The organism is Rhizobium sp. P1_C7 (assembly GCF_056406295.1).
Genome location: NZ_JBFUAL010000019.1, coordinates 1 through 54,644 on the forward strand (window position 1 = coordinate 1; position 54,644 = coordinate 54,644).

A 54,644-nucleotide genomic window follows, 5' to 3' on the forward strand; every position below is an offset into this window, starting at 1 on the left:
CCGTCTATCCGGCCACCACAGGGGTGCTGCCGGYGTTCCTGGCAAAGATCGCCCGCAAGTATCCGGATGTGCGCATCCATATTTCCAGCGGCAACACCAGCGATATCATCCGCAGCCTGGAAAGCGGCCAGATCAATCTCGGCTTCATCCGACCGGTCGAGAACATCGGCTCGCTGCGGTTCTTCTCGATTGCCCATGAGCGCTATCTGCTGGCGGTCGCAAAGGCGAGCCCGCTGGCAGCGCAAGAGGAGATCGGCATCGAGGATCTTCGCGATGAGAAGATCATCGCCTTCAACAGGCAGAACCTGTCTTTCACCGAGCGGTACTTCAACGAGAAGTTCGAGGCGTATGATCTGACCCGCAATATCGCCTATACCTGCGACGACACCTACTCACTGGTGTCGCTTGTCTCGGCAGGGCTCGGCATCGGCTTTGCACCGGAGTGGGTTCGCGATCTGCCCAACCGTGCCTTCGAGCTCAAGAAGGTGAGGGGGATCGATTTCCGGATCGGGCTCGGGGTTGCCTGGAACAGAGACGATCCCACTGCCTCGCGCGATGACATTGTCGATATCGCCCGATCGCTGGCAAGGTCGGGCAGGTGAGGGCACATTCACCCGTTGGATCCTGCTGATAGAAACTCACTATATTTTTGGTGATCCGGTATCGCGCCAACGTGACGCCCCCAAAAAACGCTGCCAATGCCGACCATCAGGCTCTGATCCCGCTAGTCAGCCAGGAAGTCCGATGCATTGCCGATAGCCTTGCACAGCGTCGCATAAAGCCTGCATACGTCATCGCATGGTCAAGTTGGTGCGCCCGCATCATTCGACCGTTAAACGAGCTCACATGAGATCTAAAATGCAACTGTAAAGCTAGGATCGAAAGCGTGCTGCGCGTTGCGACGGATTGCCTGCGGCGGTTGGCCGAAGGCGCGGACGAAGGCGCGGCGCATGCGCTCGCGATCTGCAAAGCCGGTCTCCGCGGCGACGACGTCGATCGGGTGCCGACTCTGTTCCATCATCAGCCGCGCCGCCTCGAGGCGCAGGTTTTCGACGGCCTTGGCGGGCGATTGTCCGGTCTCTGCGCGGAAGGCGCGGCTGAACTGGCGGGGGCTCAGATGCGCCGCTTCGGCAAGCTCGTCCACCGACAGTGTGTTCTTCAGATTGCCGCGCGCATAGGCGAGCGCCTTCTGGATGCGATCCGACTTCGGTTCCAGCTCCAGCAGGGTCGAAAACTGCGATTGGCCGCCGGCCCGGCGGTGATAGACGACGAGTTTGCGGGCGACGGATCGGGCGACCTCTGCGCCATGATCCTTCTCGACCATGGCGAGCGCAAGATCGACGCCGGCCGTCATGCCTGCCGATGTCCAGACAGATCCGTCGACGATGAAGATGCGGTCCTCCTCGATCGTTATCCTGGGATAGCGGGACTGCAGCTCGCGGGCGAGCAGCCAGTGGGTGGTGGCGCGGCGGCCGTCCAACACGCCCGCTTCGGCCAGGAAGAAGGCGCCGGTGCAGATCGAGGCTACGCGGCGGGACTGGCCGAGGGCCGCGCGAATGAAATCACTCTCGGCCTGCGTGGGCAGCGTGACGCCGGGGGCGCCTGAGATCATCAGCGTGTCGAAGGCCGGATCGTCGAACGGCTCGGTGTCTATGGACATTCCGAAGGAGCTTGGCACGGGGCCGCCGGTCTTCGAGATATAGCGGATCCCGTAGGTTTCGCCGCCAAGATCGATATTGGCGAATTCGAAGACAGAGACCGCGGCCAGGCTCATCACCTGGAAACCGGGGAAGAGAAGCATGGCGATGGTCTGCACGGCCGTAAACTCCATTGTCCTAAAAGGTGGTATATATGACATTCAGGCCGTCGGCAATTCGGCATAGACTCTTCCGAAGCGAGCGGCAGGGGCCGGCGCAGCAGAAGGAAGAAAGCGATGACACAGACATCCGAGGCGCAGAGATCCAAGACACCGGCATCCAAGGGCACGGCGCTGATCACCGGCGCATCGTCGGGCATCGGCGCGGTCTATGCGCACCGGCTCGCCAAGCGCGGCTATGACCTGATTCTCGTGGCCCGCAATGGCGAGCGTCTCTCGGCGCTTGCGAGCAGGCTGACCGATGAAACCGGCCGCACCATCGAAACGCTCACTGCCGATCTCGGCGACCGGGTCGGCCTCCGTCGCGTCGAGGAGGTGCTGAGAACCGACCGCAGCATTGCGCTCCTCGTCAACAACGCCGGTGTCGGCGGGACGTCGCCGCTGCTTTCCTCCGACGTCGACAAGATGCAGGCGATGATCGAGCTCAACGTCACGGCGCTGATGCGGCTGACCTATGCCGCCGTGCCCGGTTTCGTTGCCCGTGGTGGCGGATCGATCATCAACATCGCTTCGATCGTCGCCATCGGGCCGGAGGTGCTGAATGGCGTCTATGGTGCCAGCAAGGCCTTCGTCCTTGCCTTCAGCCAGTCTCTCAAACACGAGCTGGCGGACCAGGACATTCGTGTGCAGGCGGTGCTGCCCGGTGCGACCGCGACCGAATTTTGGGACATCGCGGGGACGCCCGTCGAGCATCTGCCTTCTGAAATCGTCATGTCCGCCGAAGATATGGTCGATGCCGCGCTGGCGGGCTTCGATCAAGACGAGTTTGCAACGATCCCGGCGCTTCAGGACGCTGGATTGCTGAAGGCGTACGAGGATGCCCGCCAGGCGCTGCTGCCAAACCTGTCGCGCTCCGCGCCGGCGCAGCGTTACAAGGCCGCCTGACGATATCGCTTGTCAGAGGCGGGTTTCGGCCCGCCTTTATCCGTGAAGCGCAAGCGCCCTGGCGAAGATGTCGGCATCGACGTTGCCACCCGAGGTGACGACGATGGCGTCTTCTTCGTCCATCTGCTCGCCATGGAACAGGGCTGCTGCAAGCGCCACTGCGCCGCCCGGCTCGACGACGATCTTCAGCCGCGTGAAGGCAAGGGACATGGCGCGTAGCGCTTCGTCGTCGCTGACCACGATGCCGGCACCGGCAAGGCGTTTCAGGATCGGGAAGGTAATGTTGCCAGGCTGCGGCGTGATGATGGCGTCACAGATCGAGCCGGTCAGCGTCGCATTGCGTTCGATCCTGCCCGATGCAAGCGAGCGCGTCGTGTCGTCGAAGCCATCGGGCTCGCAGGGGCGCACGCGGAACGCCGGGGCGCTCGCTTCCAGCGCCAACGCTATGCCGGAGGAAAGGCCGCCGCCGCCGCAGGGCACCAGGACCTCGGCCGACTTCACGCCTTCCTCCTCGGCCTGCTCGGCAATCTCGAGGCCCGTCGTCCCCTGTCCCGCAATCACCTGCGGTTCGTCGAAGGGCTTGATCAGCGTCAGTTTGCGCTCCGTCGACAGCTCAGCGCCGATCGCGTCGCGGTCCTGCGTCGCGCGGTCGTAAAGCACAACTTCTGCACCGATTGCGCGGGTGTTGGCGATCTTCAGCTTCGGCGCGTCCGACGGCATGATGATGACGGAAGGTATGCCGTGCAGCTTGGCGGCAAGGGCGACCCCCTGCGCGTGATTGCCTGACGAAAAGGCGATGACGCCGCGGGCGCGAACAGCCGGATCGAGGGATGAGACCGCTGCCCAGCCGCCGCGGAATTTGAACGAGCCCGTATGCTGCAGGCATTCGGCCTTCACGAAGATGCGCCGTCCGGCGATGTCGTTAAGGAACGGGGATGAGAGAAGCGGCGTGCGGCGTGCATGTCCGCGCAGGCGGGCGCGGGCTGCGACGATCATTTCAATGCTGGCCATGGAAGCTCTTTCAGATGATGGTCCGCTCATGCTTAGGGCGGCATGCTGTCGTTGTGAACGGCGATTTTGTCACGGTGACACGAAAAGCGTCTTTTTTGCAGGCGGCTCAAGCGCAACGAGGTTCGCGCGGTTGCGCCGTCTGAATTCCGTGGGGCTTGTGCCGCTCAAGCGCAGGAATTCGCGATTGAAATTCGACTTGCTGATGAAGCCGCAGTCGAACATCAGCCGTGTCACCGGCTCGGCGGTCTGCGCCAAGAGCTCGCAGGCGGCGCGAATGCGGAAATCATTGACATATTGCGACACGCTCATGCCGTGGACGCGGTTGACAGCAATCGAGACGCGGCGGGCCGGCAGGTTCATTTTCCGGGCTATGCGGCCGAGGCTGAGGTCTGGATCGCGGTAGATTTGGCGCGATTGCATGAGGCGATCGAGAGCCGCCGCTATGGTGGCGTCTTCCTCCGTCGGCGCCGGCGCTGCGGCGAGTTGCGGTTCGGAAGACGGGTTGTCGAGCGACTGGCTGCCGCTTGCAACGGCGGCGGCCGTGCCGAGGACGAGCAGCGTCAGGACATTGCCGAGCGCGACAATGGCACCGGAATGAATGCCGCCCGTCTGCGTCAGGTCAAGGCTGATGGCGATGTCGGCGATGGCGGATGCGATCAGCGCCACGGCAGTGATCAGCAGGGAGCGGTAAGACAGCAGGGCACCGTCGAGACGTGAGGAGACGAGCGCATCGGGGCCGTGACGCGCAAGCCATAGGAGTGCTGCGCCATTGGCGATGAAAATGGCGGTCAGGACCGGACTGACCGGTTCGCGCCAGAAAACCAGGAGGCAGGCGGTCAGGGCAGCAGGCAGCAGATGCGGCCAGAAGCGAACAAGAGAGACCCGCCCCTCCAACGCAAGGCTTCGGAAGCTGATCCAGGCGAGGCTGGCGATCAGCGAGGCGATGATCGCCTGGGCCGGAAGGATCTCGGTGACGTCGTAGCCCCAGCGGATGCCGATCAGCACCGATTGCAGCGCGTAGACGCTGATCAGAAGCAGAAAGGGGCGTTTTTCCGGCGCGCGCCAATCGCCCTGCCGGAACATTCGGACCAACAGGATGACAAGCAAAAGCGCGATGACGAAGGGCAGTGGAACGAAGATCATGATGGCGGATCCGATGACGCATGCCTGAATATCAGCACGAGAATGGCCCTGATCGCAATCGCGGGCGACCCGGATTGCGTTTCAGGTCTCGATAAATGTCTCCATTCGTCACATTGCCTCAGCCGCCACGTTCAGGGCGGCTCTCTCAAGGAGACAGGCGATGACATTTTTCCTATTCATACCCGCATTCTTCATGACGCTGGTTGCGGCCTTTGCCGATACCGGGTCGCCCGGCGAGGTACTCGACATTTCAGCCGTCCGCACCATCGTCGTCAGCGGCGATGCGAGCGATATCAGGATCACCACCAAACCGGGCGAGCCGTACCGGGCAGAGACGCGCGGGCGCCGTGGCGGGTGGTTTTCCTCATGGTATTCCAGCTGGCTCTTCGATAGTTGCCGGGATCGCAGCCAGATGCATATCGCGGGAACGACGTTGCGGGTCGAGGTGACGCAGACCTCGTGGATGGATTTGTCGGACTGCACACCCGTCGTGTTCGCGAACGTCCCGTCGGGCAGTGCGGTTCGCGTCGATCAGCAAACCGTCAAGGCCCGGTTCGAGGGCGATTTCGCCAGGCTTGGAATCTCAAGCAAGGCAGCCGACATCGCGCTCGAGGGCCATGCCTCCACTGTCGATATTCTGGGTGCGGCCGTGCGGGCGCGGCTGAATTACGATGCGATCCGGCGCGACGAGCGGATCGATATCACGGCGCAATCGCTGGAGGCCGAACTCGGTTTCGGCAGGGATGTGCCGGTTGAGTATACGGTGACCGCCAAGGCGGCCCTTGTCGACAGTCCGAGCCCAAGCGTTTCCGGCGCCAGGCCGCTGGTGACGATCAAGGGCGATTACGTTCACGCCCGCATCCGCTGATCAATAACCGCCGGCCGATCCCTCGGGCGCGCGGCTGTCCATGGCGCCGTAATAGCGCGCGCCGCCGCCCTTTTCGATATCGGCGAGGCTCTTTCCGCCGACGAGGATACCGGCGGCCTGGCCCCATTGCGGCGGCCCGCTGCCGTCGTCCAGCGTGTGGCCCATGGAAATGAGCGTTCGGACCGTATCGGGGGAGAGGGTGTATGGTTCGAAATAGATCTTGTCCGGCTGCCATTGATGGTGAATGCGCGGGGCGTTGACAGCCTGGCTGATGTCCATGCCGAAATCGACCACGTTCAGGATCGCTTCGAGCGTAATGGTGATGATGCGCGAGCCGCCGGGGCTGCCGATCACCATGAACGGCTTGCCGTCCCTGGTGACGATCGTGGGGCTCATCGACGAGAGCGGCGTCTTCTTTGGCGCGATGGCGTTGGCTTCGCCCTGGACCAGGCCATAGAGGTTCGGCACCCCTGGCTTGGAGGTGAAGTCATCCATTTCGTTGTTGAGCAGGATGCCCGTGCCGGGCGCCACCACGCCGGCACCGAAGGAGCCGTTCAGCGTATAGGTGACGGCCACCACGTTGCCCTCGTCGTCGATGATCGAATAGTGCGTCGTCTCAACGCTTTCCTTGGCGCCGAGCGGTTTCAGGTTGGCCGAAGTACCCGCCTTGTAGGTATCGATCTTGGCGCGGATATCCTTGGCATATCCCTTGTCCAACAACCTGGACACCGGATTCTCGATGAAATCGGGATCGCCAAGTGCGGCATTGCGATCGACATAGGCGTAGCGCATCGCTTCCACCATGAGATGTACCGTCTCGGCAGAACCGTAGCCGAGAAAGGGGAGCGGATAGGCTTCCAGCACGTTCAGGATTTCGCAGATGATGACGCCGCCGGAGGAGGGTGGAGGCGAGGAGACGATGCCGTAGCCGCGATAATTGCACTCGATCGGTTTCAGCTCCCGTACGGCATACTGTTCGAAATCCTCCTTCACGAGGATGCCACCCTTGGCCTGGCTCGCCTTGACGATGGCATCTGCTGGAGTGCCCTTGTAGAAGGCGTCCGGTCCCTTATGCGCGATGCTGGCGAGCACGGCGCCGAGGTCGGGCTGTATCAGCCTCTCGCCGGCGGTATAGGTCTTGCCATCCGATTTCAGGAATATCTTCGCGGCGGCCTCGTCCTTGTGCAAGCGCTTGGCGCTGCCGGCGAGGCTCGCGGCGTCGCCCGGCTCAAGCGTGAAGCCCTCCTGTGCATAGCGGATGGCCGGTCCCAGCAGCTCGTCGCGAGATTTCGTGCCGTATTTCTCGCGCGCGGTCTCGAAGCCCATGACGGAACCGGGCACGCCGACGGCGAGGTACCCGTCGAGACTGGCGCGCGGCACAACATCTCCCTTGGCATCGAGATACATCGCCTTGGTGGCGGCAAGCGGCGCGCGTTCGCGGAAGTCGAGGAAGGTCGTTCGGCCGTCCTTCAACCGGATGGTCATGAAGCCACCGCCGCCGATGTTGCCGGCTGAGGGATAGACGACCGCCAGCGCATAGCCGACCGCGACCGCCGCATCCACCGCGTTGCCGCCGCTCTTCAGGACATTGACGCCGACGTCGGTTGCCAGATGCTGGGCGGTAACGACCATGCCGTGTTCGGCCTCGACGGGCGCGGGCGATGCGGCGAAGGCCGGTGTCAGCGGCGCAAGGGCGAGCGACAGCGCGGCTACGACGGCGAATGATTTCATGCAGAGGCGGTCCATGGCTTCCCTCGAAGGACGGCGATAGGAAAGATATGGGACGCCTGTGCCGCGAGGCAATGATACCGCACGTTTCACGCCACCAGTTCGGCCAGATTCCAGCATTGGGCCACCAGTCGCGGAACGCGCGACGTCTCGGGGCTAGCCACGATGGACGCCTTGGCGCGCAAGGCGTTCTTCCGCCGTGCGCGCCACAGCCTGTAGATCGTGGGGCTGTCCCGCGATCTTTTCCAGCGCGGCGATGGCGACGTCGGTTGCCAGATAGTCCGGCTTGTGTCCGACACCGCGGACCCTGACCAGCTCGGAATGCACGATGTCGCGGGCCAGTCCCTGCGAGTGGACATGCTCCCAGACGATATCGTCGCTATCGCCCGTGATGATGACCGTCGGTGCAGCGATTTGCGCGTAAAGAGGCGACTGTGCCTTCACATAGCGGAGCAGCCGGGTGCAATCGGCGGCATTGTTGTAGAATGTCTCCGGTCGCAGCACCAGAGCGGGGCCGGTGCTTGCGATATAGTCCGCAGGGCGCGGATTGGGGCTGAAGACGCTCTGGGTTCCCTGTTCCATCCGCCACAGTCCAAGGGGCACCACGAGCGCGTGCGTAAAGAGCCACCCGATCAGCGGCACGGTCGCGACATGGTAGTACCAGTCGACCCCTCCCGGCCACGGATGAGTCGCCGGGGCGAGGAAGAGGAGGCCGCTGGTCTTTTCCGGATGGCGAACGCCGAAGGCCGCAGCAATCGCGCCGCCGAAGGAATGTCCGACGATGATCGCCTTCTCTATGCCGCGCTTCTCCATGAGGTGCGCGATGGCGTCCGCCTGGCCGGATGGAAACACGTTTTCCGAGCCGCCACGCTCGGAATAGCCATGACCCGGCCGGTCGACGAACAGCATTTCCGCGCGGCCGGCGAGCGGCGCAAGAAAGGCTCGACGCTGGTCGAGCAGGTTACCGCTGGCGCCGTGGATGAAGACAAGAGCGGGAAGGTCGGCGGATTGTGGGCGTGGAACATGAACGGCATTCATGCGGTAGCCGCCGATGTCGGTCAGTTCTCCGATATTGGGATGTGCCTGCTCGATCTGGTGCGCCATATAGGAGGAGTAACCGATGGCGGCTGCAAGGGGTGCGAGGAGCACTGAGACTTCGGCAAACATGAAAGCGACCTGAACAAACGTACGGACACATTACGAAGGATAGGCAGCAGCGGTTCACCGTCGGGGATCAGGTGCGGTTGCCTGCCAGTTTTTCGGCGAGTGTGTTCATCTGTTCCTGTGCTGTGCGATTGGCCGGGTATATGTCGAGAAATCGCTCCCAGGCCTTGAGCGCAAGCGTGTCGTTGCCCGACTCGGTGAGAATTGCCGCCATGCCTGACAGTGCGCCGAAATGGCGCGGCTCGATATCGAGGACGCGTTCGATGTCGGACATGGATTTGCGCATGCTGCCGTTGGCATAGTTCAACGTCGCGCGGCGGTTCCAGCTCTCGGCGTAGTTCGGCTTCAAAGCGATTGCCTGATCGAGGAAATCGAGGGCTGCGGCGTTGCGCTTATCCTGGATCGCCTTGTCGGCCCATTGCATCAGCAGGTTGACCGTGGCACTGCCGGAATCGTTCCATTCGGTGCGAATCTCGTCGGCAATACCGCTCGCCTTGTCGGCGTCGCGCTCGCGTTTCAGCTGCGTATAGAGCTGGTCGAGATGCTGTTTGGGGGAGAGGTTCGCATTGGCATCCGGCTGCTCGACGATCGTTTCCTTGTCCTGCGCGGCGGCAGGCGGCACCGAAGCCAGCAAGGCGAGAGCGAGCGGTAGCACCGCTGATGTCATGGCTAAAAGACGCATGGCGGGCATACTAGCCCGCCAACGCAGAAGATCAAAGCGATTTAACGGATCACCTCGGCAATCCCCCGAACAAGCTCAGGCACACAAGGCGCCGAGCCATTCGGCCGTGCGCTATCAGCCCTGACGAGCCTTGAAGCGCGGGTTCAGCTTGTTGATGATGTAGACGCGGCCCTTGCGGCGAACCAGGCGGTTGTCACGGTGACGAGCCTTGAGCGACTTGAGCGAATTCTTGATCTTCATTGTTTTGATCCGCGATGTTTGGGGGAATTCACATTCGCCCGTATATATTACATTCAAAAGCGCGCTCAGGGCGCGCTCTTCAGGTTGGGCGTGCAGATAACCCGGCCACTTGTCTGTGTCAACCACACGAAGGTGTTTTTCCCGTGGCGGAAGTGCGTTCGGTCAGGGAAAGACCGACGATTTTGCCGTCAGCGTCGTGACGTGCCCCATCTTGCGGCCGGGCCGGGATTCTGTCTTGCCGTAGAGGTGAACCAGCGTATCGCGGCGCTTTAGCCAGTCGGGCAGCGCCAGGATATCGTCGCCGATCAGGTTCTGCATAACGCAGTCGGAGTGACGATCGGCATTGCCGAGCGGCAAGCCGGCGACGGCGCGGATATGCTGCTCGAACTGCGAGACGGCGCAGGCTGCTTCCGTCCAATGGCCGGAGTTGTGAACGCGTGGCGCCATCTCGTTGGCGATCAGGCTGCCATCGGCGAGCACAAAGAACTCGATGCCGACGACGCCGACATAGCCGAGCGTCGCCAGGATCTTCTCCGCAGCCTCGCGGGCGGCGGCAGCCGTCGCGTCGGTGATGGAGGCGGGTACCGTCGAAGTGTGGAGAATGCCGTTGCGGTGGATGTTTTCGGCCGGATCGAAGCAGGTGACCGTTCCGTCCGTCGCTCGCGCGGCAATGATAGAGATCTCGCGCTCGAAGGAAACGAAGCTTTCGAGAATCAGCGGCACGCCGCCGAGGGCGGCATAGGCGCCGTCGGCGCTGTCGGCGCCGGAGCGGAAGACCTTCTGGCCCTTGCCGTCATAGCCGAGCCGGCGGGTTTTCACGACGCCTTGGCCGCCGAAGTCCCGCAGTGCGGCCTCGAGGTCGGACTGGCTGTCCACGGCACGAAAATCCGCTGTCGGTATGCCGCAGCCATTGATGAAGCGCTTCTCGACCAAGCGGTCCTGTGCCGCTTCCAGAGCTACGGGCGGCGGGTAGACCGGAACGCTCCCCGCGAGCGTTTCCGCGGCGGAAACGGGCACGTTCTCGAATTCATAGGTAACGACGTCGCAGTCCTTGGCAAGTGCGGCGAGAGCCGCCGGATCGTCGTAGGCGGCAACGATCTGGCCGTTCGCCACCTGTGCGGCGGGACAATCGACCTGCGGCTCAAGGATGATGGTGCGGAAGTTCAGCCGTGCAGCCGCCATGGCCATCATGCGGCCCAGTTGGCCGCCGCCGATGATGCCGATCGTTGTTGTTGTCATAGGTCGTCCATCGGGTATTCCGCGACAGCGGCGCTCTGGCGCTCGCGCCATTCGTCAAGGCGGTCGGCGATTTCCTCGTCCGACAGGGCAAGGACGGCGGCAGCGAGGAGGGCGGCGTTGATCGCGCCCGCTTTGCCGATCGCCAGCGTGCCGACCGGAATGCCGCCCGGCATCTGAACAATGGAAAGGAGACTGTCCTGACCCGACAGTGCCTTGGACTGAACCGGTACGCCAAAGACCGGAAGCGGCGTCATGGCTGCTGCCATTCCCGGCAGATGAGCGGCGCCGCCGGCGCCAGCAATAATGACCTTGAAGCCTTCGTCCCGCGCCGACTTGGCGAAATTCACCAGGCGATCGGGCGTGCGGTGGGCCGAAATGATGCGGGCGTCGTATGGGATTTCCAGCGCTTCCAGCGTATCGGCGGCGTTCTTCATGGTCTCCCAATCCGACTGGCTGCCCATGATGATGGCTACGGGTGGTCTGTCTGTCATCGTCACGACAATTCCCTCAGGCGATGATATCAGGGATGATCTGGTCCTCGAGCTTCGTCAGCTTGTCCTTGATAACCAGTTTCTTCTTCTTCATGCGTTGAATGCGCAGCGCGTCGCATCCGGTAGCAATCATGGCGTTGATGGCGACATCATAGTCTTCGTGCTCCTGACGCATGCGCGCAACGATGAGCCTGACTTCCGCCTGTTCCTGATCCGGCATTTGTATTCCCCACGATCGTCTTCGGACGCTGTCCGGCCTGGCGATGATTTTTGCATGCTCCTATCATCAAATAGCGGTAACGGCTAGTTGGTGATGACCATGAATTTGCCACGTAGTCTCCTTGTTTTCGCCTTCGACAAGCTTTCAGAAATGTGTCACACTTTAAAGGTTGACGCCTTGGATCTCCGGCGGTGTTGGCCGGAGAGAGGTAAGAGGAAGGAAGGGTCAAATGACTGTTCAAGCTCATCTTGAATCACTCCAGAAAAAGCATGGCGCTCTTGAGGACGAGCTTCATTCGCTTATGGTATCCCCCTCGAGAGACGACCGTGAGGTTGCCGAGTGCAAGCGCAGGAAGTTGCGCATCAAGGACGAGATTGAGCGTCTCAAATCATCCGTACATTGACAGGATAACCAGATACTTGACGTGGGCCCGCGCGACAACAGAAGGTGATATCGCAAGATTCCCAATGATTTAGCAAGATTTTGCGTCAGGTAGGATTCCAGAGCGCCGGTTGCGGAACAAGTCGCAATCGGCGCTCTTTCTTTTTCGGCAGGGTCAGGCCCAGAATTGATCCAGCCACAGGTTGAGCCTGTCGAATCCTCGATTATTGACGGCATAGATGCGCTTGGTGCCGTTTGCTGTCACCGAAACCAGGTTGCAATCGAGCAGTGCCTTGAGGTGCTGGGAGACGGCGGGGCGGCTTATCGGAAGGCCTTCGGCAAGTTCGTTGACGGTGCGCGGCGCTCGTCGCAGCTCCTCCAGCAGGAAGCGCCGGTGAGGGTCGGCTATCGCAGTGAAGGCGTCCGCGTTCGACATGGCGGAAAGCTACGTCAAACGAAGCAGTTCGGCAAGGAGATTGTGCGTCGCAGCGAAAGCGCGGTATCGCTAGTAACCCAGGCCCTCGCGTGCGATCAGGATGGCTGCGATCAGCGCCATGGCATACATGAACGGATAGAAGATTGCCGGCTTCATCCGGCGCACGCACCAGGCACCGGCGAAGGTTGCCAGCGGCGCAAAGGGCAGAAGCGTGGCGGCAGCCGCGAGGTTGCGGGTGTCGAGCTGACCGAGGGCGAAGTAGGGGACGAGCTTTATCGCGTTGACAATGGCGAAGAAGCGTACGCTGGTTCCGATGTATTCGTGTGGCGGCAGTTGCAGCGGCAACGCGTAGATCTGGAACGGCGCGCCTCCGGCATGCGCCACGAAGCTGCCGTAGCCGGAGAGACTTCCCCAGAGGGTTGCCAGAAGCGGGCGCTGGCCGTGTGGCGGTGCTGTCCGTCCTGCGCCAGCGCCGAAATTGTTCCAGAAGTAGCGCAGGCAGAAGAGCACGGTGACCGTGCCGATAACAACCCGCAAGACATTGCCCGGCACAAGTGCCGAGGTCGCCCAGCCGAGTGCGATGCCGAAGATGGCACCGGGCAACATGATCTTCAGCGTTGTCCAGTCGCCATGCTTGCGCCAGATGACCAGCGAGATCATGTCCATGCAGACAAGGATCGGCAGAAGGATTGCGGCGGCCTGAACCGGCGGGACGACGAGGGCGAGAAAGGGCAGCCCGATCAACGACAGCGCGTCGCCCATACCGCCTTTCGCCAGGCCGACCAGAATGACGGCGGGGATGGCGGCGTAGTAAAATGAAAGGTCCATCGGCATGCTTTTGAAAGTCCTCCCTTGCCAGTCCCGTCTAACGGAATTACTCACACAGGACGAGTGCGGATCGGCCGGGAAACTGTGAAATCCGCTGCAAATGGAAAGAGTTCATGACCGAACCGCAAAATCGCTGCCGCCTAGTTCTGATCGTTCCCGATATCGCTGATGCCGATGAGCAGGCGAAGATCGTGGGCGATGCTCTGAAGGGCGGGGATGTCGCCTCGGTGATCGTGCCGCAATACGCATTGAACGACGGCGAGTTTCAGAAGCACGCCGAGAAGCTGGTTCCGATCATTCAGGAAGCCGGCGCCGCAGCGTTGCTCGCCGGCGACAGCCGCGTTGTCGGTCGCACCAAGGCGGACGGATTGCACCTGACGGGTCCGGCCAGCGAGATCTCAGAGGCGATCGACAAATATGCCGACAAGCTGATCGTCGGTGGCGGCAACGCGGCTGACAGGCATCATGCACTCGAAATCGGCGAGGAACGCCCCGACTACATCTTCTTCGGCAAGCTCGAGGGCGATATCAAACCGGAGGCGCATCCGAAGAACGTCGCGCTCGGCGAATGGTGGGCCTCGATGATCGAGATCCCGTGCATCGTCATGGGCGGTACGGACCCGGCTTCGGCGCTTGTGGTGGCGCAGAGTGGTGCCGAGTTCGTGGCCTTGCGGCTTGCCGTTTTCGCGGACCCCGCGCGGGCACCGTCCGTCGTGGCGGAAGTCAACGCGCTCTTGGACGAAAAAGCGCCACGGTTTGAGGATTGATATCCCGCCCATGCCGATCCTGACCCGCCATTTGCGCCTTTCTCTTATTGCGACCGCTACTGTTGTGGCAGCGCTTGCGCATGGCGCATTGGCGCAAACGGTCGACAATGTCGTGACGCGTCCGCTGACCGGAGCGCCCGAAGCGCTGAAATCGGCGCGCCCGCAGGCGGACGGTTCCGGGCCCTCGTCGGGCGTAGGCGTGTTTGACCGGATGGGGGCGAAGCTGCCCGACCTGCCGCCGGAGAAGGACTACAAGGGGCCTGTCGATGTGGCCTATGGAGCCTATCAGCGCGGCTACTACCTGACGGCGATGGATTTGGCGCTGCCGCGCGCGCAGCTGGGCGATCCGGCGGCGCAGACTCTCGTTGCCGAGATGCTTGCCTCGGGCCTTGGCGTCAAGCGCGATCCCAAGAATGCTGCCTTCTGGTATGGAAAAGCGGCGGAAGGTGGCGATGCGGCCGCCATGTTCAAATACTCCTTGATGCTCATCGAAGGGCGGATCGTCAAACGCGACAAGGCCAAGGCGGACGAGTACATGCACAAGTCGGCGGATGCCGGCAATTCTTCGGCGCAATTCAACTGGGCCCAGATCCTCACGGCCGATAATCCGGGCGACAAGGGATTGAAGCTGGCGCTGCCGTATTATGAGAAGTCGGCGGAGCAGGGGATCGCGGACGCCCAATATGCCGTTGCCGAGATCTATTCGGCGCTTCCCGATCTGCCGGTGGAGAAAAAGCAGCTGGCGCGCGAGTGGATGGCGCGTGCGGCGCATGCGGGGTTCGATACCGCCCAGGTCGATCTCGGTATCTGGCTTGTCAACGGCACGAACGGACCGCGCGATTTCGTCAGGGGCTTCCAATGGCTGCGTATTGCTGCCAAGGGCGGCAACGTGGTGGCGCAGAACAAGCTCGCGCACCTCTACATCAATGCGCTTGGCACCAAGCCGGACCCGATCGAGGCAGCAAAATGGTATGTGCTGTCGCGCCGCGCCGGTCTGCCGGATCCGGCGCTCGAGGATTTCTACCTCGGTATTGATGAAAGCCAGCAGAAGGCGGCGATCGATGCCGCCAACAAGTTCCGCCGGACGCGCTAGTCCCCACCTGCGCGTCGGCGTCTTCTGAACGCCGAAGGTGGCGATCGCGAGGGGCAGCGTCGAGCGCATTTTGCCCTCGAGCAAATCGCGCGCAAAGTTTTAACAACCGAGCAGAAATTCCAGGCGGCGGGCCTGAATCATCGGTTTGCGGCCGCGACGGGATCGACTTTGTCACGGCCATCTCTCTGACCTGCGGCAGCGCTCTTGAAATTTCCCTGGTTTTGTGGTCTTGAAGCCGCCAATCTTTATAGAGCGCTGCCTCCTTCGGCGATCAGGGACCTTCCCCGCCCTGACAGCGCATTCCGTTACCGTTCAAGGAAAAGTGCCCACATGGCCCGTTCAGCTCTTCTCAATGTCATGGTTCAGGCTGCCATCAAGGCAGGAAAATCGCTGGGGCGTGATTTCGGCGAAGTGCAGAACCTGCAGGTGTCCGTCAAGGGACCGGGTGATTTCGTCTCCAATGCAGACCGCAAGGCCGAGAAGATCGTCAGGGACGAACTTCTGAAGGCGCGTCCGACCTATGGCTTCCTCGGCGAGGAAAGCGAAGAGATCAAGGGCACCGACGGCGCGCATCGCTGGATCGTCGACCCGCTCGACGGCACGACGAATTTCCTGCACGGCATTCCGCAGTTTGCCGTCTCGATCGCGCTTGAGCGCAACAACGAGATCGTCGCCGGCGTCGTCTTCAACCCGGCGACCGACGAGCTGTACACCGCCGAGCGCGGCGGTGGGGCTTTCCTCAACGACCGGCGTCTTCGCGTTGGTGGGCGTCGGGTGCTTTCGGATTCTGTCGTCGCCTGCGGGGTGCCGCATCTCGGTCGCGGCAACCACGGGAAGTTCCTCGTCGAGCTTCGCCACGTCATGGGCGAAGTGGCCGGTATTCGCCGCATGGGCGCGGCATCGCTGGATCTCGCCTATGTCGCTGCCGGCCGGTTCGACGGCTACTGGGAGACGGGGCTCTCGGCCTGGGATATTGCTGCCGGGATCCTGCTGATCCGTGAAGCTGGCGGCTATGTGTCCGATTGGGATGGCGGCACCTCCATCCTGGAAACCGGCGGCGTCGTGGCCGGCAACGAGCACATTCAGAAGGCATTGCTTGATGTGGCCAAGCGACCGGTCCCCAGCCGCTAAATCGCTGTTGTAAAGACACGGTTTTCTGTTCCACGTACTTCAATTCGGCGCAATGATGCTCTAATCTTCGGAGGCGATGAAGCCGGAGGCTGCGGAATCTATGGAAAACGTGAATGTGGCGGAGTTCGGCTCGACCGAAAAACCCACGGGCAACTACAGCTACAAACTCTCCAGTCCGATGCCGTTCCTGTGGACGATGGTCATGTTCCTCGTCATCGTCGGGTTCATTGCCGCGATCTTGTTCCGACAGGCGCAGACCGCCTTCATGCACAATCCGGGCCTCAACGGCCTGATTCTCGGCGTGCTCGGCGTCGGTATCATCCTCGTCTTCACACATGTGCTGGCGCTTCGCCCCGAAGTGCGCTGGTTCAATTCGTTTCGCGCCGCAGGCAGCGCCGACAAGGTCAGCCGCGATCCCAAACTGCTGGCGCCGATGCGCACGCTGCTCGGCAGCCGCAAGGCCTCGGCCGGGCTTTCGACCGCGGCGTTCCGGTCCATCCTGGATTCGATCGCCAACCGGCTCGATGAATCACGCGACGTCTCGCGTTACCTCATCGGACTCCTGGTCTTCCTTGGCCTGCTCGGCACCTTTTGGGGCCTGATCGGTACGATCAGCTCGATCAGCAGCGTCATTCAGTCGCTCGATGCAGGGACCAACGGCAACTCCGATGTGCTCAGCGCCCTGAAGGAAGGACTGTCGACGCCGCTTTCCGGAATGGGGCAGGCATTCTCGTCCTCGCTGCTCGGCCTCTCCGGCTCGCTTATTCTTGGCTTTCTGGACCTGCAGGCCGGCCGCGCCCAGAACCGCTTCTACGTGGAACTGGAAAATTGGCTCTCGTCGGTCACCGATGTCGGGTCCGATGCGACCGTGCCGGCCATCTCTTCGGGCGCCGGCGTTTCGCCCGAAGAGATCCGCGCACTCTCCGACTATCTGCGCAAGTCCGCCGAAGACGGCGGCGCCGGCAGCCAGCGGTCTGTCGCGGCCATGGCAAACCTTGCCGAAGGCATCCAGGGCCTCGTCAAGAACATGCGCAACGAGCAGCAGATGCTGCGCGACTGGATCGAAGCGCAACAGGACGAGGCCAAGGCGATGCGTCGCACGCTCGACCGGCTCGCCGAGCGGGTTGGATCGCAGGAACGGCAAGCGTCGGCCGAACGCAGCCAACGCATGCCGCAGACCGAGAAGAGCGAGGGCAAGTAAGCCATGGCTCTTGGCCGCAAGCGTGGCCGCGAACGCGCGGTAGACTATTGGCCGGGATTCGTCGATGCGCTGTCGACGCTCCTGATCGCCGTCATGTTCCTGCTCACGGTCTTCGTCGTCGGGCAGTTCATCCTCAGCCGCGAGATCACCGGACGCGACGAAGTGCTCACACGGCTGAACAGCCAGATCAACGAGCTCACTCAGCTGCTCGCGCTCGAGAAGGGCAGCAAGCAAGACCTGGAGGATAGCGTTGCCAACCTGCAGGCGTCTCTTTCGTCCGCCGAGAGCGAGCGTTCCCGCCTGCAGTTGCTGCTTTCGGCGGGATCGGGAGGGCAGGACCAGGCACAGCAGCGGATCGGCAGTCTGACAAAGGAGCTCGACGAGCAAAAACAGACGAGCGAGAGGGCGATGAGCCAGGTCGAACTGCTCAATCAGCAGATTGCTGCGCTGCGCAGCCAGATTGCGGCCGTCGAAGTGGCTCTTCAGGCCTCGGAGCAGAAGGACCAGACGTCACAGACGAAGATCGCCGACCTTGGCCGCCGTCTCAACGTCGCGCTGGCGCAACGGGTACAGGAGCTGAACCGCTATCGCTCCGACTTCTTCGGACGGCTGCGGGAGATCCTTTCCGACCGCGAGAACATTCGTATCGTTGGCGATCGCTTCGTCTTCCAGTCGGAAGTGCTTTTCCCGTCCGGCGGGGCCGATCTCAATCCGGACGGGCAGACGGAAATGGCGAAGCTCGCCGCCGCTCTTCTCGACGTTGCGAAGGAAATTCCGCCTGAGATCAACTGGGTGCTGCGCGTCGACGGCCATACCGACAACGTACCGCTCGCCGGTACCGGGAAATTTGCCGACAACTGGCAGCTCTCAACGGGCCGCGCGATCTCGGTGGTGAAGTTCCTGATAGCCCAGGGCGTTCCCGCCGATCGCCTGGTTGCTGCTGGATTTGGTGAGTTTCAGCCGATCGCGCCGGGGGAGACGCCGGAGGCGCGTGCAACGAACCGCCGCATTGAACTCAAGCTGACTGAAAAATGATTGCCCGTGTTATGCCCCTTGATTTTGCAAGGTACGCCGGCAGGCACTGCAAAGGCCTCGAACGGAATGGCGGCGCTCGAGACGCCGCCTGATCCTTGTCAGGAGGAGGCCTTCGTCGTGTCATCGACTTCTGCGCCGGGAGCGTTCTTCTTGATGGATTCGATTGCGCTCAGCGCCGATGCCTTGGCCTTGTAGCCTTCGGAGCTGAACATCGTTTCGCCGTTCGAGGCTTTGAAACGGAACCGGAATTCGCTTGCCTTGTCCTTGTAAACTTCGAACTTGTACATCGATTTTGTCTCCCGGAATCAGGATGTTGTTCAATCTGCAAGCGCAGCGTAAAACAAAAAACACAACTATTCCATCGGGATGTTTAAGTCTTTTGCAACCCGGAATGCCATGGCTCGGTCGCCCGCAATTGCTGACGTTGGCGCTCAAGGCGACAACCGCAATGCGGCCGCGCTATTTTGTGGCAGAAAGGAACTCTTCGGCTCCCGTCTCGAACTGCAGCTTTGCCAGCTTGGCATAGAGTCCGCCATGGCGGACCAGGGTCTGGTGCGTGCCTTCTTCGACCACGCGCCCCTGGTCCAGGACCAGAATCCGGTCGGCTTTCAATACGGTTGCCAGGCGATGGGCAATAATAAGGGTGGTGCGCCCTTGCATGAGGCCGTCTAGCGCTTTTTGCACAAGTGTCTCGCTCTCGGCATCGAGCGCCGAGGTTGCCTCGTCCAGAAGCAGGAGCGGGGCGTTCTTCAGAATTGCGCGGGCAATCGCGATGCGCTGGCGCTGACCGCCGGAAAGCGTGATGCCACGCTCGCCGACCTCGGTGTCGTAGCCGTTTTCCAGCCGGGCGATGAATACGTCGGCCTGTGCTGCGATGGCGGCGGCCCGCACTTCTTGCCGGCTGGCGTCGGGGCGGCCGAAGGCAATGTTCTCGTGGATCGAGGCGGCAAAGATCGTGACATCCTGGGGTACGATCGCCATGCGCTGGCGCAGCGCGTCGGGATCGACAGTGCGGGCATCGACCCCGTCGATCAGCACGGCGCCTTGCTGTGGGTCGTAGAAGCGCAGCAGCAGCGAAAACACGGTGGTTTTCCCTGCGCCCGAAGGGCCGACGATCGCAACGGTTTCACCGGGCGCGATGCGGAAGCTCAAACCGTGCAGTGCGGATCTGCCAGGGCGCGAGGGATAGGCGAAATGGATATCGGAGAATTCGACCCGGCCAAAGGCGGGATCCGGCAGCAGTGCGGGATTTGCGGGTGCGCGGATGGGAGATACCTCGTCCAGCAGTTCTGTCAGGCGGTCGGCGGCGCCGGCTGCCTGGGACAGTTCTCCCCAGACTTCCGACAGCGCGCCAAGCGAACCCGCCGATATGACGGAGTAGAGCAGAAACTGCCCAAGCGTGCCCGGAGAAAGCGTACCGGCAAGAACATTGTGGGCGCCGACCCACAAGACGGCAACGACGCTGCCGAAGATCAGCGTGATGGCGATGCCCGTCAGTAGCGAGCGCGAGCGAATTGCCGCACGTGCGGCATCGTACGCCTTTTCGACGGCGGCTCCGTAGCGCCCGGCTGCTGCGGTCTCCCCGCCGAAGGCCTGCACCGTGCGCGTCGCTGAAATCGTCTCGTTGGCGAAGGCGGAGGCATCGGCCAGCGTGTCCTGTGCGGCGCGAGAGCGCTTGCGCACGGAACGGCCAAAGCCGACGAGCGGGAAGACAATCAGTGGAATTGCGCCGAGCACAAGGCTCGAGAGCTTCGGTGAGGTGACGATCATCATGCCCATGGCGCCGAAGCACAGGATCAGGTTGCGGAGCGCAACAGATGCGGTGGCCCCGACCGCGGATTTGATCTGTGTCGTATCCGCCGTCAGGCGGGAAACGATCTCGCCGGACTGGTTGATGTCGAAGAAGGAGGGAGACAGCCGCGTGACATGGGCGAACACGTCGCGCCGAAGGTCCGAGACGATACGCTCGCCGAGCGTAATGACGAAGTAGTAGCGGAGCGCGCTGGCGACAGCCAGCACCACCGCCATCACCATAAGCATGAGGAAGTAGCTGTTGATGAAGCGGCCGTCCGCCTGCGTGAAGCCGTGGTCGATCATGCGACGGACGGCCAGCGGCAAGGTCAGCGATGTCACGGCGGCAAGAGCCAGTGAGAAGAGGGCGCCGGCGACCATGGCGCGGTAGCGCATGACGTAGGGCGCCAATCTGCCGAGTGGCCTCAGAGAACGCGACTTCTTGTCCCCGGTCTGCGCTGCGTCTGTCAATTCATCTCCGATCGCCTTCAACACCGTGCAAGACGGTTGAGGGCTCTTGTTATCCCAGTGGCCTTCATGTATAGGCACCGCATCCTAATGGGAAGCCGTAGCCTTAAACGCCTGCGGCTTCATTTATTCAATCGGTCCTCTTGTCGCAACGTGATGCGTCAATTTGGACGTTCGTGGCAGGAAGATTGTTATGAAGGCACAGATTCATCCCGACTATCACACGATCAAGGTGGTCATGACCGATGGCACCGAGTACGAGACCCGCTCGACCTGGGGCTCTGAAGGCGCTGTCATGAACCTCGAAATCGACTCCAAGTCGCACCCGGCTTGGACGGGCGGCAACCAGCAGCTCATGGACCGCGGTGGCCGCGTTTCCAAGTTCAACAAGCGTTTCGGCGGCCTCGGCCTCTAATCGCTGCGGGCTGGCAGAATTGAAAGAGCTCCGCTTCGGCGGGGCTCTTTTCGTTTGTGGTTCCCGGGCGCAAAGCGCTGCACCGGGCATGCTCATGGGCAACAAAAAACCGGCCACGCAGGGGCGCAGCCGGTTTGGAAAATTCCAGGATCTTTCTGATCAGTTGTTGCTGAAAGCCGTCTGCAGCAGGCTCAACTGAGCCTGAACGCTGTTCTGGTTGTCCGGTACGATCGTCGCCTCGTTGGGGCGATAGATTTCGCGGTCGAGCAGGGCAACGCGGTTCTGAAGGCGCAGGGAGCGCTCGATCAGGTCGCGGAAGGATTCCGGCAGATCGCCCCAGCCGGGAGCGTTGCGATCGACGTTGAAGCCGTCGAGGCGAACCTTGTTCTTTTCAGCGAGCACCTGATCGCGCGACATCTCGCCGTTGTTGACGGCACGCTGGAGAAGGAGCCACGATGCCATCTGCATCAGGCGGGTGGTGAGGCGCATCGATTCGGCAGCGTAAAGAACAGACGCCATCCGCGGCAGAACCTTGGAGGCGGTGCGGCCATTGCCATCGAGGTAGGCGGCGGTCTCTTCAACCAGCGACATGCCCTCCGAATACAGTGCCTTGAACTGTGAGGATGCGGCGGCGCGACCTGCAAAACTGATCGTATTCAATCCAAGCTCTGACATTTAAACAGTCCCTGTTGCACGCATCTACTTATGGTCAGGTAACGCCGACCAAAGGCAAAAAGTTTCCTCAGCCGGTCTTTTATGCTTTTAAGATGGTAGCTTTAGCCCAATTGCGCAAGGCGTTTCTTAATAAAGGGTTAACTTCCACAGTTTCGTGGAACTAGTCCCCAACGCAGGCAAAAAAGAAGAGCCGCGAAAGCGGCTCTCAAGGTAAAACAGGGAGAAAAATCAGACCAATTCACCGCATGGGAAACTGTCTGAAATCCAGACCAAGTCCGGATGAATAGAGTAATACCTTATAAAGCTTAACGTCTCATTAAGTCTGTGCCGAATTAGCACTTGCGCAGCCGCTATAATTGAATTCCGCCACTGGCGGGCTCAGGATCGGAACAGATTTTCTGCTGCCAACCTTCCGGAGGCTTTTCTCGCCGCTTCGGCCTCGATGCGGGCGATTTCGGTTTTCAGGATCTCGATCCTGGCTTTCAGCTCGTCGACCGACATCATGGAAAGATCCACGCCGATCTCGTGAGTCGGTTTCTTCTGGGGCCGGTCGTCATCGACAAAGGTCATGCGAAGTCCTCCATCCTTGCATCAGTTGTACTTTAGCGCAGGATCTCCCGGTTCGGGAGCCTTGTTGGAAGTGTTCCGATCCGCGAGCGACATGCCCTCCGGCGTCAGCATCTGCGACGTCGCGGTCGGCAAGGTCGTGTAGGCGTCACGGTCACCCGCCGGGATGGCGGCGCGCATGCGGCTACGCATGATCGCGTAAATCGTAATCAGCACATGGGCGACGGCAGTGACCAGGAACAGCGCGTGCGGATTGACTATCGACATGACGGGACCGCCGATCGTCGGCCCGATGATGGTGCCGATACCGTAGAGCAGCAGAAGGCCGCCGGAGACTTTCACGAAGTCCTCTGACGAGGCGTAGTCGTTCGCATGCGCGACGGCGATCGGGTAGAGCGTGTTGGCGACCGCGCCGTAGAGTACGACGAGCCCGATGATGATGGTCGGTGATGAGGGGTGCAGCACGGAAAGCAGCAGACCGGCAAAGGCGGCGACCGCCGACATGGCCGCCAGCACATGGCGACGGTCGATCCGGTCCGAGAGGCGCCCGGCGGGAAGCTGCATCAGGGCGCCGGCAAAGATGGTGGAGCTCATCATGATGGCGATACTGGTATCGGAGAGGCCTGCACCGGCGCCAAAGACCGCGCCAAGCGTGCCGTAGGCTCCGTTGGCGATGCCGACCAGCAGGATGCCGAAACACGACACCGGCGAGTTGCGATAGAGAGCGGGGAGATCGAGCTTGACCGCCTTCAGCGGCTGCGGCGAGGCTGCCGTCGACAGAGTTGTCGGCAGCATGGCGATACAATAGAAAATGCCGCAGATCATGAAGAGAACGGGAGTGCGCACATCCTCCAGCGGTATCATCATCTGCCCGGCGACGACGCCGAAGAGGGTGATCGCAATGTAGAGCGAGAAGATCGCGCCGCGGCTTTCATTGGTGGCGCGCTCGTTCAGCCAGCTTTCGATGATCATCGACGTGCCGGCAGTTGCAAAGCCGGTGACGGCGCGCAGCAGCACCCACCAGACCGGGTGGATCACGATGCCGCTGACGAGCGCGATGATGGCAATGATGGCAATGAATCCGGAAAACGCACGCACGTGGCCGACGCGTCGTACCATCTTCGGCGCTATCAGGCATCCGATGACGAAGCCCGCGGCCCATGAAGTACCAAGCAGGCCGAGCGTCGTGGTCGCGTAACCCTCGAGATTGCCGCGGACGGGAAGTAGAATGCCTTGCAGGCCGTTGCCCATGAAGAGGAAAAGTGTGCCAAAGAGCAGTGCGGCGACGGACAGCAAGTTTCTTTTCATTTCCACAAACTCTGCACATTGGTTGTAAAGCAGACATATGGCGACACGTCGTGTCGCCCAGCCTCAAGATTGTTGATTGTGCCCCCGAATGCCTTTACGGCATGAATAAATGCAGTCGTTGCGCGAAATAATGTCGGTCCTGTGACATTAATAACAGTTGGAAAAATAAAGACATGACGAAGCTGATCGCGCTGCTGCTCATCCTGGCGATGGCAATACACGTGATCAAACCGCTCGGGCTGCCCGGTCTGCGGCGGCGGGCGGATTTCTGGAAGATTGCCCTCATCGCCTTTGCGATCTGGGCGGTCGCGTTGCTCGGCCGCGACCTGTTCGACTAGGGCTTTCCCGCTGTTCTTCGAATCGCGAAAACGCTCCACCTTTGTTTGTAAGCAAGTCCGGACGCAACACCGCTGCGTGCTTTTGCTGGAATTGCACTAGTAGTCGATTTCACCGCGCATGACAGGCGCGCAGGCGCCGGAAATGGTCACATCCGTGACGATGCCGTCCTGTTTGACCACGTCGATACCGATGACGCTACGCCGGCCCATTTCGACGCCCTGCTCGACCGTCAGCGAGATGGTCATGTTCGGATCCGGCTCCAGCGACACGAGGTAGGCGCCAAGTGCGGCGGAGGCGCTGCCGGTTGCCGGGTCCTCCGGGACGTTGTCGAGCGGCGCGAACATGCGTGCGCGGATCTTCCAGGGTTCATCGGGCAAACGCACGTAGACGAACAGCGAGAAGTCGTGGCTGCCTTCAAGGGTGGGGCCGGCTGCCTCCTGGAAGTAGGCAAGGTTCGGCCGGGCGAGGGCGAGTGCTGCCAAATCTGACAGCTCGCCGACGACAAAGGTCAGTCCGACCGAGGCGAGCACCGGCCTGTGCGCCGCTGTGCGGATCGCCTTGGCATCGATCGATATGCATCGAGCGACCGTCTCTTCGGGGATCGTCCGGCCGACAATGAGCGGCTTCGGCGCACGGATCGCGGCTGACGATATGCGGTCTCCGTCCCGCGTGAGGTCGACCTCCACCAGCCCGGCTTTTTCTTCGAAGCGCAGGCTGTCCCCGACCGGCTGTCCGAAGACCTCTGACTGCTGGCCGAGTACATAGGCCGTTCCGACATTCGGGTGCCCGGCGAAGGGGATTTCCATCGTCGGGGTGAAGATGCGAACGCGAGCGGTATTCCTGGGATCTTCCGGCGGCAGCACGAACGTCACTTCGGAATAGCCGAACTCGGCTGCGATCTTTTGCATGTCGGCGTCGCTCAGACCGCGCGCGTCCGTCATAACGGCCAGCGGATTTCCCTCGAAGCGCGTGGAGGTGAAGACGTCTACGGTGATGAAGGAAACAGTGGTCATCAGGGCCCCCAACCAATCATTGGGTCGAGTCCTAGCCATGATTTGCCGAATGCAGAAGTGGAAATTTGTCGCTGTCACAATAGAAAACCCGGCCGCTTGCGCGCCCGGGTTCCTGAAATGCGACGAAGCTTGATCTCAAGCAGCCTTTTCGAGGTCTTTCTTCCAGCTTCCCTTGGCGGCAAGGCTGTTCATCTCGGCGCGATGGCTGAAGGCGCGCTGGCCGGCAGCGACGTTTTCCGGCTTTCCGCCCCACGCCTTGAGAGCCGTATCCTGCAGCGCGCGGCCGTAGGAGAAGGTCACAGCCCAAGGCAGATCATAGCCGGAGTTGATGGCGGACAGGTGTGCGGTTGCTTCTTCGGTGGACTGGCCGCCGGAGAGGAAGGCGATGCCGGGCACGGCCGACGGCACAGTGCGCTTCAGCACCTGGACAGTGCGCTCAGCCACTTCGGTGACCGATGCCTTGCGGGCGTTCTTGCCGTCGATGACCATGTTCGGCTTGAGGACAATGCCTTCCAGGCGGACGCGGGCGTCGGCGAGCTCTTCGAAGACGGTGCGGATCGTCCATTCGGTTACTTCGGCGCAGCGGTCGATGTTGTGGTCGCCGGGCTTGCCGTCCATCAGGCATTCCGGCTCGACGATCGGGACGATGCCGGCCTGCTGGCAGAGCGCAGCGTAGCGGGCAAGTGCGTGGGCGTTGGCCCGCATCGAGCCCCAGGTCGGTAGAGCGGAGGAAATTGCGATCACACCGCGCCATTTGGCAAAGCGAGCGCCGGCTTCGTAGTACTTCGCCAGGCGGTCAGCGAGGCCGTCGAGGCCTTCGGTGATCGTCTCGCCGGGATAGTTGACCATCGGCTTTGCGCCGGTGTCGACCTTGATGCCGGGGATGCTGCCGGCGGCACGGATGATGTCGACAAACGGGGTGCCGTCTGCGGCTTTCTGAAAGAGGGTTTCATCGTAAAGGATGACGCCGGAGATGTATTTGTTCATCGCGTCGTCCGAGCGGAAGAGCATTTCGCGATAGTCGCGGCGGCTTGTTTCCGTCGATTCCAGGCCGATAGTGTCGAACCGCTTGCCAATGGTGGCCGTCGATTCATCCGCTGCCAACAACCCGCGGCCGCCCGTGACCATACGCAGTGCAATGTCTTCCAAACGTTCGCTCATATCGCTCTCTCCACAGCAAGAAAAATCTATCAACCGAAGAATATAGGTCGGCGATAACAGAAGTTTATAGGCGGGAAAACGGCAGGCCAAACGACTGAAACGATTGAAATTTTTTCAATCGTTTGAAACATCGAACTTTTGTTTTTGCCATGAGCAAAAGACCGCGGACACTTGCGTGCCGCGGCCTATCTACATGGAAAATTTGTGGAATCAGCTTTCGACTTTTTACCGCGCCGCGTTCAGCACTGCGACGCCCGGAAGAACCTTGCCTTCCATCCACTCCAGGAAAGCGCCGCCTGCTGTCGAGACGTAGCTGAAGTCGTCGGCAACGCCTGCGTGGTTCAGCGCCGAAACAGTGTCGCCGCCGCCTGCAACCGAGGTCAGCTTGCCAGCCTTGGTCCGTTCGGCCGCATACTTTGCGGCAGCCACAGTCGCCTTGTCGAAAGGCTCGATCTCGAACGCGCCGAGCGGGCCGTTCCAGACCAGGGTGTTGGCGCGCTCGATCCAGACCTTGATGGCCTCGATCGACTTCGGGCCGACGTCCAGAACCATGGCATCGCTCGGGATGGCGCCGATGGCAACCGTCTCGTTGGCGGCACCCGACTTGAACTCGCGCGCGATGACGCCGTCTTCCGGCAGGACAATGGCGCAGCCCGCCGTGGCGGCTTCGATCATGATCTGGCGTGCGGTATCGGCAAGGTCATGCTCGCAGAGCGACTTGCCGACATCGGTGCCGCGGGCGGCGAGGAAGGTGTTGGCCATGCCGCCGCCGATGACCAGCGCATCGACCTTCTTCACGAGGTTCATGAGCAGGTCGATCTTCGTCGAGACCTTCGCGCCGCCGACGATGGCGACGACGGGGCGTGCGGGATTGCCGAGACCCTTCTCGAGCGCCTCGAGCTCGGCCTGCATGGTGCGGCCGGCGTGGGCCGGGAGATGGTGCGCGAGGCCTTCGGTGGAGGCGTGGGCGCGGTGGGCGGCCGAGAAGGCGTCGTTGACATAGATGTCGCCGTTGGCGGCCAGCGCCTTGACGAATTCCGGATCGTTCTTTTCCTCGCCCTTGTGGAATCGGGTGTTCTCCAAGAGCAGGATATCGCCATTCTTCATTGCTGCGATAGCGGCGGTTGCGGCGTCGCCGATGGCGTCGCTTGCCGTCTGCACCGGATGGTCCAGCACCTCCTCGACGGAGGGGGCAATCAACGACAGCGAGAGATCAGGCGAGGGACCATCCTTGGGCCGGCCAAAATGCGCGAGCAGAATGACCTTGGCACCCTTCTGCGACAGTTCGAGGATGGTCGGGGCAACGCGTTCGATGCGCGTAACATCGGTCACTTTGCCGTCTTTTACCGGGACGTTGAGATCGACGCGGACGAGAACGCGCTTCCCGGCAATGTCGTTAAGGTCGTCGAGGGTTTTGAAGGAAGGCATGGAAGGATCCGTTCGTTATTGCCCAAAAAGATGCGGGGACCATAGCAAGGATCATCACGGACGCAAGGCGTTCAACGCGGGTTTTCATCACCTTTGGCAGCGGCTGCGGCCGCCGCCACCTCCTTGTTCTTTCTCCCTTTCAGCCGGTCGTGCACGCGATCGATGATGTCGCGCATATTGATGAAGATCGGGAGCGTGATGGCCGGTTCGACGGCTTCGAGCGACATGCCGACGGAGCTGATGTGATACTGGTCGTCTAGGTCGCGTACGATCAGAATGATCGAGCCCAGGCGCACGCGGTCGGCATAATCCGCCTTGCCGCCGAGCCGCTGCTTCATCAACTCGGCAATGGTCAGGCCTTTCTCCGAGTCATTCAGCAGGCCCGGGCCGTAGGCGGCGTCGAGGTCTGCGGCAGGGCGCGAGGGCGAGAGAGCGAAGGCGCCGAAGAAATCGGCATCGTCTTCGTCCACAGGTGCGCGGCTTGCGAAGAGCTTGTCGAGCAGACGCGAATAGGAGGGGACGACAAAGAGATAGACGAGGTCGTTCTCGCGCAGGCGCCCGGCATATTGGTAGCGCATCGACTTGCCGTCACGGATGATGAGCGACGGGGTTGCCCAGCGCGGGATTCGCTCGCCGCGCAGGACCGGGCTGTCCTTGATGACTCGGTAGGACAGCAGCTCGTGGTTTGCCGCGCCCGGCAGGTCGACCTCCACCTTGTCGACGGCGCCGATGCGAGGCGGAATGATGAGGCCGAGCTTCCTGGCAACCTGCTTGATGGTCCAGCCCTGCAACAGCAGCGAAACCAGCACGATGATGAAGGCGGTGTTGAAGTAGACCTGCGCATTTTCCAGGCCGCCGAGGATCGGCATGATCGCGAGCAGGATAGAGACCGCGCCGCGCAAGCCGACCCAGGCGACGAAGCCGATCTCCTGCTGCGTGTAGTCGTAGGGCAGCAGCGATAGCCAGATCGCCAGCGGGCGCGCAATGAAGATGAGGAAGAGGGCAAGGAGTACGGCGGGGATGGCGATCGCCGGAAACTGCGAGGGGGTCGCCAGCAGGCCGAGCACGAGGAACATGATGATCTGCGCAAGCCAGGTCATCCCGTCCTGGAAGCGCTTGATCGAGGCATAACCGGTCAGCTTGCGATTGCCGGCGTAGATGCCGGCGACGTAGACCGCGAGGAAGCCGCTGCCGCCGACGACGCCTGTCGCCGAGAAGACGAGCAGCGCCAGCGCCAGCACAAAGATCGGCCTCAGCCCGCGGTCGGTTTCCAGCTTTCCGACGATCAGCACGATCATCATGCCACCGAGCAGGCCAAGGATGACGCCGAGGCCCATCTCCTGTACGAACATCGCCAACATGCCGATATTGATGCCATGGTAACGTTCGCCGCTTGCCAGCACCTCGACGAGGGCGATGGTCAGGAAGATCGCCATAGGGTCGTTGGTGCCGGATTCGACTTCCAGCGTCGAGCGCACCTTGTCGCGGATGTTGATGCCGCCGATGCGCAGCAGGAAGAAGACGGCGGCGGCGTCCGTCGAGGCGACGATGGAACCAAGCAGCATGCCTTCCAGCCATTTGAAGTTCAGAAGCCACATGGCGGCGACGGCGAAGAGTGACGCCGTCATCAACACGCCGACGGACGCAAGCGTCAACGACGGGACGGCCGCGAGCTTGAACGCCTGTAACGGGGTTCCGAAGCCTGAATCGAAGAGAATGACAGCGAGCGCGATGGAGCCGAGAATATAGGCGAGATAGTTGTTCGTGAACTCGATGCCGAGACCGTCGGTGCCGGCAAGCAGTCCGATCCCGAGGAAGAGGAGGAGGAGTGGGGCACCGAAGCGAAACGCAAGCAGGCTTGAAAACGCCGCAAGGAGCACCAGCGCCGTCGATACCAATACGACGATGTAGAATGCTTCCATGCCGATCCCCTTATCCGCCATCAAAACTGCAGCATCGCCCCCGGATGCTGCAGCTGCTTGTGTCCTCTCATCTCTTCAAGCGGCTTCCGATGCCTGCCAGTTAACGGCAAAATCCACTCGAAGGATAGACCCTGGGGGCTAGCCTTTCAGTGCTGCGGCGTCGTGCTGCTGATTGGTATGCCGAAAGGCATATCGGGCGAGCGGTTCGAGAGTGAGCCAGGGGAAGTGTAGGGCCAAATCAGGCAGGAACAGGGCAGAAAGTGACGCCCTGTATTTTTCTTGGACATTCGCTGTGTCGTGGATGCAGCGGGTGCCCCACTCGAGGACCGATGTCGCGCTTGGTCGGCGACATCAGCCGTGTTCCCACCGGGTTGAACTACGCTTCGGCGTCGTCGTCCTCGCCATCCTCGGCGTCGGAAATCGGAATCAGGAAGACGACGAATTCGTCATCGATTGTTCTGTCCGGATCGTCGTCGAATTCATAGGCGTGCTCGACTTCGCTCGCCTCTTCGGCAGTTGCCTTGCGCAAAGTCAGCTTGGTGATGCCGTCCCACACCGGCTTGCCCTGTGATTGCAGGATCGTCAGATCTTCCCTGAAATCTTCCGCCTGGAAGAAATGCTTGGCGTCTTCGTCGTTTTCCGACCGGAAACTCGCGATGGCCTGTCCGCCGATTTCAATCGTAAAGTAATCCATCAAATTCTCTCTCGTTTCTGCGCGGGCCGCGCCACCATCGACATTAAGGCGATTGGGTTTACGGCGCCAGAACTATCCGCTCGGACTGCCGTCATGTGGGCTTCTCACCGCGGTCCCATGGCGCGGGCGGACTCCATCAGCGGCTGCCCCCTGGCGATCTGCCTCGAACTGCGCCCACCAACCAGGCTCATGCTCAGCACGCTTGCGATCATGACGAGAAGGATGGCCAACATCAGAACTCTCATAGGTGAATCCGCCAGCTGCATGTTCTTACGCAGTCACTGTCCACCGTGAGGCTAGTCAGTTTGGTTGCACAGGGCAAGCGAGCGGTCGGTATCGCGGCCCAAGGCAGGTCGCCTTGAACCTGGCAAAACAAAAGCGGCCCGGTTTCCCGAGCCGCTTTCAGACTTTCTATGCCGAAACCTTAGATGGTCTTGGCGAAGGCTACAGCGGTGTCCGACATGCGGCTGGAGAAGCCCCATTCGTTGTCGTACCAGGTGAGAATACGAACGAAGTTGCCTTCCAGAACCTTGGTCTGGTCGAGCGCGAAGATCGAGGAGTGGCTGTCGTGGTTGAAGTCGCGGGAAACCAGCGGCTCGTCGGTGTAGCCGAGAACGCCCTTCAAGGCGCCGTTGGCGGCGGCCTTGATGGTTTCGTTGATTTCCTCGACCGTCGTGTTGCGCTTGGCGACGAACTTGAAATCGACGACGGAGACGTTCGGCGTCGGTACGCGGATCGAGGTGCCGTCGAGCTTGCCCTTCAGATGCGGCAGAACGAGGCCAACGGCCTTGGCGGCGCCCGTCGAGGTCGGGATCATCGACAGAGCCGCAGCGCGGGCGCGGTAGAGATCCTTGTGCATCGTGTCGAGCGTCGGCTGGTCGCCGGTGTAGGAGTGGATGGTGGTCATGAAGCCGTGGTCGATGCCGACGGCGTCATCGAGAACCTTCACGACCGGAACCAGGCAGTTCGTCGTGCAGGAAGCGTTGGAGATGACCAGGTGGTCCTTGGACAGCTTGTCGTGGTTGACGCCGAAGACCACGGTCAGGTCGGCACCGTCGGCAGGTGCCGAGACGATGACGCGCTTGGCGCCGGCGGTCAGGTGCAGGGCGGCTTTGTCACGTGACGTGAAGATGCCGGTGCATTCCATCGCGATGTCGACGCCGAGTTCCTTGTGCGGGAGCGTGGCCGGGTCCTTGATCGCGGTGACCTTGATCGGCTTGCCGTTGCCGACCGTGATGGTGTCGCCCTCGACCTTGACGGTCGCCGGGAACTTGCCATGGATCGAGTCGTAGCGCAGCAGGTGTGCGTTGGTTTCAACAGGGCCGAGGTCGTTGATGGCGACGACTTCGATGTCAGTGCGGCCGGATTCGACGATGGCGCGGAGAATGTTGCGGCCGATGCGGCCGAAACCGTTGATGGCAACCTTTACAGTCATGTGTTTCACTCCCGATAAATAGGGCTTGGGTTATGGGACAGGGAGCGCCCGGAGGCGCTCCTTGATCAAAGCTTGGCTTCTGCCGCGGCAACCACAGCGTCTGCGGTGATGCCGAAATGCTTGAAGACGTCCTTGGCCGGTCCGGAAGCGCCGAAGCCCTTCATGCCGATAAAGGTGCCTTCCGGTCCGATGAACGCGTCCCAGCCTTCGCGAACGGCGGCTTCGACAGCGATCTTGACGGGCGAGTTGCCGAGGACTTCCTTGCGGTATGCATCCGGCTGCTCGAAGAACAGCTCCGTGCAGGGAACCGAGACGACACGGACGCTGACGCCCTTGGCTTCCAGAGTTGCACGCGCGGCAACGGCGAGCTCGACTTCGGAGCCCGAAGCAAAGATCGTCACCTTGGCGTCGGCCTTGCCGGCCAGCGTGTAGGCGCCCTGTTCGCAGAGGTTCTTTTCGCTGTACTCGGTGCGCACCGCCGTCAGGTTCTGGCGGGTCAGGGCCAGGCCCGATGGGCGGTTCTGCGTCTTGACGGCGATCTGCCAGCACTCAGCTGTTTCGGTAACGTCGGCTGGGCGGAACACCAGAAGGTTTGGAACGGCGCGAAGGCTGGCAACTTGTTCAACAGGTTGATGGGTCGGGCCGTCTTCGCCGACGCCGATGGAGTCATGCGTCAGGACGTGGATGACGCGGATACCCATAAGCGCTGCGAGCCGGATGGGCGGGCGGCAATAATCAGAGAAGATCAGGAAGCCGCCGCCGTAGGGAATGAGACCACCGTGCAGCGAAATGCCGTTCATGGCAGAGGCCATGCCGTGCTCGCGGATGCCCCAGTGCATGTAGCGGCCGGAGAAGTCGGTCGGGGTGATCGACACCATCTGGCTGGTCTTGGTGTTGTTCGACGGGGTCAGGTCGGCGGAGCCGCCAAGCATTTCCGGCAGCAAGCCGTTGATGACCTCGAGCGCATCTTCCGATGCCTTGCGGGTCGCAACCGTCGGCTTGGTCTCGGCGACCTTCTTCTTGTAGGCGCTGATGGCAGCGTCGAAGCCTTCCGGCAGTTCACCGGCGAAGCGGCGCGTGAACTCGGCCTTGGCGGGAGCCTTCGCAAGACCGTTTTCCCACGCCTTGACCAGATCAACGGAGCGGCTGCCTGCTGCGCGCCATGCGTCAAGAACGTCGGAAGGCACGACGAAGGGTTCGTATTCCCAATCCAGCGCCTTGCGCGTAGCGGCGATTTCGTCGGCGCCGAGCGGGTTGCCATGAACCTTGTGGGTGCCCTGCTTGTTCGGGGCGCCGAAGCCGATGATCGTCTTGCAGGCGATGAAGGTCGGGCGGTCGGACTTGTGGGCGGCTTCGATCGCTGCCGAGATCGCAGCCTGGTCGTGGCCGTCGACTTCGATCGTGTTCCAGTGAACAGCCTTGAAGCGGGCAACCTGGTCGGTCGAGTCGGACAGCGACACGGCACCGTCGATGGTGATCGAGTTGTTGTCCCAGAAGAGAACCAGCTTGTTCAGCTTCAGGTGACCGGCAAGCGCGATCGCCTCGTGGCTGATGCCTTCCATCAGGCAGCCGTCGCCGCAAATGGCATAGGTGTAGTGATCCTGCAGGTCGGCGCCGAACTCTTCGCGCAGCTTACGCTCGGCGATCGCCATGCCGACGGAATTGGCAATGCCCTGGCCAAGCGGGCCTGTCGTCGTTTCGATGCCGGTGGCGTGGCCGTATTCCGGATGGCCGGCGGTTTTCGAGCCCAGCTGACGGAACTGCTTCAGGTCCTCGATCGTCATATCCGGATAGCCGGTCAGGTACAGCAGGGAATAGAGCAGCATCGAGCCGTGGCCTGCCGAAAGCACGAAGCGGTCGCGGTTCGGCCAATGCGGCTTCTTCGGATCGAACTTCAGATACTTGGTGAACAGAACCGTCGCCACATCGGCCATGCCCATGGGCATGCCCGGGTGGCCGGAGTTGGCCTTTTCGACTGCATCCATGGCGAGGAAGCGGATCGCATTCGCCATCCGGTCGTGTTGTTCAGGAGAGATCATCACTATTCCGCAGGTTACGGGTGTCGGGGGATGGCCTCAAGCCTGTGGAGACCATCAATGAGAGCGGCTGACACATAGCAGTTGGAACGGCCAAGTCAATAAAATGACGGCCAGTTGCAGGGCTGTTGAATCGATTTTAGACATTTGACCATCGATTTTTACAAAAGTTGAAAGGTTCGTGATGTAGTCATTGATTAGCGTCATCCACAGAATAGGGCACCTGCCGCCCTGTGGCCTTTATTGACGGGCAGTTGGCGAGCTGCATATCCTTTTTTGTACATTGGGTCGGCTTCAGGCGCCGATTCGCGGGTCTTGAGCGGGGAACCGGAAGAGACATGACGCCCACAGGCAATATCATCGATGCAGCGCTCAATGAGCTGCGACAGGCGATTTCGAGTCTCGAAAACGCGGTGGACATGCGCATCGAGCGCCAGCGAGACCATGGCGAGATCGAGGGCGAAGTGCGCCGCGTTCATGCGGATCGCTCGAAGCTTGCACAGGAGCTCGATCAGGCGGAGTTCCGCGCGAACCGCCTGGAGGAGGTCAATCGCGAGGTATCGCGACGGCTGGTGACGGCGATGGAGACGATCCGCGCGGTCCTCGACCGCTAATGAAGGACAGATGAGATGGCGCAGGTAACGGTAACGATCGACGGCAAGGCCTATCGGATGGCCTGCGAGGAAGGGCAGGAAGATCACCTGACCGACCTTGCGACGCGCTTCGACCGCTATGTCGGCCATCTCAAGGATCAGTTCGGCGAAATCGGCGACCTCAGGATCACCGTCATGGCCGGGATCATGATCATGGACGAGATCTCGGAACTGACGCGGCGTGTCGCAGGTCTCGAATCCGAACTCGAAATGCTGCGCGGCAGCCGGGATACCGTTCTCGCAGCGACCGCGCGGACCGAGGAGAGCTTCGCCGCAGCGCTTGTCGAGGTCACGACCCACATCCGCGGCATTGCCGACAAGCTCAACGGCCGCGCGCCTGCAGAGCTCAATTAGATAATAAATCCAAGGCGTGCCTGCGGAACCTCTGGCGCCGCCTCGCGATCAGCCTTATATAGGTCATGCGATCTGCGCCTCTCGACAGGAACCACAATCCCTGGGGCCATACTCGATCCAAAGGGAGCTGTCCCTGACCAGGCTCGTGGGCCTGGACATATGGCGCCCACCTACGTTTGTAGGCACCCAGGATCGTAAACATCCACCGGTTGCCGCGGATCGCACTCACTTCCCCATGACGCGCGTTTTGCAGGGAAGGCGAAGGCCTTCTCGACCCCCCCGCGATACGCCAAGCCCGATTGTGTTGGCCGAAAAAGGCGCGTCGTTGCGGCGCGCCCGTTTCTTTCTGTGTGATGGTCGACGGTCCTATTCGGCCCCTTCCTTCCGTATGCAGGCGATCAGATCGGTGAAGGCCTGTTCCGTGCCGGCCAGCGGAAATTGGTCCTCGACGCCGTTTGCCGTGACGTTCAGCGCCTTGCCCGACGTCAGCGCCGCGACGGCCTCCGACGTGTTCGGGACGTCGATCGTCGCCGTATGCGCGCTGTCGGCGGTCGATGCGAACTCTGCTTCGAAGCCGTCGTCCACGGACCAGCTTCCCTTCACCTGATCGCCCTTTTCAATCGGAAACTTGGCGGCGTTCGCAAACAGCGCAACCTTGTCACCGACCGCCAGGAAGCCGATGCCGGACCGGGTATTCTGCGCCAGGCAGCCAATGAAGGAACCGCCGTCCCTTAAAGCCTCCACCGAGAAATCAGCAGCTTGCGCCAACGTGTTGGAGAGTAACACGGCGGTGATTGCAAGCGCCGTTGCAGTTGTCTTGCTCATTTCGCATGTCCTGTTGAGAGCGGTCGGTGTGGGAGGCTGGTGCACATTGCCCTCATGTTTCGAGTGTCTTGACGCACCACATGAGGGCCGACAATGCGTCGCTGTCCGTTCCGGGCGAAACGCCGAACCGTTATTGGGCGGGCGGTCTTGGCCGGACGCCACTGCTTCGTACATGCGACATATGCACTTTGCACGTGGCTTTCGCGGATCTAAGTCCAAGGGAATGGAGCGTCGTCGGGAGCCGAAGGTCCTCGCTCCCGCGTTAAAACGTCTGGATAGTAAAAAAATCCTGACTGCGCTGAGGCAGGCTTCGCTGGCTACACGGCTTTCGGCGAGCCCCCCGGGTGTGTAAGCGTCGATCGGAACCTGCGAAATAGTCAAATATTGTGCACTTTCGGACAAGCCATGCATCCTGTGCATTGGTGGCCTGATGCCTTGGCGCTTTTCGCCATCCCTGTGCGGACGTATATTCACCTCAACAGAAAGACACCGGCAACAAGGACGTTGCCGAACGCTGACAGCCCTAGGAAAGGGGATCATCATGAACGTAGCACGCTCCTTCAACAACTGGCGCAAGTATCGTCAGACGGTTTCAGAACTCGGCCGCATGTCCAACCGTGCTCTGCACGACCTTGGCATCGACCGCGCCGACATCCAGCGCGTCGCACGCGATGCGGCCGTTCGATAGCCGACCAGATACTGCTCATCCTGAGCAGCCGATACATGAAGCGCCCGTTGCCTCGCAGCGGGCGTTTTTGCGTTGAAGGCCCCAGCGATCGATGCTCGGTACCGGTACCCGACAGTTTCACTTGCGGAACGCTCGGTGCAGGCGATATGCCACCCACATGTTTTCATTGGAACGCATCGAGACCTTCGAGCAGATCGTCAAGAAGAGCCGGTTTCGTGCCGTCGCAGGCCCGATCGCCGGCGAGCAGGATGCCAAGGATTTCCTGGCGGCACAAGCCGATCCCGGCGCCAATCACAATTGCTGGGCCTGGCGGATCGGCCAGAGCTATCGCTTCAACGATGACGGCGAGCCGAGCGGCACGGCGGGAAAGCCAATTCTGCAAGCAATCGACGGGCAATCGCTCGACAACGTCATCGTGATCGTGACCCGCTGGTTCGGCGGCGTGCTTCTCGGGACCGGCGGTCTTATCCGTGCCTATGGCGGAACGGCGTCGGCCTGCCTGCGTGCGTCAGCTATCATCGAGTTGATCCCGATAATCGAGGCGACGCTGCGCGTCGGCTTTTCGGACCTGGCGCTGGTCAAGGCGCGGCTTGGCGCTGCGGCTGGCGTCCGTGTCACGGACGAGGTCTTCTCGGACACCGGCGCCCGGTTGGCACTCGCGGTACCCCAGGCTGTGGCAGACGATGTCGCGCGGATGATCGCGGACGCGACGAGCGGGCGGGTTGTGATTGCCTTTCAGCCATGATCGCACCGCGCAGCAGCTATGAAGCCATGACCTGAATGTGACGCAGACTTTGCTTGCCTGCCGCCATGCGAGTGCTAGTTTCCGCAGTCATATCGATTAAATTACCAGGAGACTTGAGATGCAGCTTGGCATGGTGGGTTTGGGCCGTATGGGAAACTACATGGTCCAGCGCTTGATGCGCGATGGCCATGAATGCGTCGTTTACGATGCGAGGCCGGAAAGCGTTGCCGATCTTGCGGGCAAGGGGGCCATCGGCAGTGCTTCGCTCGAGGAGTTCGTCTCGAAGCTTTCCCGACCGCGCGCGGTCTGGCTGATGCTGCCCGCGGCCATCACCGACAAGGTCATCGCCCAGCTCCTGCCGCTGCTGCACGACGACGACATCATCATCGATGGCGGTAACTCCTACTATCACGACGATATCCGCCGCGGCGCCGAGCTGATCACCAAGGGCATCCACTATGTCGACGTGGGCACCAGCGGCGGCGTCTTCGGCCTCGAGCGCGGCTATTGCCTTATGATCGGCGGCGAGAAGGGCATCGTGCAGTCGCTTTCGCCGATCTTCGCCTCGCTTGCACCCGGACAGGGCTCGGTCGTGCCGTCGGAAAACCGGCCGGTTACTCCAGGTAGCACGGCCGAGCAGGGATATCTCCATTGCGGCCCGCACGGCGCCGGCCACTTCGTCAAGATGGTTCATAACGGCATCGAATACGGTCTGATGGCTGCCTATGCCGAGGGGCTGAACATTCTGAAGCGCGCGAATATCGGTTCGGACAGCCATGAGGCGGATGCCGAGACGGCGCCACTCGCTCATCCGGAATTCTATCGCTACGATTTCAATCTGCAGGATGTCGCCGAGGTGTGGCGCCGCGGCAGCGTCATCACATCATGGCTGCTGGACCTGACATCCGATGCGCTCCATGCCGATCCGACGCTTGCGCAATATGCCGGCCGCGTTTCCGATTCCGGCGAAGGGCGGTGGACAATCATGGCGGCCATCGACGAAAGCGTGCCGACGCCGGTGTTGAGCGCTGCGCTTTATGGACGCTTCTCCTCGCGCGACAACGACGAGTTCGCCAACAAGGTGCTGTCAGCAATGCGCGCGGGCTTCGGCGGCCACGTCGAGAAGCCCAAGGAATAAGCCATTCCACACAAACGGATATCAGCCCGCGCAGCGCAAGCCGCGCGGGCTTTTCTTTCCCACGGCGCGATATAAGGTGGGAGATGTATATCGAAGGGGCTGGCGAATGGGTCTGGGAATTGGCGCGAGCTTGCTGCGGTTTCTGCTGCTGATTGTGGCTATTACGACGGCAGCCAGCGCTGACGCGCAGACACCCGCGACACCGGCGACGCCGGGGCCGGCCGGAGCGCCAGCGGAGGTGCGGCAGATGCTGCAGCTGATGCAGACGCCGCAAGTGAAGCAATGGATGGCGACGCAGATGCAGGCAACGCCTGCCGCCGGCGAAGCGAGCCCCGATCAGATGTCTGTTCTCTCTGGGCTTCTCGGCCATGCACGCCGCCACTTCGATCTGGTGTCCAGCGCCGCGATGGCGCTGCCTCAGGAGGTTGAAGCAGCGTCGGCTATCGTCGATCGCGAGGTCGAGCCGAGCGGCTGGGCGCTGGTCACTATCGAAGTTCTGGCGTTGCTGCTGGCGGGGCCGGCTGCCGAACTGCTGTTTCGGCTGCTTGTGCCGAGACCGAGAATACGGCGCGCAGACGGCGAGGTCGTGACTGTCGCACACCATGCGGCGACCAACCTGATCCATCGCATCGTCCCGGCGCTTGTTTTCGGCGTCGCGACGCTGGTGCCGCTGGTCGTGTTCAAATGGCCGCCGATCACCCAGTCGATGGCCATCGCCATCGCCATTGCGCTGCTGGTGGCACGTTTCACGATCTCGTTCGGCCGATTGCTGGTGACCCTGATCACGCTTCCGAGGGCCGACGGCACGCGCGAGGTGTCGCGGTCAACGGCGCTGTTCTGGTTGCGGCGCAGCGCACTCTTCATCATCTATTTCGCCTTTGGCTGGGTCATCATCCAGCTCATGCTGCCGCTCGGATTTTCCAGCGGATCGCGCTATCTGGTCGGCTATACACTCGGCATTGGCCTGCTTCTGATTGCCACGGAGGCTATCTGGTCGCGGCCTGCCGACGGCGGGCAAAGAAGCGCAACGATCTCATGGTTGTTGACGATCTATTTCGTGGTGCTTTGGCTGTTGTGGGTTGCCGGTTTCAACCTTCTGCTCTGGATCGGCATCTACCTGTTGCTGCTGCCGCGTGCGTTGCGTGTCGCAACGCTTGCGGTGCGTTCCCTGCATCAGGCGGAAGCCGGGTTCCTGGCAAAGCGCCGTATCGCCGCGGTACTTCTTGATCGCGGCGTGCGTGCCGCCATCATCGCGATTGCCGCCATGTGGCTGGGGCGCATACTCGGGTTTGCCGCCGACCGCATGGCTGCGGGCGAAACGATGATCGATCGCATTACCCGCGGTTCGATCGGCGGCATCGTCATCCTGCTTGCGGCCGATCTCCTCTGGCATCTCGCGCGCGCCTACATCAATGCGAGATTGGAGGATTCGCCGCTGGACAGCGCCGCCAACGACGAGGAAAAGGCAAAGAGGGCGCGGCTGCAGACGCTGCTGCCGATCTTCCGGAACATCCTCGCGGTCGTCATCGCCGTGATCGCGGTTCTGATGGTGCTCTCCGGGCTCGGCGTGGAGATCGGGCCACTGATCGCCGGCGCCGGCGTTGTCGGTGTCGCCGTCGGTTTCGGTGCGCAGACAATCGTCAAGGACGTGATCAGCGGCATGTTCTACCTATGGGACGACGCCTTTCGCATCGGCGAATACATCGAAAGCGGCAGCCACAAGGGCGTCGTGGAAGCCTTCAGCCTGCGGTCTGTCCGGTTGAGGCATCATCGCGGACCCCTGACGACGGTGCCGTTCGGCGAACTCGGCGCGGTCAGGAACCTCAACCGAGACTGGACGATTGACAAGATCACGCTCAAAGTCACCTACAACACCGATCTCGTGCTGGCCAAGAAGGTCATCAAACAGATCGGCCAGCAACTGCTCGAAAATCCGGACTACGCCCCGCACATCATCGAAACACTGAAGATGAAGGGGGTCGAGCAATTCGGCGAGTTTGCGATCGAGATACGCCTGTCGATGATGACCAAACCGGGCGAGCAATTCGTCATCCGCCGCAATGCGCTCGCCATGATCCGCAATGCCTTCAAGGAAAACGGCATCGAGTTCGCGGTGCCGACCGTGCAGGTCTCGAGCGAGGGGCGCGATGCCGAAGCGCGTGCGGCGGCGGCGCGCTTTACTGCGCAGCGGTCGGGGGAAGGTAGCGAACCCGCCGCATGATGCCCCGACGGCGATTAAGGGCGGCTGGTCTGACAGAAGGCGCATTCGTCGGCTGCTACCCGCATCCGACCGGCAAGCCCGCCAACCTTACGAAAATGCAATGTGTTAGGGCCGAGCCTGCGCCAAAATTGCCCCAATTAAAGATGAAGCAAGCGTCGATAAGCGGCGCTGGGGTGGTGTGAGCATGTGTACGCTCGCCATGCCGGTTATGTTACGCAATCGAAACATGATTCCCGCAAAGATGGAAATCGCGACGGTAAGAGATGTCGGGGCACGGCAATTTGGAAGAGATCGAAGATAGGGAAGAGTCCGCCTTGCGTGGATTTTTCAGGCGATACCGCACCCACCTGACGGCAGTCGCGACGCTTGCCGTCTTCTGCATTGTCGGCTTCGCGATCGTACGGCTGACGAACGAGGTGCGCTATGACGACGTCGTGCAGGCGCTTGCCGATACCAAGACCAGCTCGATCCTCCTGGCACTTTTCTTCACCGGTCTCAGCTTTCTCGCGCTCGTCTTTTACGACGTCAACGCCATCGAATATGTCGGAAGGAAGCTGCCCTTTCCCCAAGTCGCGCTGACCGCCTTCAGCGCCTATGCGGTCGGGAACACGGCCGGGTTCGGCGCCCTGAGCGGCGGCGCGATCCGCTACCGCGCCTATTCGCGGCTGGGCCTGACGCCTGAGGAAATCGGTCGCGTCATCGCGTTCGTCACGGTCGCTTTTGGCCTTGGGCTTGCCGGTGTCGGATCGATCGCTCTGCTGGCCATTGCCGACGAGATCGCTCCGTTGATCAACGTCAGCAGCCTCCTGCTTCGGTTGATCGGCGGATCGATCGTTGCGCTCCTGGGAGCCGTCATGGTGTTTGGGCGCGGCGGCAGGGTGCTCAAGATCGGTTCGTTCTCGATACGCCTGCCGGATTCGGCCACCTGGTCGCGACAGTTCCTCGTTGCCGCCTTCGATATCGCGGCTTCCGCCACCGTTCTCTATGTGCTTCTGCCGCAGACCGCGATCAGCTGGCCTGTATTCCTGGCGATCTATGCGATCGCCGTCGGTCTCGGGGTGCTCAGCCATGTGCCGGCCGGTCTCGGCGTCTTCGAGACGGTCATCATCGCCTCGCTCGGCAGCGCGGTGAACATCGACGCGGTGCTCGGTTCGCTCGTCCTCTACCGCCTGGTCTACCACGTGTTGCCGCTGGTGATCGCGGTGCTTGTGGTCTCGGCCACAGAACTTCGCCGCTTCGCCGATCATCCGGTCGCCTCCGGTGTCCGCCGGATCGGCATCCGGCTGATGCCGCAGCTGTTGTCGACGCTTGCGTTGCTGCTCGGCGTCATGCTGATCTTTTCGAGCGTGACGCCTACGCCGGACTCCAATCTCGAATTCCTCGCCAACTACCTGCCGCTGCCGATCGTCGAAGGCGCGCACTTCCTTTCCAGCCTGCTCGGCCTGGCGCTGGTCGTTGCAGCCCGCGGCCTGGGACAGAGGCTGGATGGAGCCTGGTGGGTGTCCATCATTTCCGCCGCTGCCGCGCTGACGCTGTCGCTCCTGAAGGCGATCGCGCTGGTGGAGGCGTGCTTCCTGGGCTTCCTGATTTTTGGTCTCTTCGTCAGTCGCCGCCTGTTCCGGCGGCACGCATCGCTTTTGAACCAGACGCTGACGGCATCCTGGCTGACCGCGATTGCGGTGGTCTGCGTCGGTGCGATCGTCATACTGCTGTTCGTCTACCGCGATGTCGAATACAGCAACGAGCTCTGGTGGCAGTTCGAATTCGCCGACGAGGCGCCGCGCGGCCTGCGTGCCGTGCTCGGCATCACCATTATTTCCTCGGCGATCGCCATCTTCAGCCTGTTGCGACCGGCAACATCGAAGCCGGAGCCGGCCACGGAAGAAGGACTGCAACGCGCGGTCGCAATCGTGGGAAAGCAACGCTACGCCGACGCCAATCTGGTGCGCATGGGCGACAAGAGCATCATGTTTTCCGAAAAGGGCGATGCCTTCATCATGTATGGCCGGCAAGGCCGCTCATGGATCGCACTGTTTGACCCGATCGGCGACCGAAGCGCCATTCCGGAGCTTGTCTGGCGCTTTGTCGAATCCGCTCGTGCGGCCGGCTGCCGCGCCGTCTTCTATCAGATTTCGCCGGCGCTTCTTTCACACTGCGCCGACGCGGGCCTGCGCGCCTTCAAGCTGGGCGAGCTTGCTGTCGCCGACCTCAGGACCTTCGAGATGAAGGGCGGCAAGTGGGCGAACCTGCGCCAGACGGCCAGCCGTGCCCAGCGCGACGGCCTCGAATTCGACGTCATCGTGCCGGAGGGCGTGCCTGCAGTCATGGACGAATTGGCCGCGGTGTCTACCGCCTGGCTGCAGGATCACAACGCCAAGGAAAAGGGTTTTTCCCTCGGTGCTTTCGAACCCGACTACATCCTCGGGCAGCCTGTCGGAATCCTGAAGCGCGAGGGCAAGATCGTCGCGTTCGCGAACATCCTCATCACGGAAACCAAGGATGAGGGGACGATCGATCTGATGCGCTTCTCGCCGGATGCGCCGAAAGGCTCGATGGACTTCCTGTTCGTGCAGATCATGGAGTATCTGCGCAACGAAGGGTTTACCCATTTCAATCTCGGCATGGCACCGCTCTCGGGCATGTCGAAGCGGGAGGCTGCGCCGGTTTGGGACCGCATCGGCAGCACGGTCTTCGAACACGGCGAGCGCTTCTACAACTTCAAGGGCCTCAGGGCCTTCAAATCCAAGTTTCACCCTCAATGGCATTCGCGTTATCTTGCGGTGTCCGGAGGAGGCAATCCGATGATCGCATTGGTGGACGCGACGTTCCTGATCGGCGGCGGATTGAAAGGGGTCGTAAGGAAATGATGAAAAGATACCTTCTTGCAGCCGTGTGCGCGCTGTCGCTGGCGGCACCTGCGGCGCGGGCCGCAAGTGAAACGACCCAAAGCTTCGAAACCGGCCTCATTCCCTCGCCTCACATCTTCCTGCCCCAGGGCGACGTCAAGGGCGCTGTCATGCTAATCTCGGACGCCGCCGGTTGGGGCGACACCGAAAAGGCCGAGGCCGACAGGCTGGTGGGCGAGGGGTCTGTCGTCATCGGCGTCGATTTCCCGTCCTACATGGAGGCGCTTGGGCAATACGATGTCAGCCAGAACGACGGCTGCATCTACCTCGTGTCCGACATCGAGTCGCTCAGCCAGCAGGTTCAGCGTGCTGCCGGCAACAGCGCATACCATCTGCCGATCATTGCCGGCATAGGAGAGGGTGGAGCGCTTGCGCTTGCCATTGCCGCGCAGACGCCGGACGCCACCATCGGTCAGACGCTTGCGCTCGATCCGCTTGCAGGGATTCCGCTCACCAAGGAACTTTGCACGCCGGCGAAGAAGCAGACGGTCGGCGATCGGATGATCTACGGCCTCAGCGATATCTCGTTGCCCGATCCCATAGTTGCGGCCTTCACCCCGGCCGCCACCAAGGATGGCCGGGCTCATGTGGAGGAGTTGAAGAAAGCGCATTCAGGCATCGATATTCGCGATTCCGAAGACGATGCGCAGACCACCCTCAGCGATATTCTCGACGAGCTGATAGCGGCTTCCGCCAGTGCAGACAACCCGCTCGGTCTGCCGCTGACCGTTCTCGATGCCAAGCCGGCTTTCGACACGATGGCGGTGATATTTTCCGGTGATGGAGGATGGCGCGATATCGACAAGGAAGTTGGCGCGTCGCTGCAGAAGCAAGGCATCCCGGTTGTCGGGATCGATTCCCTCCATTACTTCTGGTCCGAGCGCAAGCCGCAGGAAACTGCGGACGATCTCGGCAGGATCATCGAGCTCTACCGCAAGCAATGGATGGTCAAGCACGTGCTGCTGGTTGGTTATTCCTTCGGTGCGGATGTGGTGCCCGCTGCTTTCTCACGCCTGAAGCCGGCGCCCAAAAGCGCGGTTGCGCAGATGTCGCTCCTGTCTCTTTCTCACGCGGTGGACTACCAGATCTCCGTCATGGGCTGGCTCGGCCAGAAAACCGAGGGGGCCGGCGGAGATCCGATCGATGACCTGAAGACGGTCGATCCCAAGATCGTCCAATGCATTTACGGCAAGGAAGACGATGACGAAGTGGCCTGCCCTGATCTGAAGGGCGCCGGTGTCGATGTCATTGCGCTCGCCGGCGACCATCATTTCGACGAGAATTACGAACTTCTGAGCAAGACGATCATCGACGGGCTGAAGTCGCGGCTGCAGAATTGAAGCACGCTGCCGACCTTTGGATGACGATGCGCTAACGCATCAGCCCTTCTTCGCTCCATCCGAGGGCGGCGAGATCGTCGCCCCGGAAACGTGCGTCATCGGCAACGATGAACTCGTCGAGCTGCGGCGGCTTGACGGTGGTGTCGGCCAGCATCGCATGGACCTGACCGCGATGATGCGTCTGGTGCTGGAAGAGGTGGCCCAGAATATCCTCCATTCTCTCCCGCTGGATCCGCTCGCTGCGATGTATGCTCACGGTCGAGACGAGCCTTTCCGGCGTCAGCGCCTCGCACAGCCCGGCAAGGCGCCGGTCGACGTTTGCCTGTGCTTCGGCCAGCGAGGCGACATCGTCGAACGGTTCTTCCACCTCGAAGGCCTTGAGCCCGAGCGTGCCTCCTTCCAGAGCATCGACATAGAACCAGTCGACTGTGACGATATGGTTCAGGGTCTCCTTGATCGACGGGAAGAAGCTCGTACGCGGGGCTTCGAACTCGCCGGGCTGCAGGCTGGCGCACGCCGCATGCAGGCGATGGTTCGCCAGTGCGTTGTTATAGGCAAGCTTGCGGAAAGACCGGCAGGCGTCGAAGGTTGGCATCGGCGGATCTCCTTCTGTCCAGCCTTTGGGCGCTGTTCAGACTGCTCAATCGTCTTCCTGGAACAATCGGAACTGCGCCGCTTCCAGATCCTTCGGCGGCTGCATGCCGAGATGCTTCCAGGCGGTTGCCGTGAGCACGCGGCCGCGCGGCGTTCGCTGGATGAAGCCCTGCTGGATCATGTAGGGCTCGATAATGTCCTCGATCGCGTCGCGCGGTTCGGAAAGGCCGGCGGCGATGGTCTCGATGCCGACGGGGCCGCCGCCGAAGTTGACGGCGATCATGTTGAGATAGCGCTTGTCGAGTTGGTCGAGGCCCATGTTGTCGACGAGCAGGCGAGTTAGCGCCTCGTCGGCGATCTCGCGGGTCACGGCCTCGGCCCTGGCGACTTCGGCAAAGTCGCGCACACGGCGCAAGAGGCGACCGGCGATACGCGGCGTGCCGCGAGCCCTGCGGGCGATTTCGCGGGCTCCCTCGTCGGTTATCGGCAGGTTCATCAGGCGCGCGCCACGGCGCACGATCAGTTCGAGTTCCTCGACGGTGTAGAAGCTCAGCCGCACGGGAATGCCGAAGCGGTCGCGCAACGGCGTGGTCAACAGGCCAAGGCGCGTGGTGGCGGCAACGAGCGTGAACTTAGAGAGATCGATCTTCACCGAGCGTGCCGCCGGCCCTTCGCCGATGATGAGATCGAGCTGGAAATCCTCCATGGCCGGATAGAGGATTTCCTCGACGGCCGGGCTGAGGCGGTGAATTTCGTCGATGAAGAGCACGTCCCGTTCTTCGAGGTTGGTCAGGAGCGCCGCAAGATCGCCCGCCTTGGCGATCACAGGGCCCGACGTCGAACGAAAGTTGACGCCGAGTTCCTTGGCCATAATCTGCGCCAATGTCGTCTTGCCCAAACCCGGTGGGCCGACGAAAAGGACGTGATCCAATGCCTCGCCGCGGTTCTTCGCGGCCTCGATGAAGATCTTGAGGTTGGCGCGCGCCTCTGCCTGGCCGGTGAACTCGTCCAGCGATTGCGGGCGCAGGGTGATGTCCAGATCTTCGCCTCGTTTTTCCGAGGAAATCAGGCGGGCGGCTTCACTCATGTCAGCAGTTCCATTCCGGGGACGCGCGAGGCGGCTTTTCTATCGAAGGTAAGGGTCTTGCCGCAATCGGCGATACGATTCATTTCGCTCAGCAACGCGTCGGCGAAATCCACGTTCGACATGCGGCAGAGATGGACCGCATTGCCAACTGCTTCATACGCAGCAACCTCAAACTCGCGTCGCTCCAGGATTGCCTCGATGAAGTCCAGGATACGATTTCGTATCGTTCTACGGCCGCATCTATGACTGTGTCATCGATCTGGCATTGAGATGCCTGCGGGCCGGCCGGCGGCTTTCTGACTACTTCGGCCAATTCGGCGACCGGCTTGTTGCGCGGAATGATGACCATCTCGCCATTTCGAACCCAGGCATAGCACTTGTCGCCCGGTTTGACGTTCAGCTGATCGCGCAGATGCTTGGGAATGGTCATCTGTCCCTTGGAGGTGATCGTGATGTTGAAACCCATGGCATTGCTCCACTTCGGTCCGCCTTACATATCGATAGTAGTAAGGCAGTATTCTCTTTGCAAATGCAGCTACCGCGCCAGCTCCTTGAGCCCCAGCCGGATCAGCTTGGCGCTGTCGGCAGCCTCGCCCGCGGTCTTCATTGCGGCGGCCACGGCGTTGGCCGCCTGATCCCTGCTGTAGCCGAGGTTGGTCAGCGCCGAAACCGCATCGGCAACCGGGGCTGCGGCGACGCCCTCTCCGAGTTCCTGCTTCAGGCCGATATTGGCCGATGCCTCGCCGGCGAAAGCCGGTGCCTTGTTCTTGAGTTCGGTGACGATGCGCACGGCGACCTTGGGACCGACGCCCTGGGCGCGCGATACGGCGGTGCGGTCCTGCAGGGCGATGGCGTTGGCGAGTTCGCTCGGGGTCAGCGTCGAAAGGACCGCGAGCGCAACCTTGGCGCCGACGCCCTGGACGCTTTGGAGGAGGTTGAACCATTCCCTTTCGAGGGCGGTCATGAAGCCGAACAGTTTCAGCTGGTCTTCACGAACATAGGTCTCGATGAAAAGAATGCAGGCTTCGCCAACCGAGCCGATGCGCGACAGGGTGCGCGCCGAACAGAAGGCGACGTAGCAGACGCCATGCACATCGACGAGCACATAGTCGTCGCCGATTTCGTCGATGGTGCCTTTGAGCTTGCCGATCATGAATGGGGTCCGTCAGGGATGGGTTTCGGGGGTGATGAGGTCGAGCGAGGGGAAGTAACTGCGGTAGCGGATGGCGTCGCGGGTCAGCAGCCGGTGCCGGCGCCAATCCGCGTGAGCCCCGATCAGAAAATCGGGAAGCGTTCTTTCGCGCTGACCACCCGCTCGCCGATACATAAGGTGTGCTTTGCCGGCACGAAAGGACGCTTCGAACGGTATAGCTTCACGCTTCATCTCGAGCCAGGCTAGGGTGGTCGTCAACTGCTCCTCGGAAAGCGGCGAGGCCGCGAGTTCCGACCAGATGACCGCGTTCAGCACCAGATCGCCATCGCCTGCGCATTGCCGCAGAAATCTGAGCGACCACTGACGATGCGCGGTCCGAGGCCCCAGGATGTCTATGAAGATGTTGGTGTCAACGAGGGTCGAAATCGTCACGCGGTCCCCTCAGCCATTCCATATACTCGTCCGTGGTCATGCCGCCGAGATCAATCGTCCCCTCAATCCGCCGTGCCCAGTCGTCAAAATCGCGAACCGGATCCTCGCTGTCCTTTTCGATCTTGACGAGCACGGCACCGTCTCCGGACGCGATGAAATCAACTTCCGATCCGGGGCCTATTCCCAGTCGGTCACGAATTTCCTTCGGAATCGTCACTTGGCCTTTTTCGGTCACTCGCATGGTAATACCTCTGCGGTATTACTTACTGCTACTGTGAGAACAAGTCAAGAACATGTCAGCCGGCCAGGACTGCCTGGCGCATGCGGTTGCTGCCGCGGTTGTGCGCATGGCAGATGGCTATGGCGAGTGCATCGGCCGCGTCGTTGCCCTTGAACTCCGCCTTCGGCATCAGGATCTTCAGCATCATGTGGATCTGCTGCTTCTCGCCATGGCCGACGCCGATGACGGCTTTCTTCACCGCGTTCGGCGCATATTCGGCGACCTGCAGTCCGGCGCGTGCGGGGACCAGCATGGCAATGCCACGGGCCTGGCCAAGCTTCAGGGTGGCGACCGCGTCCTTGTTGACGAAGGTCTGTTCGACGGCGGCTTCATCCGGCTGATGGGCGTGCACGACCTCCGCGAGCCCGTCATGCAATTGGCAGAGACGCGAGGCGAGGTCCATGTCGCCGTCCGACGTGACGGTGCCCGAGGCGATGAAGCGCAGCGAATTGCCGAACGTCTCGATGATGCCCCAGCCGGTGCGGCGCAGACCGGGGTCGATGCCTATGATGCGAATCGTATTTTGCATGCCTCACCCTATTGCAGTTACAAAATAACTGCCATCGATATGTGAACAAAACAAAAACACTGCTTAATTCCAGGCGTTCCGTTTACGTCAATTTAAGCTCCGTGCGTGAGCTTTGATCCCCAAAGGCGAGAGGAGTTCCCCGCAAGGTAAGGCTCCCATTTTCTGTTTTCAGGTCCGCCGGCAGGCCGTTCGCGCGTCTGCCGACATGCCATCCGGAAGGGTTGATTGTTCATGGCTCAGAGATTTCAGTCCCTGTCCTTTAAAGTTATTGCGACTTTCATTCTGCTTACCGCACTGTCCATCGCCGTCATTAACGGCCTTGCCTATTTCGCCAGCAGCCGCATTTCCGGCGAGCAGGCGCTGAAGGCAAAGGAGGGCGTGCTGATCTTCCGCGGCGACATGCTGCAGGATCAGCTGGAACAGTTGGAGAACCAGGCTAATTCCATTGCGCGCATCGAGGCGCTGCAGATGTCTATCACCAGCCTGAAGAGCGGCTGGAAGACGATCGAGAAGACTTCGGGCGATGCCCGCGCCGAACTGAAGAAGGTGTTCGTCACCGACAACCCGAACCCGGCCGACATGCGCGAGAATCTGGTCAAGCCGGAAGCGCCGAGCGGATTTTACTATTCCAACCACGAGGCCACCCAAACCGAGGTCGCCCGCGATCTTGAGAACACGGCCTTCGGCGATCTGCTGATTGCCGATCTAGACGGTCATGTTCTCTATTCCTACAAAAAGAACGAGGATTTCGCCGAGAATCTGAAGACCGACGCATGGAAATCGACAGGTGCCGGCCTCGCCTTCGGCGAAGCAATTGCCAATACCGCAAAGGCGACCGACGATTCCGCACCGGCCGGGTTCTCCGGCCTGCGCGTCGATGCATCGAGCGGCAGGGCCGCCATCTTCTTCGCGGTTCCGATCGTCAAGCTCGGCGCGCCGAAGGGGGTTATTCTTTTCAGGGTGCGCGACGACGTTGTTGCCGGCATCCTGAAAAAGGGCATCGTTGCCGGCAGTACGGCGCAGGCAGCGATCGTCTCGGACGACGGTTCTGCCGTGGCCGTCAACGCCAGCGGCCAGCTCGTCACCCTGGATACTGCGCCCTTCACCTTCCTGAAGGATGCACTCGCCAGCAGCACCATGACGGTGGAGGATTTCAGCCGTGCCGACGGCGCAGCGCGTGCCTACGTCAAAGGCATCGATTATCAGGGCTCGCGGTTCCTCGTGGTCGAAAGCGTGCGCCTCAGCGAGATCAACGCCGGCTCGATAGAGATCGCCACCTTGCTGACGATGATTGCGATCGGTGTCCTTGTGGTGATGGCGATCGCAACAGGCATCATAACGAAGTTGCTGTTCTCGCCGCTCGCTCGCCTTGCCGGCGTCACACGCGACGTGGCGGACGGCAAGCTGGATGTCGAGATCGGCAGTCTCAATCGTGGCGACGAGATCGGCACGATGGCAAAGGCTCTTGCACGCTTCAAGCAATCGCTGATCGAAAGCCGCGAACTCGAAGCGGCCAGCGCCGAAACGCGGGCGCTTGCCGACCGCGACAGGCAGCAGCATATGGCCGAGCGCGAGGCCGAAGCCGAGAGCCTGCAGGAGGTCGTCGAGTCGCTCGACGACGGGCTGCGTCATCTGGCGAACGGCAATCTTGCGTATCAGATCGATCGCCGCTTCCCGAACGAGCTCGAGGGTCTGCGCGTCAATTTCAACGAGGCTCTGGCAACGCTCAGCGAAACGATGACGGCGATTGGCGGAAACTCGATGGCTGTTCGCGCCGGCTCCGAAGAGATGCGCACTGGCGCCGACGAGCTGGCAGGGCGGACCGAGCGGCAGGCGGCCTCGATCACCGAGACAGCGAATGCAATCGACGCAATCACCCAATCCGTTCGCGTGCAGATCGAACGCGCCGAGCGGGCGGAACGCATGGCTCGCGATGCAAAGCGCGAGACGACAGGATCCGGCCAGATCATGCGCGACACGATTGCCGCCATGGAAGCGATCCAGGCGTCTTCCCGCCAGATCAACTCGATCATCAGCGTCATCGATTCCATAGCGTTCCAGACAAACTTGCTGGCACTCAACGCCGGTGTCGAAGCCGCCCGTGCCGGCGAGGCAGGCAAGGGCTTTGCGGTCGTTGCGATGGAGGTGCGCGAACTGGCGCAACGCTCGTCGAGTGCCGCCAAGGAAATCGGCAACCTGTTGCAGAAATCCACCCATGAGGTGGAAGCCGGCGTGTCGCTCGTCGAGCGGGCAGGCGACGCGTTGACGGGTATCGGCGGCCATGTCGAGGCGATCAACGGCCAGATCGGTGAGATCATGGAGATGACCCGCGAAGAGGCCGATACGCTCCGCCAGATCAACGCCGCGGTTTCCGAGCTCGATGCGATGACACAGCAGAACGCGGCCATGGTCGAGGAGACCACGGCGGCCATCCACCGGCTCGCCACGGAGGCGGTCGAAATGGACCGCCAGCTCTCCCACTTCACGCTGACGCAGGGCCAGCATCAGCACAGCGCGGAGGTACACGTGCTGCGGCGTCGGGTCTGAGCCGATTTCGGCGGGCGGATGCAGGCACATCCAAGTCGCATTCGGCTACAATCGTCGAGACGCTCAACGGGTGTCTAGATCCGGAAATCCACTGATCGATCCGCTGTCGCACACAACAGGGAAGGCGCTCGGAGTAGCCGATGCCGGCTTAACAGACCGATCCGAACAGCGCACTGGAGGTTCTCCGGCGGGCTCCGCTCTTTCGGGGCCGGCCCGGGCGGTTCGAGAGTATACCAGATCGTTCAAAGAGACCGTGCTGCAACTCTGCCGCTTCTCGATCACACGTTCAGCGATTTCGACCGGGAATCGCGGAGGCCAGTGCCTCGGCCATCATCTCCAGCGACCCTCCCCAACTCACGCGTCAACTGCTGACGTTCGTACCGCGGGAGGAAACCCTGGTGTTCAAGCTCGGCAGCGATGAAGATCGACGGGTCGTCGCGGAAAAACTCGCGCTGGAAAGACGTGGCGCATTTCTATCCTGAACCTCATCGCGTACCGCCCCGCTCGAGGAGAGTGCGAAGATCGACGCGACCCGCGCGGACGCGCCATTTCATCTGTTCGCAGCGCAAGGTCATGGCGCGGAGTGGCTTGGCTTGCTGGTCGATGCCGGCCGAGCGTTCACGTCCGTCGTCGAGGATGCGGGCAAGGCTCGGTCTGCATGCTTTGCGTTTCAGGTGGATGGCGATGTCTGGGAAATCGGCGGCGTCTATACGTTGCCCGAAGCGCGAGGCCGGGGCTTAGCACATCGTGTCGTTCATACGGCCGTCACTGAACTGAAGCGTGCGGGCCGGGTTCACCAACCTGCGTTCCATCCGCCATGCAGAGGGTATGACGGCCAGCGGGCAAGGTGCGGCGTCTCCCGATCGCTCCGCCCCCGAGTGACCGTTTTTCTTCACCTGATGGTTTGGCATGGCCAATTCGGGCACCTACATAGACCTGTCCTTCCAATTACCGACAGGCCTTTGCCATGGTTCCCTTCTCGATTCTCGATCTTTCACCTGTTCCCGAAGGCGGCACTATTCGCCAGTCTCTCGAGAGTTCGGCGCGCATGGCGCAGAAAGCGGAGGAGTATGGTTACACGCGCTTCTGGCTGGCCGAGCATCACGGCATGCCCGGTATTGCCAGCGCCGCGACGGCTGTCGTCATCGGCCATGTCGGGGCGGCGACGACACGGATCCGGATCGGCTCGGGCGGGATCATGCTGCCCAATCATTCGCCTCTCGTCATTGCCGAGCAGTTCGGAACGCTGGAAGCGCTGTTTCCGGGACGTGTCGATCTCGGCCTCGGGCGCGCGCCGGGTACCGACATGCGGACCGCGCAAGCGCTCAGGCGCAATCTCGATGCCGGTGCACAGAGTTTTCCCAACGACGTCGTCGAGCTGCAGCAGTTGCTTGGTGCCCCTGTTGAAAACCAGGCGATCCTTGCGGTGCCGGGCATGAATTCCAACGTGCCGATCTGGCTGCTCGGTTCCAGCCTCTACAGCGCGCAGCTCGCGGCGATGCTCGGTCTTCCCTATGCGTTTGCCTCGCATTTCGCGCCCGATTCGCTGCTTGACGCGCTTGATATCTATCGCGACCGGTTCCAGCCATCCGCCGTTCTTGACAAGCCCTATGCCATGGTTGGCGTGATGGGTTCGCTAGCCGAGACCGACGAGGAGGCGCAGTATCACTTCACGTCTGCGCAGCAGCAATTCGTTAACCTGCGCCGCAATGTCCGTGGCCAGTTCCCGCGACCCGTCCACGATATGACGAGCTTCTGGTCGCCGATGGAAAAGCTGACGGTCGAGCACACGCTGCGCTATGCCGTCGTCGGTTCGCAAAACACGGCGGAGGCAAAGCTGTCCGAGTTCCTGCGCGACACCCGGGCCGACGAGGTCATCATCTCGATGCCGATCCACGATATCGAAGCGCGGCTGAAGTCTGTCGCGCTTTTTGCGGGTCTCGGCAATTTCATGCGCGCCGCCGCCTAGTTGTTGTCTTCGTGGCCACGGCGGATGCGACCGTGTGGCGCACAGCTGTTTGGACGAATTGACTTCGCGCCGCCGGGGCATAGCTTTACTTCACAGTGCATGTCATTTGCCCGCCGACGCGGGTGAGTGAACCGGACAACAGGTCGGGCCGGATTTCGGCACCGTCCGGTTGGCAACCTTTGGGAGGAGGATGCTATGCGTTGCCGTGCTCTTGCAGTCGTTATGCCGGTCATCTGTCTTTTCGCAGCCAATGCGCTCGCCCAGGAGGGCGATGCTGCGGCGGGCGAGAACGTCTTCAAGAAGTGCGCGGTCTGCCACATCGCCGATTCCGACAAGAACAAGGTGGGACCCTCACTCAACCATCTGTTCGGCCGGACGGCCGGAACGCATCCCAACTTTGCCTATTCTCCGGCGATGCAGGCGGCCGGCAAGGCTGGACTAGTCTGGGACGATGCGGCGCTGCGCGACTATCTTCACGACCCAAAGTTGAAGGTGAAGGGCACGAAAATGACATTCGTCGGCGTCAAGGATGATACCGACATCACCAATCTCATCACCTATCTCAAGCAGTTCTCCAATTAGAAGCAGTGCCATGCCGGCAATTCCTGTTCGGCGATGATGTTCGAAGCGCCGATTGCCGCCATCGTGTATTTATGAGATATTGCTAAAGTAAACGCGCGACGGTTGCGGATTGTGCCCGCGGCCGCCTGTGCGGCCCGGGAGGAGCCCATGGTCGTCGTGCTGGTGCTGGTTCTGATCGCTCTGGGATCGGTGGTCTTCCACCTCTTGAGCCCGTGGTGGTGGACGCCTATTGCGTCGAACTGGAGTTATATCGACAACACCATCATCATCACCTTCTGGATCACCGGCTTCGTTTTCGTTGCGGTGGTCTGCTTCGTGGCTTATTGCGTATTTCGCTTCCGCCACAAACCCGGCAACAAGGCGGCCTATCAGCCTGAGAACAAGAAGCTGGAATGGTGGCTTGCCGGCGGCACGGCGCTGGGTGTCGCGGCGATGCTGACGCCGGGGCTGGTGGTCTGGAAGCAGTTCGTCACCGTCCCCCCTGATGCCGGCGAAGTCGAAGTCATCGGCCAGCAGTGGCAGTGGAATTTCCGCCTGCCCGGAGCGGACGGAAAGCTCGGGCGGGCCGACAACAGTGCGGTGACTCCCGACAATCCGCTCGGGGTCATCGCCAGCGATCCGACGGGGCTCGACGATATCATCATCTCAGGTGGCGACCTGCATCTGCTGCAGGGCAAGTCGGTGCGCGTGCACCTGCGCTCGCTCGACGTGCTGCATGACTTTTACGTGCCGGAGTTCAGGGCGAAGATGGACATGATCCCCGGCTCGGTTACCTATTTCTGGTTTACGCCAACACGGGCCGGGACGTTTGAGGTTCTTTGCGCCGAACTCTGCGGCGTCGGACATTCGCAGATGCGCGGGTCCGTCGTCGTCGACGATGCAGAAGCCTACCAAGGCTGGCTGCAACAGCAGCAGACATTCCAGCAGCTG

General features: G+C 61.5%; 56 protein-coding genes, 1 other RNA gene and 1 pseudogene (1 of these 58 running past the window's edge). 25 read left to right on the forward strand and 33 right to left on the reverse strand.

Going from position 1 to position 54,644, the window contains the following annotated elements; all coding sequences use genetic code 11:
- Positions 1-602 (forward strand): LysR family substrate-binding domain-containing protein (locus AC1D2R_RS24010; protein WP_477971193.1); only part of this gene is annotated, 602 nt, incomplete at its 5' end.
- A gap of 251 nt (positions 603-853) precedes the next feature.
- On the opposite strand, the gene AC1D2R_RS24015 is transcribed toward AC1D2R_RS24010, so the two are convergent.
- Positions 854-1,816, reverse strand: coding sequence for a GlxA family transcriptional regulator (locus tag AC1D2R_RS24015; protein WP_477971195.1), 963 nt, complete (start codon positions 1,814-1,816; stop codon positions 854-856).
- A 117-nt stretch (positions 1,817-1,933) separates the two neighbouring features.
- Between AC1D2R_RS24015 and AC1D2R_RS24020 the strand changes: the two genes are divergently transcribed.
- Entirely contained in the window at positions 1,934-2,761 is an 828-nt protein-coding gene (locus tag AC1D2R_RS24020; protein ID WP_477971197.1) for an SDR family NAD(P)-dependent oxidoreductase, read from the forward strand.
- Between the two features lie 36 nt (positions 2,762-2,797).
- Here the strand turns inward: AC1D2R_RS24020 and AC1D2R_RS24025 are convergent, their stop codons facing one another.
- Both AC1D2R_RS24025 and AC1D2R_RS24030 read right to left on the reverse strand, forming a co-directional pair.
- On the reverse strand, positions 2,798-3,772 hold the full coding sequence (locus AC1D2R_RS24025) for a threonine ammonia-lyase (protein ID WP_477971199.1): 975 nt from the start codon (positions 3,770-3,772) through the stop codon (positions 2,798-2,800).
- Positions 3,773-3,841: 69 nt separating this feature from the next.
- The gene (locus AC1D2R_RS24030; protein ID WP_477971201.1) at positions 3,842-4,915 is read right to left on the reverse strand and encodes a helix-turn-helix domain-containing protein; all 1,074 of its coding nucleotides are present in this window, start codon (positions 4,913-4,915) and stop codon (positions 3,842-3,844) included.
- A gap of 160 nt (positions 4,916-5,075) precedes the next feature.
- Between AC1D2R_RS24030 and AC1D2R_RS24035 the strand changes: the two genes are divergently transcribed.
- The gene (locus tag AC1D2R_RS24035) at positions 5,076-5,783 is read left to right on the forward strand and encodes a hypothetical protein (protein ID WP_477971203.1); all 708 of its coding nucleotides are present in this window, start codon (positions 5,076-5,078) and stop codon (positions 5,781-5,783) included.
- On the opposite strand, the gene ggt is transcribed toward AC1D2R_RS24035, so the two are convergent.
- The 7 genes from ggt to AC1D2R_RS24070 all read right to left on the reverse strand — a co-directional run bounded on the left by ggt (position 5,784) and on the right by AC1D2R_RS24070 (position 11,547).
- Entirely contained in the window at positions 5,784-7,529 is a 1,746-nt protein-coding gene (ggt, locus tag AC1D2R_RS24040) for a gamma-glutamyltransferase (RefSeq protein WP_477971205.1), read from the reverse strand.
- A 138-nt stretch (positions 7,530-7,667) separates the two neighbouring features.
- Entirely contained in the window at positions 7,668-8,678 is a 1,011-nt protein-coding gene (locus tag AC1D2R_RS24045; protein WP_477971207.1) for an alpha/beta fold hydrolase, read from the reverse strand.
- A 67-nt stretch (positions 8,679-8,745) separates the two neighbouring features.
- Positions 8,746-9,366, reverse strand: a complete 621-nt coding sequence (locus AC1D2R_RS24050; protein ID WP_477971209.1) for a hypothetical protein — start codon at positions 9,364-9,366, stop codon at positions 8,746-8,748.
- Between the two features lie 105 nt (positions 9,367-9,471).
- Positions 9,472-9,597 (reverse strand): type B 50S ribosomal protein L36, encoded by a 126-nt coding sequence (ykgO, locus tag AC1D2R_RS24055; protein WP_037069952.1) that lies wholly within the window; start codon positions 9,595-9,597, stop codon positions 9,472-9,474.
- Positions 9,598-9,759: 162 nt separating this feature from the next.
- Positions 9,760-10,836 (reverse strand): 5-(carboxyamino)imidazole ribonucleotide synthase, encoded by a 1,077-nt coding sequence (locus tag AC1D2R_RS24060; protein WP_477971211.1) that lies wholly within the window; start codon positions 10,834-10,836, stop codon positions 9,760-9,762.
- Complete coding sequence (gene purE, locus AC1D2R_RS24065) at positions 10,833-11,327, reverse strand: 5-(carboxyamino)imidazole ribonucleotide mutase (RefSeq protein WP_037069377.1); 495 nt, start codon at positions 11,325-11,327, stop codon at positions 10,833-10,835. The genes AC1D2R_RS24060 and purE overlap by 4 nt, the downstream gene beginning before the upstream one ends.
- 16 nt (positions 11,328-11,343) lie before the next feature.
- Positions 11,344-11,547, reverse strand: a complete 204-nt coding sequence (locus tag AC1D2R_RS24070) for a YdcH family protein (protein WP_037069374.1) — start codon at positions 11,545-11,547, stop codon at positions 11,344-11,346.
- A 229-nt stretch (positions 11,548-11,776) separates the two neighbouring features.
- Between AC1D2R_RS24070 and AC1D2R_RS24075 the strand changes: the two genes are divergently transcribed.
- A complete protein-coding gene (locus tag AC1D2R_RS24075) occupies positions 11,777-11,950 on the forward strand; it encodes a YdcH family protein (protein WP_477971213.1) in 174 nt (57 codons plus the stop codon).
- 153 nt (positions 11,951-12,103) lie between these two features.
- Here the strand turns inward: AC1D2R_RS24075 and AC1D2R_RS24080 are convergent, their stop codons facing one another.
- Together AC1D2R_RS24080 and AC1D2R_RS24085 are read right to left on the reverse strand one after the other, a co-directional pair.
- Positions 12,104-12,364 carry an ArsR/SmtB family transcription factor gene (locus tag AC1D2R_RS24080; RefSeq protein WP_037069369.1) on the reverse strand — a complete coding sequence of 87 codons (261 nt, stop codon included), beginning with the start codon at positions 12,362-12,364 and terminating at the stop codon, positions 12,104-12,106.
- 69 nt (positions 12,365-12,433) lie between these two features.
- Entirely contained in the window at positions 12,434-13,198 is a 765-nt protein-coding gene (locus AC1D2R_RS24085) for a sulfite exporter TauE/SafE family protein (protein WP_477971215.1), read from the reverse strand.
- 107 nt (positions 13,199-13,305) lie between these two features.
- Here AC1D2R_RS24085 and AC1D2R_RS24090 point away from each other — a divergent pair, with 107 nt between their 5' ends.
- The 5 genes from AC1D2R_RS24090 to AC1D2R_RS24110 all read left to right on the forward strand — a co-directional run bounded on the left by AC1D2R_RS24090 (position 13,306) and on the right by AC1D2R_RS24110 (position 18,419).
- Entirely contained in the window at positions 13,306-13,959 is a 654-nt protein-coding gene (locus tag AC1D2R_RS24090; RefSeq protein ID WP_477971217.1) for a thiamine phosphate synthase, read from the forward strand.
- A 10-nt stretch (positions 13,960-13,969) separates the two neighbouring features.
- Positions 13,970-15,052, forward strand: a complete 1,083-nt coding sequence (locus tag AC1D2R_RS24095; protein WP_477971219.1) for a tetratricopeptide repeat protein — start codon at positions 13,970-13,972, stop codon at positions 15,050-15,052.
- 330 nt (positions 15,053-15,382) lie between these two features.
- The gene (locus AC1D2R_RS24100) at positions 15,383-16,183 is read left to right on the forward strand and encodes an inositol monophosphatase family protein (RefSeq protein ID WP_477971221.1); all 801 of its coding nucleotides are present in this window, start codon (positions 15,383-15,385) and stop codon (positions 16,181-16,183) included.
- A 100-nt stretch (positions 16,184-16,283) separates the two neighbouring features.
- Positions 16,284-17,384 carry a flagellar motor protein MotA gene (locus AC1D2R_RS24105; protein ID WP_477971223.1) on the forward strand — a complete coding sequence of 367 codons (1,101 nt, stop codon included), beginning with the start codon at positions 16,284-16,286 and terminating at the stop codon, positions 17,382-17,384.
- Between the two features lie 3 nt (positions 17,385-17,387).
- Positions 17,388-18,419 (forward strand): peptidoglycan -binding protein, encoded by a 1,032-nt coding sequence (locus AC1D2R_RS24110; protein ID WP_477971225.1) that lies wholly within the window; start codon positions 17,388-17,390, stop codon positions 18,417-18,419.
- Positions 18,420-18,517: 98 nt separating this feature from the next.
- Here AC1D2R_RS24110 and AC1D2R_RS24115 read toward each other — a convergent pair whose 3' ends face one another.
- Entirely contained in the window at positions 18,518-18,706 is a 189-nt protein-coding gene (locus AC1D2R_RS24115) for a YegP family protein (RefSeq protein ID WP_057467340.1), read from the reverse strand.
- Between the two features lie 172 nt (positions 18,707-18,878).
- Complete coding sequence (locus AC1D2R_RS24120; protein ID WP_477971227.1) at positions 18,879-20,681, reverse strand: ABC transporter transmembrane domain-containing protein; 1,803 nt, start codon at positions 20,679-20,681, stop codon at positions 18,879-18,881.
- A 190-nt stretch (positions 20,682-20,871) separates the two neighbouring features.
- On the opposite strand from AC1D2R_RS24120, the gene rpmE reads away from it, so the two are divergent.
- Positions 20,872-21,093, forward strand: a complete 222-nt coding sequence (gene rpmE, locus AC1D2R_RS24125; protein WP_057467341.1) for a 50S ribosomal protein L31 — start codon at positions 20,872-20,874, stop codon at positions 21,091-21,093.
- Between the two features lie 159 nt (positions 21,094-21,252).
- On the opposite strand, the gene rcdA is transcribed toward rpmE, so the two are convergent.
- The 3 genes from rcdA to AC1D2R_RS24140 form a co-directional block, all read right to left on the reverse strand.
- Positions 21,253-21,768 (reverse strand): protease adaptor protein RcdA, encoded by a 516-nt coding sequence (gene rcdA, locus AC1D2R_RS24130; protein ID WP_477971229.1) that lies wholly within the window; start codon positions 21,766-21,768, stop codon positions 21,253-21,255.
- A gap of 378 nt (positions 21,769-22,146) precedes the next feature.
- Positions 22,147-22,338, reverse strand: coding sequence for a DUF1192 domain-containing protein (locus AC1D2R_RS24135; protein ID WP_477971231.1), 192 nt, complete (start codon positions 22,336-22,338; stop codon positions 22,147-22,149).
- A 21-nt stretch (positions 22,339-22,359) separates the two neighbouring features.
- Positions 22,360-23,643 (reverse strand): MFS transporter, encoded by a 1,284-nt coding sequence (locus tag AC1D2R_RS24140; RefSeq protein ID WP_477971233.1) that lies wholly within the window; start codon positions 23,641-23,643, stop codon positions 22,360-22,362.
- Positions 23,644-23,816: 173 nt separating this feature from the next.
- Here AC1D2R_RS24140 and AC1D2R_RS24145 point away from each other — a divergent pair, with 173 nt between their 5' ends.
- On the forward strand, positions 23,817-23,981 hold the full coding sequence (locus AC1D2R_RS24145) for a hypothetical protein (RefSeq protein WP_196246860.1): 165 nt from the start codon (positions 23,817-23,819) through the stop codon (positions 23,979-23,981).
- Positions 23,982-24,077: 96 nt separating this feature from the next.
- Here the strand turns inward: AC1D2R_RS24145 and AC1D2R_RS24150 are convergent, their stop codons facing one another.
- The 8 genes from AC1D2R_RS24150 to tkt all read right to left on the reverse strand — a co-directional run bounded on the left by AC1D2R_RS24150 (position 24,078) and on the right by tkt (position 33,674).
- On the reverse strand, positions 24,078-24,995 hold the full coding sequence (locus AC1D2R_RS24150) for a PhzF family phenazine biosynthesis protein (protein WP_477971234.1): 918 nt from the start codon (positions 24,993-24,995) through the stop codon (positions 24,078-24,080).
- Between the two features lie 135 nt (positions 24,996-25,130).
- Complete coding sequence (locus AC1D2R_RS24155) at positions 25,131-26,156, reverse strand: class I fructose-bisphosphate aldolase (RefSeq protein ID WP_477971236.1); 1,026 nt, start codon at positions 26,154-26,156, stop codon at positions 25,131-25,133.
- A gap of 225 nt (positions 26,157-26,381) precedes the next feature.
- Positions 26,382-27,584, reverse strand: a complete 1,203-nt coding sequence (locus tag AC1D2R_RS24160; RefSeq protein WP_477971238.1) for a phosphoglycerate kinase — start codon at positions 27,582-27,584, stop codon at positions 26,382-26,384.
- A gap of 71 nt (positions 27,585-27,655) precedes the next feature.
- On the reverse strand, positions 27,656-29,506 hold the full coding sequence (locus AC1D2R_RS24165) for a potassium/proton antiporter (protein ID WP_477971240.1): 1,851 nt from the start codon (positions 29,504-29,506) through the stop codon (positions 27,656-27,658).
- Between the two features lie 376 nt (positions 29,507-29,882).
- Positions 29,883-30,200, reverse strand: coding sequence for a hypothetical protein (locus tag AC1D2R_RS24170; RefSeq protein ID WP_477971242.1), 318 nt, complete (start codon positions 30,198-30,200; stop codon positions 29,883-29,885).
- 104 nt (positions 30,201-30,304) lie between these two features.
- Positions 30,305-30,433: a hypothetical protein gene (locus tag AC1D2R_RS24175; protein WP_477971244.1), complete on the reverse strand. Its 129-nt coding sequence runs from the start codon at positions 30,431-30,433 to the stop codon at positions 30,305-30,307.
- 191 nt (positions 30,434-30,624) lie between these two features.
- Positions 30,625-31,635 (reverse strand): type I glyceraldehyde-3-phosphate dehydrogenase, encoded by a 1,011-nt coding sequence (gene gap / locus AC1D2R_RS24180; RefSeq protein ID WP_477971246.1) that lies wholly within the window; start codon positions 31,633-31,635, stop codon positions 30,625-30,627.
- A gap of 65 nt (positions 31,636-31,700) precedes the next feature.
- Entirely contained in the window at positions 31,701-33,674 is a 1,974-nt protein-coding gene (tkt, locus tag AC1D2R_RS24185; RefSeq protein ID WP_477971248.1) for a transketolase, read from the reverse strand.
- Between the two features lie 335 nt (positions 33,675-34,009).
- On the opposite strand from tkt, the gene AC1D2R_RS24190 reads away from it, so the two are divergent.
- The 3 genes from AC1D2R_RS24190 to ssrS all read left to right on the forward strand — a co-directional run bounded on the left by AC1D2R_RS24190 (position 34,010) and on the right by ssrS (position 34,903).
- Positions 34,010-34,285: a DUF4164 domain-containing protein gene (locus tag AC1D2R_RS24190; protein WP_477971250.1), complete on the forward strand. Its 276-nt coding sequence runs from the start codon at positions 34,010-34,012 to the stop codon at positions 34,283-34,285.
- 15 nt (positions 34,286-34,300) lie between these two features.
- Positions 34,301-34,678, forward strand: coding sequence for a cell division protein ZapA (locus AC1D2R_RS24195; protein ID WP_477971252.1), 378 nt, complete (start codon positions 34,301-34,303; stop codon positions 34,676-34,678).
- A gap of 66 nt (positions 34,679-34,744) precedes the next feature.
- A non-coding RNA gene (gene ssrS, locus AC1D2R_RS24200) (6S RNA) lies at positions 34,745-34,903 on the forward strand.
- A gap of 141 nt (positions 34,904-35,044) precedes the next feature.
- Here the strand turns inward: ssrS and AC1D2R_RS24205 are convergent.
- Positions 35,045-35,503, reverse strand: coding sequence for a hypothetical protein (locus AC1D2R_RS24205; protein ID WP_477971254.1), 459 nt, complete (start codon positions 35,501-35,503; stop codon positions 35,045-35,047).
- A 541-nt stretch (positions 35,504-36,044) separates the two neighbouring features.
- Between AC1D2R_RS24205 and AC1D2R_RS24210 the strand changes: the two genes are divergently transcribed.
- The 6 genes from AC1D2R_RS24210 to AC1D2R_RS24235 all read left to right on the forward strand — a co-directional run bounded on the left by AC1D2R_RS24210 (position 36,045) and on the right by AC1D2R_RS24235 (position 44,541).
- Positions 36,045-36,191 carry a DUF1127 domain-containing protein gene (locus AC1D2R_RS24210; protein ID WP_080725715.1) on the forward strand — a complete coding sequence of 49 codons (147 nt, stop codon included), beginning with the start codon at positions 36,045-36,047 and terminating at the stop codon, positions 36,189-36,191.
- 157 nt (positions 36,192-36,348) lie between these two features.
- A complete protein-coding gene (locus AC1D2R_RS24215; protein ID WP_477971256.1) occupies positions 36,349-36,936 on the forward strand; it encodes an IMPACT family protein in 588 nt (195 codons plus the stop codon).
- 118 nt (positions 36,937-37,054) lie between these two features.
- Positions 37,055-38,074 carry a phosphogluconate dehydrogenase (NAD(+)-dependent, decarboxylating) gene (gene gnd / locus AC1D2R_RS24220; RefSeq protein WP_477971260.1) on the forward strand — a complete coding sequence of 340 codons (1,020 nt, stop codon included), beginning with the start codon at positions 37,055-37,057 and terminating at the stop codon, positions 38,072-38,074.
- Between the two features lie 106 nt (positions 38,075-38,180).
- Complete coding sequence (locus AC1D2R_RS24225) at positions 38,181-40,295, forward strand: mechanosensitive ion channel family protein (protein ID WP_477971262.1); 2,115 nt, start codon at positions 38,181-38,183, stop codon at positions 40,293-40,295.
- Positions 40,296-40,558: 263 nt separating this feature from the next.
- Complete coding sequence (gene mprF / locus AC1D2R_RS24230; RefSeq protein WP_477971264.1) at positions 40,559-43,162, forward strand: bifunctional lysylphosphatidylglycerol flippase/synthetase MprF; 2,604 nt, start codon at positions 40,559-40,561, stop codon at positions 43,160-43,162.
- Positions 43,159-44,541 carry a virulence factor family protein gene (locus AC1D2R_RS24235; protein WP_477971265.1) on the forward strand — a complete coding sequence of 461 codons (1,383 nt, stop codon included), beginning with the start codon at positions 43,159-43,161 and terminating at the stop codon, positions 44,539-44,541. The genes mprF and AC1D2R_RS24235 overlap by 4 nt, the downstream gene beginning before the upstream one ends.
- A gap of 31 nt (positions 44,542-44,572) precedes the next feature.
- On the opposite strand, the gene AC1D2R_RS24240 is transcribed toward AC1D2R_RS24235, so the two are convergent.
- The 7 genes from AC1D2R_RS24240 to ruvC form a co-directional block, all read right to left on the reverse strand.
- Positions 44,573-45,136, reverse strand: coding sequence for a DinB family protein (locus AC1D2R_RS24240; RefSeq protein WP_477971267.1), 564 nt, complete (start codon positions 45,134-45,136; stop codon positions 44,573-44,575).
- Between the two features lie 45 nt (positions 45,137-45,181).
- Positions 45,182-46,222, reverse strand: coding sequence for a Holliday junction branch migration DNA helicase RuvB (gene ruvB / locus AC1D2R_RS24245; RefSeq protein ID WP_477971269.1), 1,041 nt, complete (start codon positions 46,220-46,222; stop codon positions 45,182-45,184).
- A gap of 88 nt (positions 46,223-46,310) precedes the next feature.
- Positions 46,311-46,688, reverse strand: coding sequence for an AbrB/MazE/SpoVT family DNA-binding domain-containing protein (locus AC1D2R_RS24250; protein WP_477971271.1), 378 nt, complete (start codon positions 46,686-46,688; stop codon positions 46,311-46,313).
- Between the two features lie 69 nt (positions 46,689-46,757).
- Entirely contained in the window at positions 46,758-47,375 is a 618-nt protein-coding gene (gene ruvA / locus AC1D2R_RS24255) for a Holliday junction branch migration protein RuvA (protein WP_477971273.1), read from the reverse strand.
- A 12-nt stretch (positions 47,376-47,387) separates the two neighbouring features.
- Positions 47,388-47,807 (reverse strand): type II toxin-antitoxin system VapC family toxin, encoded by a 420-nt coding sequence (locus AC1D2R_RS24260; RefSeq protein ID WP_477971275.1) that lies wholly within the window; start codon positions 47,805-47,807, stop codon positions 47,388-47,390.
- A complete protein-coding gene (locus tag AC1D2R_RS24265) occupies positions 47,785-48,048 on the reverse strand; it encodes an AbrB/MazE/SpoVT family DNA-binding domain-containing protein (RefSeq protein WP_477971277.1) in 264 nt (87 codons plus the stop codon). The genes AC1D2R_RS24260 and AC1D2R_RS24265 overlap by 23 nt, the downstream gene beginning before the upstream one ends.
- A 55-nt stretch (positions 48,049-48,103) precedes the next feature.
- Entirely contained in the window at positions 48,104-48,616 is a 513-nt protein-coding gene (ruvC, locus tag AC1D2R_RS24270) for a crossover junction endodeoxyribonuclease RuvC (RefSeq protein ID WP_057467366.1), read from the reverse strand.
- 231 nt (positions 48,617-48,847) lie between these two features.
- Between ruvC and AC1D2R_RS24275 the strand changes: the two genes are divergently transcribed.
- The 5 genes and pseudogenes from AC1D2R_RS24275 to AC1D2R_RS24295 form a co-directional block, all read left to right on the forward strand.
- Complete coding sequence (locus tag AC1D2R_RS24275) at positions 48,848-51,163, forward strand: methyl-accepting chemotaxis protein (RefSeq protein ID WP_477971280.1); 2,316 nt, start codon at positions 48,848-48,850, stop codon at positions 51,161-51,163.
- Positions 51,164-51,756: 593 nt separating this feature from the next.
- Positions 51,757-51,939: pseudogene (locus AC1D2R_RS24280) on the forward strand (GNAT family N-acetyltransferase); the annotation flags it as partial.
- A gap of 191 nt (positions 51,940-52,130) precedes the next feature.
- Entirely contained in the window at positions 52,131-53,132 is a 1,002-nt protein-coding gene (locus AC1D2R_RS24285; RefSeq protein ID WP_477971282.1) for an LLM class flavin-dependent oxidoreductase, read from the forward strand.
- A 195-nt stretch (positions 53,133-53,327) separates the two neighbouring features.
- The gene (locus tag AC1D2R_RS24290) at positions 53,328-53,714 is read left to right on the forward strand and encodes a c-type cytochrome (RefSeq protein ID WP_477971283.1); all 387 of its coding nucleotides are present in this window, start codon (positions 53,328-53,330) and stop codon (positions 53,712-53,714) included.
- Positions 53,715-53,861: 147 nt separating this feature from the next.
- Positions 53,862-54,644: the 5' portion of a cytochrome c oxidase subunit II gene (locus tag AC1D2R_RS24295; RefSeq protein WP_477971284.1), read on the forward strand. Its footprint extends 27 nt past the window's final position; only the first 783 of its 810 coding nucleotides appear in the window; it begins with the start codon at positions 53,862-53,864; its stop codon lies off the right edge, out of view.

What these genes read in the sequence shown, in the direction of transcription:
- AC1D2R_RS24020 (WP_477971197.1), top strand. Translation starts at nt 1,934, where the DNA reads ATGACACAGACATCCGAGGCGCAGAGATCCAAGACACCGGCATCCAAG.
- AC1D2R_RS24025 (WP_477971199.1), bottom strand. Translation starts at nt 3,772, where the DNA reads ATGGCCAGCATTGAAATGATCGTCGCAGCCCGCGCCCGCCTGCGCGGA.
- AC1D2R_RS24030 (WP_477971201.1), bottom strand. Translation starts at nt 4,915, where the DNA reads ATGATCTTCGTTCCACTGCCCTTCGTCATCGCGCTTTTGCTTGTCATC.
- AC1D2R_RS24035 (WP_477971203.1), top strand. Translation starts at nt 5,076, where the DNA reads ATGACATTTTTCCTATTCATACCCGCATTCTTCATGACGCTGGTTGCG.
- ggt (WP_477971205.1), bottom strand. Translation starts at nt 7,529, where the DNA reads ATGGACCGCCTCTGCATGAAATCATTCGCCGTCGTAGCCGCGCTGTCG.
- AC1D2R_RS24045 (WP_477971207.1), bottom strand. Translation starts at nt 8,678, where the DNA reads ATGTTTGCCGAAGTCTCAGTGCTCCTCGCACCCCTTGCAGCCGCCATC.
- AC1D2R_RS24050 (WP_477971209.1), bottom strand. Translation starts at nt 9,366, where the DNA reads ATGCCCGCCATGCGTCTTTTAGCCATGACATCAGCGGTGCTACCGCTC.
- ykgO (WP_037069952.1), bottom strand. Translation starts at nt 9,597, where the DNA reads ATGAAGATCAAGAATTCGCTCAAGTCGCTCAAGGCTCGTCACCGTGAC.
- AC1D2R_RS24060 (WP_477971211.1), bottom strand. Translation starts at nt 10,836, where the DNA reads ATGACAACAACAACGATCGGCATCATCGGCGGCGGCCAACTGGGCCGC.
- purE (WP_037069377.1), bottom strand. Translation starts at nt 11,327, where the DNA reads ATGACAGACAGACCACCCGTAGCCATCATCATGGGCAGCCAGTCGGAT.
- AC1D2R_RS24070 (WP_037069374.1), bottom strand. Translation starts at nt 11,547, where the DNA reads ATGCCGGATCAGGAACAGGCGGAAGTCAGGCTCATCGTTGCGCGCATG.
- AC1D2R_RS24075 (WP_477971213.1), top strand. Translation starts at nt 11,777, where the DNA reads ATGACTGTTCAAGCTCATCTTGAATCACTCCAGAAAAAGCATGGCGCT.
- AC1D2R_RS24080 (WP_037069369.1), bottom strand. Translation starts at nt 12,364, where the DNA reads ATGTCGAACGCGGACGCCTTCACTGCGATAGCCGACCCTCACCGGCGC.
- AC1D2R_RS24085 (WP_477971215.1), bottom strand. Translation starts at nt 13,198, where the DNA reads ATGCCGATGGACCTTTCATTTTACTACGCCGCCATCCCCGCCGTCATT.
- AC1D2R_RS24090 (WP_477971217.1), top strand. Translation starts at nt 13,306, where the DNA reads ATGACCGAACCGCAAAATCGCTGCCGCCTAGTTCTGATCGTTCCCGAT.
- AC1D2R_RS24095 (WP_477971219.1), top strand. Translation starts at nt 13,970, where the DNA reads ATGCCGATCCTGACCCGCCATTTGCGCCTTTCTCTTATTGCGACCGCT.
- AC1D2R_RS24100 (WP_477971221.1), top strand. Translation starts at nt 15,383, where the DNA reads ATGGCCCGTTCAGCTCTTCTCAATGTCATGGTTCAGGCTGCCATCAAG.
- AC1D2R_RS24105 (WP_477971223.1), top strand. Translation starts at nt 16,284, where the DNA reads ATGGAAAACGTGAATGTGGCGGAGTTCGGCTCGACCGAAAAACCCACG.
- AC1D2R_RS24110 (WP_477971225.1), top strand. Translation starts at nt 17,388, where the DNA reads ATGGCTCTTGGCCGCAAGCGTGGCCGCGAACGCGCGGTAGACTATTGG.
- AC1D2R_RS24115 (WP_057467340.1), bottom strand. Translation starts at nt 18,706, where the DNA reads ATGTACAAGTTCGAAGTTTACAAGGACAAGGCAAGCGAATTCCGGTTC.
- rpmE (WP_057467341.1), top strand. Translation starts at nt 20,872, where the DNA reads ATGAAGGCACAGATTCATCCCGACTATCACACGATCAAGGTGGTCATG.
- rcdA (WP_477971229.1), bottom strand. Translation starts at nt 21,768, where the DNA reads ATGTCAGAGCTTGGATTGAATACGATCAGTTTTGCAGGTCGCGCCGCC.
- AC1D2R_RS24135 (WP_477971231.1), bottom strand. Translation starts at nt 22,338, where the DNA reads ATGACCTTTGTCGATGACGACCGGCCCCAGAAGAAACCGACTCACGAG.
- AC1D2R_RS24140 (WP_477971233.1), bottom strand. Translation starts at nt 23,643, where the DNA reads ATGAAAAGAAACTTGCTGTCCGTCGCCGCACTGCTCTTTGGCACACTT.
- AC1D2R_RS24145 (WP_196246860.1), top strand. Translation starts at nt 23,817, where the DNA reads ATGACGAAGCTGATCGCGCTGCTGCTCATCCTGGCGATGGCAATACAC.
- AC1D2R_RS24150 (WP_477971234.1), bottom strand. Translation starts at nt 24,995, where the DNA reads ATGACCACTGTTTCCTTCATCACCGTAGACGTCTTCACCTCCACGCGC.
- AC1D2R_RS24155 (WP_477971236.1), bottom strand. Translation starts at nt 26,156, where the DNA reads ATGAGCGAACGTTTGGAAGACATTGCACTGCGTATGGTCACGGGCGGC.
- AC1D2R_RS24160 (WP_477971238.1), bottom strand. Translation starts at nt 27,584, where the DNA reads ATGCCTTCCTTCAAAACCCTCGACGACCTTAACGACATTGCCGGGAAG.
- AC1D2R_RS24165 (WP_477971240.1), bottom strand. Translation starts at nt 29,506, where the DNA reads ATGGAAGCATTCTACATCGTCGTATTGGTATCGACGGCGCTGGTGCTC.
- AC1D2R_RS24170 (WP_477971242.1), bottom strand. Translation starts at nt 30,200, where the DNA reads ATGGATTACTTTACGATTGAAATCGGCGGACAGGCCATCGCGAGTTTC.
- AC1D2R_RS24175 (WP_477971244.1), bottom strand. Translation starts at nt 30,433, where the DNA reads ATGTTGGCCATCCTTCTCGTCATGATCGCAAGCGTGCTGAGCATGAGC.
- gap (WP_477971246.1), bottom strand. Translation starts at nt 31,635, where the DNA reads ATGACTGTAAAGGTTGCCATCAACGGTTTCGGCCGCATCGGCCGCAAC.
- tkt (WP_477971248.1), bottom strand. Translation starts at nt 33,674, where the DNA reads ATGATCTCTCCTGAACAACACGACCGGATGGCGAATGCGATCCGCTTC.
- AC1D2R_RS24190 (WP_477971250.1), top strand. Translation starts at nt 34,010, where the DNA reads ATGACGCCCACAGGCAATATCATCGATGCAGCGCTCAATGAGCTGCGA.
- AC1D2R_RS24195 (WP_477971252.1), top strand. Translation starts at nt 34,301, where the DNA reads ATGGCGCAGGTAACGGTAACGATCGACGGCAAGGCCTATCGGATGGCC.
- AC1D2R_RS24205 (WP_477971254.1), bottom strand. Translation starts at nt 35,503, where the DNA reads ATGAGCAAGACAACTGCAACGGCGCTTGCAATCACCGCCGTGTTACTC.
- AC1D2R_RS24210 (WP_080725715.1), top strand. Translation starts at nt 36,045, where the DNA reads ATGAACGTAGCACGCTCCTTCAACAACTGGCGCAAGTATCGTCAGACG.
- AC1D2R_RS24215 (WP_477971256.1), top strand. Translation starts at nt 36,349, where the DNA reads ATGTTTTCATTGGAACGCATCGAGACCTTCGAGCAGATCGTCAAGAAG.
- gnd (WP_477971260.1), top strand. Translation starts at nt 37,055, where the DNA reads ATGCAGCTTGGCATGGTGGGTTTGGGCCGTATGGGAAACTACATGGTC.
- AC1D2R_RS24225 (WP_477971262.1), top strand. Translation starts at nt 38,181, where the DNA reads ATGGGTCTGGGAATTGGCGCGAGCTTGCTGCGGTTTCTGCTGCTGATT.
- mprF (WP_477971264.1), top strand. Translation starts at nt 40,559, where the DNA reads ATGTCGGGGCACGGCAATTTGGAAGAGATCGAAGATAGGGAAGAGTCC.
- AC1D2R_RS24235 (WP_477971265.1), top strand. Translation starts at nt 43,159, where the DNA reads ATGATGAAAAGATACCTTCTTGCAGCCGTGTGCGCGCTGTCGCTGGCG.
- AC1D2R_RS24240 (WP_477971267.1), bottom strand. Translation starts at nt 45,136, where the DNA reads ATGCCAACCTTCGACGCCTGCCGGTCTTTCCGCAAGCTTGCCTATAAC.
- ruvB (WP_477971269.1), bottom strand. Translation starts at nt 46,222, where the DNA reads ATGAGTGAAGCCGCCCGCCTGATTTCCTCGGAAAAACGAGGCGAAGAT.
- AC1D2R_RS24250 (WP_477971271.1), bottom strand. Translation starts at nt 46,688, where the DNA reads ATGGGTTTCAACATCACGATCACCTCCAAGGGACAGATGACCATTCCC.
- ruvA (WP_477971273.1), bottom strand. Translation starts at nt 47,375, where the DNA reads ATGATCGGCAAGCTCAAAGGCACCATCGACGAAATCGGCGACGACTAT.
- AC1D2R_RS24265 (WP_477971277.1), bottom strand. Translation starts at nt 48,048, where the DNA reads ATGCGAGTGACCGAAAAAGGCCAAGTGACGATTCCGAAGGAAATTCGT.
- ruvC (WP_057467366.1), bottom strand. Translation starts at nt 48,616, where the DNA reads ATGCAAAATACGATTCGCATCATAGGCATCGACCCCGGTCTGCGCCGC.
- AC1D2R_RS24275 (WP_477971280.1), top strand. Translation starts at nt 48,848, where the DNA reads ATGGCTCAGAGATTTCAGTCCCTGTCCTTTAAAGTTATTGCGACTTTC.
- AC1D2R_RS24285 (WP_477971282.1), top strand. Translation starts at nt 52,131, where the DNA reads ATGGTTCCCTTCTCGATTCTCGATCTTTCACCTGTTCCCGAAGGCGGC.
- AC1D2R_RS24290 (WP_477971283.1), top strand. Translation starts at nt 53,328, where the DNA reads ATGCGTTGCCGTGCTCTTGCAGTCGTTATGCCGGTCATCTGTCTTTTC.